Here is a 45,856-nt window from a genome sequence, read left to right as displayed (position 1 = left end):
CCAGCAGCGCCTCGAGCACCTGGCCGTGGTCGGTGAGGTCGGTCCTGAGGAACCGGGCCCCCTCCGGCAGGGCGGTCGGGCCGCCCGGCGGCGGCGCCTGGTCGAGGTTGACGACGGTGTGGCCGTGGGCGACCAGGTCGGCCACCACCACCCGCCCGAGCTTGCCGGAGCCTCCGGTCACTGCGATGTGCACACATCACACCTTGCCCGGTGCGCCTGGGGCCTGCACCACCGAGGTGCTGTGCAGCGGCTGTCGCCGCGGACGCGGCCCGGTGCGAGCAGGATGTCGAAGGACGGCCGCCGGCTCCGTCCCAGGGGCGAGCGGCGGCCGCAGGGGCTGACCGCCAGGCAGCACAGAGACCACCAGGAGGCACCCCGTGGCCAAGTACCTGCTCCTGAAGCACTACCGCGGCGCCCCGGCGGGCGTGAACGACGTCCCCATGGACCGCTGGACCCCGCAGGAGGTCGACGACCACATCCGCTACATGGGCGAGTTCGCGGAGCGGCTGAGCGCCACCGGCGAGTACGTCGACGGCCAGGCCCTCGCGCCGACGGGCACGATGGTCCGCTCCGACGGCCCCGGGCGCCCGCCCGTCACCGACGGCGTGTTCCTCGAGACCAAGGACCTCATCGCCGGGTGGATGGTCATCGACGTCGACTCCTACGACCGCGCGGTCGAGCTGGCCGGAGAGCTGTCCGCTGCGCCCGGCAAGGACGGGGAGCCCATCCACGAGTGGCTGGAGCTGCGCCCCTTCCTCGCCGAGCCGCCGGTGGCCGAGGGCTGAGCCCCACCGGACCTCGCCGGACGACGACGGGCGCCGCCGTGCTCGACGACCTCCCGCTGCGCGAGCTGGTCCCCGCGGTCATCGGCGCGCTGGTGCGCCGCGGGGCCGGCTTCGCCGCGGCGGAGGACGCCGTCCAGGAGGCCCTGCTGCGGGCGCACTCCGCGTGGCCGCAGCTGCCCGGCGGCCGCCCCCGCGACCCGAAGGGGTGGCTGCTCACGGTCGCGTGGCACTGCGCCGTCGACGCCCACCGGGCCGAGCGGTCGCGCCTCCAGCGCGAGCTGCGCGTCGCCGCAGAGCCCCCACCCGGCCCGGCGGCGGACGACGACGACGCGCTGCAGCTGCTCTTCCTGTGCGCGCACCCGTCGCTGTCGCCCGCCTCCGCCGTGGCGCTCACCCTGCGGGCGGTGGGCGGGCTCACCACGCGCCAGGTCGCGGCCGGCCTGCTGGTGCCCGAGGCGACCGTCGGGCAGCGCATCAGCCGCGCCAAGCGCACCCTGGCCGGGGTGCGGCTGGGGGAGCCGGGCGACCCGGCCACCGTGCGCCGGGTGCTGTACCTCGTCTTCAACGAGGGCTACTCCGGGGACGTCGACCTGGCCGCCGAGGCGCTGCGCCTGACCCGCCAGCTCGCCCGCACCGACGACCACCCCGAGACGCACGGGCTCCTCGCCCTGCTCCTGCTGCACCACGCCCGCCGCGCCGCCCGCACCGGGCCCGGCGGGACGCTGGTCCCGCTCGCCGAGCAGGACAGGTCCCGGTGGGACACCGCGATGGTCGCCGAGGGCGTCGAGGTGCTGCAGCGCGCGCTCGCCCGCGACGCCCTCGGGGAGTTCCAGGCCCAGGCCGCCGTCGCGGCCCTCCACGACGACGCGCCCAGCGTCGAGGAGACCGACTGGGTGCAGGTCGTGTCCTGGTACGACGAGCTGCTCGCCCTCACCGGCAGCCCCGTCGTCCGACTCAACCGCGCCGTGGCGGTGGGGGAGGCGGACGGCGCCGCCGCGGGCCTGGCCGCGCTCGCGGAGGTCGACCCGGGGACGCCGCGGTGGACGGCGGCGTCCGCGCACCTGCACGAGCGCGCCGGGGACCTCGCCGTCGCCGCGGACCTCTACGCCGAGGCGGCGAGGCTGGCCCCGAGCCTCGCCGAGCGCCACCACCTCGCCAAGCAGGCCGGCCGCCTGCGCGGCGCGGTCGGCTAGAGGCGCTCGGAGCCCTCCGCCAGGTCGGGGCTGCGCTCCGGCTGCGGCACGCACAGCTCCAGGGCGCGCTGGCGCACGGTGATGGACAGCACGGGGCTCGGGTCGATGACGTCGCCGTCCAGCTCGCGCGGGTGCTCGCGGTCGGCGCGGACCACCACGCGGGAGGCGCGGTGCACCTCCAGGTGCGGCACGTGCTCGTGGCGGCGCACCACGCCCCACGCCAGGCGCAGCCAGTGCAGGAGGCTGCGGGGGGCGAGGACGGCGACGTCGAGCTGCCCGTCGTCGGGGCTGGCCTGCTCCAGCAGCAGCACGCCGGCCTGGAGGCGCCCCACGTTGGCGACCACCACGCTGCGCGCCCGCCGCCGCAGCGGGGGGCGGTCGTCCAGGACGACCTCGAGGCGCATGCTCCGGTCGCTGAGGTGCTTCAGGGCCGACAGCACGTAGGCGACGGGTCCGAGCGCGCTCTTGAGGCGCTTGTCGGCGTCGTCGAGCATCGCGGCGTCGAAGCCCATGCCCGCCATGACGGCGAAGGCGGTGCTGAACGGGGAGCCGCCGTCGTCGGTGTCCTCGGTGGGGGCGGCCACGCCGACGTCGATCTTCCGGCGCCCGCGCTCCAGCACCACCTGCACGCCCGCCGCGGGGTCCTGCGGGATGCCGAGGTTGGTGGCCAGGAGGTTCCCCGTGCCGGCGGGGAGGATCGCCAGGGCGGTCGACGTGCCCGCGAGGCCCTCCACGCAGGAGCGGACCGTCCCGTCTCCTCCGCACGCGAAGACCACGTCGAAGCCGTCCGCCGCCGCCTGCCGGGCCTGCTCGGTGCCCGGGCTGTCCGGTGTGGTCTCGATCCACTCCGGCGCGGGCCAGCCGGCGTCGGCCAGGGCGGAGTCGACCGCGGCGCGTCGCTGCTCGAGGTCGTCCACGCGCGCCGGGTTCACGACGACGGCGCAGCGCAGGGGTCCCTCCGGAGCCGAGGTCGTGGCGTCGCGCGCGGCGGCGTCAGCAGTCATCGCGGGGATCCTCACGGGAGGTGGAGCCGGGGGCAGCCGCGCCGGTTCTGGACGTCCGCGCCGCCCATCCTGGTGCCGCAGCCCCCGCGCCGCTCGGCAGAGCACCCCGCCCGGGCGCGGACGCGGCGCTCACACGGCTCCGCCACGTCGCGGGGACCGGTCAGGTGGGCAGGTGGGCGTCCAGCCAGGCGACCACGTCGGCGGTGACCTCGGCCCGGTTGGTCTCGTTGACCAGCTCGTGCCGGGCGCCGGGGTACAGGCGCACCTCGACGTCGGTCAGGCCCGCAGCGCGGTAGCGCTCCGCCAGCGCCGTGACGTTGCGGCCGTCCGGCCCTCCGACCGGGTCGCGGTCGCCGGAGACGAGCAGCAGCGGCAGGTCCGGGCGGATGCGGCCCAGGGCTGCCGGGTCCGCGGTGCGCTCAGCGGTCGCCAGGACGCCGCCGAGCACGGCGTCCTCGGTGGCGAAGCCGCACAGCGGGTCGGCCACGTAGGCGTCGACCTCGGCGGCGTCGCGGCTGAGCCACTCGAAGCCCGTGCGCGGCTCGAAGCCGGCGTTGAAGCCGGCCAGCCCCTCGCCGGCCTCGGGATCGGCGGCAAGGCCCTGGACCACCTCGACGAGCCCGTCGAGCGTCGTCGTCCCGGACAGCACCACCCCCGCGTACGGGACCGGGCCGCCCAGCAGCACGTTCTGCAGGCACATCGAGCCGAGCGAGTGGGCGAAGGCGAAGACCGGCAGCCCGCGGTGCTGGCGCGCCAGCTGGTCGCCGCAGGCGGCGGTGTCGGCGAAGAACCCCTCCGCTCCGGCAGCGCCGAAGCTGCCCAGGGGCACCTCGGGGGAGACCGAGCCCCCGTGGCCGCGGGTGTCCGCGCCGGACACCACGTAGCCGGCGGCGTTGAGCGCCCGCGCGAACCTGTCGTAGCGGCTGGTGTGCTCGGCGAGGCCGTGCACCAGCTGCACCACGCCGCGGGGCGCGCCGTCGACGTCGTCCCAGGTGCAGGTGGCCAGGGCGAGGCCGTCGGCGGGGGAGGTGGTGCGGCCGGTGCGCGCGGTCATCGAGCGACTCCTTCGTCGGGTGGGGGGCACCGCGGCGGGCTGCCGCGGAGCGCCCGAGCAGTCCTACCCTGCGGGCCGTGACGAGCGCCACGACGGGTCGGCTGCGGCTGACCACCACGCGGCCGCGCGAGCCCCGCGAGCCGGGCCGGACCGCCAGCAGCCTGGAGCTGTTCTTCGACCTGGTCGCGCCGGCGCTGGCCGACCGCCCACGACCTCCGTGATCATGGGCGGTCGGCCACGTCCTGCCGGTCCGACGGCTGGTCGTCGAGGAGCTGGTGCAGGTGGTGGTCCTGCCAGCGCCCGGCGATCCGGAGGTACCGCGGAGCCGTCCCGATGCGGACGAAGCCGTTGCGCGCCAGCACCCTCTGCGACGCGGTGTTGTGCAGCAGGGTGTCGGCCTGCAGCCGGTGCAGGCCCAGCTCGCCGAAGGCCAGGCGCACGGTCGCGGCCACCGCCGCCGTCGCCACACCGCGTCCCGTGTGCGCAGCCCCCACCCAGTAGCCGAGGTGCGCTGACTGGAACGCCCCGCGCACCACGTCGCTCACCGTGACCCGGCCGACCACCTCGCCGTCCTCGACGACGACCAGCGGGACGTGCGTGCCGGCGGCGTGGCGCTCCAGCAGCGCGTGCAGGCCCTCCCGCTGCGACGCCTCCGTGAAGAAGGACTCCTCCCGCAGCGGCTCCCACGGGGCCAGGTGCTCCCGGCTGCGCAGGAGGAGCTCGGTGATGGCCGGGACGTCGTCCTCGGCGGCGAGCCGGACCGCGACGCCCGGCGCTGCCCCGTCGACCCCGCTGGCGGTGATCACCCCCGGCACGCTACCCCCGCCCCCTTCCCGCACTCGCGTGCTCCAGTGCGCCGCCAGGGGCCGTCGACGGCGCACTGGGGTGCGCGAGTGCGGTCCAGGGGCGGGTGTGACGCAGAGCACAGAGGTTGTTCAGGGGTGGTGCATCCACCGGCGGGGTGCCGTGCGCAGTACGGGCAGGAGCGTCGCGACGGGCGGCGCCCGGACCTCGGAGGACCCTCGTGCGCAAGACCACCTGCACCGCTGCCGTCGCCGCGACCGCCGCCTCGCTCGTCCTCGTCCCGGCCGCCGCGGCCTCCGCGGCCGGCGGCGGAGGCGGCACCGCGACCGTCAGCGTGCTGCACGCCGTGCCCGGCCTCACCGTCGACGTCTACGCCAACGGGCAGGAGCTCATCCCCGACTTCACCCCGGGCACGCTCACCGACCCGCAGCAGCTGCCCGCCGGCAGCTACGACCTGGCCGTCTTCCAGGCCGGCCAGCCCTCCACCGGTACGCCCGCCATCAGCGCGAACGACGTCGAGGTTCCCGCGGGCGCCAACGTCACCGTGGTCGCCCACCTCGACGCGCAGGGCCAGCCGAAGCTCACCCCGTTCGTCAACGACACCTCCGCGGTGCCCGCTGGCGACGCCCGCGTCACGGTCCGCCACGTCGCGGCGGCGCCCGCCGTGGACGTCCGTGCGGGCGGCCAGCCGCTGGTGCAGGACCTGTCCAACCCGGACGAGGCCAGCGCCGAGGTGCCCGCGGGCACGGTCAGCGCCGACGTCGTGGCCACCGGCACCACCAACGTCGTCGCCGGTCCGACCGACCTGTCCCTGCCCGCCGGCACCAGCACGGTCGTGTACGCCTGGGGCAGCCCCACGGCCGGAGGCGTGCAGCTGGCCCTGCAGCGCATCGAGGACCTCGGGGGCGCCCCCGGTGGCGTCGCGGCAGGCACCGGCGGCTTCCTCGACGCCGGCGGCGTGCCGACCTGGGTGCTCGCCACCTCCGCCGGGGCCCTCGGCGCGGCCGTGGTGGCCGGTGTCGGCGCCGCCGCGGTGCGCTCGCGCCGCACGGCGACCGCCACCGCCACCACCGGCACCGGCGACCGCGCGGCGTGAGCACCGGGCCCGACCGCGCTGGCCCCGACCGCGGCGGCCGGGCCGGGCGCGCTCTGACGGCGGTGGCGGTGAGCGGCCTGGTCCTCGCCGCCACCGCACCCGCGGCCTGGCTGCTCACCGGGGCGAGCAGCCAGGCCGCACCCCTGGCCGGCGCACTGCCCGCCCCCGCGGTCAGCACGACGACGACGAGCGCGGGGGCGCCCGCCGCGGCGCCGTCGTCGTCCTCGTCGTCCTCGCCGTCGGCGCCGCCGGCGGCGCCGGCGGAGGACACCGGGCCGGCCCTGCCGCGCCTCGTGCCGTCCGACCCGGCTCCGGCCGTGGTGGCGGCCGCGGCGGCGCCGGTGCGCGTCCAGCTGCCGGCGCTGGGGGTCGACGCACCCGTCGACGCCGTGGGGGCGGCGCCGGACGGCTCCGTCGTCGTCCCCGAGGACGGCGCGCGCACGGGCTGGTGGGCTCCCGGCGCCGCGCCGGGGGACGCCGACGGGTCCGTGGTGCTCGTCGGGCACGTCGACACCCCGGCCGGCCCCGGGGCGCTCTTCCGGCTGCGGGAGGCGCAGGCCGGCCAGGACGTGCTGGTCACCGACGCCGCGGGCGTCCAGCACGTCTACCGGACCAGCGGCACGGCCCAGTTCTCCAAGTCCGAGCTCCCCGCGGCCGCGCTCTTCACGACCGCGGGCGCTCCGCGGCTGGTGCTCATCAGCTGCGGTGGAGAGTTCGACAGGGCCTCGCGCCACTACGCGGACAACGTCGTGGTGGTCGCGGACCGGGTGTCCTGACGCCTCCGCCTCGGCGCGCCGCCCGCCCCCGATCCGCCTAGCGTGCCAGCGTGGAGCCGGTCGAGACCCCGGGCGGCGCGCCCGGCGGGCGCGCCGCCCGGGACCGCGCTGTCGAGCTCGACTTCGCCGCCGGCCACGAGGACGCGCTGGCCCGCGCCTACGAGAGGTGGGGGACGCTCGTGCACGGCCTGGCGGTCCGCGCGGTGGGGCCGGTGGACGCCGACGACGTCACCCAGCAGGTGTTCATCAGCGCCTGGAGGGACCGCGACCGGTACGACCCCGAGCGCGGCCCGCTCGCGGGCTGGCTGGTCGGCATCGCCCGGCACCGCATCACGGACGCCCTGCGCCGCCGGGCCGCGCTGCGGGAGCAGCCGTGGGACCCCACCGACCCCGCCGGGCCGCCCCCTGCCGGGCCGGGCTCCGCGCCGGTGGTGGAGGGTGCCGACCGCACCGTCGAGCACGTCGACGTCCGCGAGGAGGTGGAGAGGTTGGACCAGCCGCAGCGCCGCATCGTGGAGCTCGCCTACTGGGACGACCTCACCCACGCCCAGATCTCCGAGCGGACCGGGCTGCCCCTCGGAACGGTGAAGAGCCACCTGCGCCGCAGCCTCACGAGGCTGCGCGGACGCCTGGGAGGTGCCGGTGGCACCGCCTGAGCAGCACCCCGTCGACCACCCCGCCGCCGAGGAGCTGGCGATGGTGGCCGTGGCGCCCGACGACGAGCGGCTGGGTCGCGTGCGCGAGCACGTGTCGACCTGCGCCGCGTGCGCCGAGGAGGTCTCGGCGATGGGCGCCGCGGTGGCGCCCGGGCCCGACGGCCCTGCGCGCCGCCTGCCCCCGCCGTCGGTGTGGGCCGGGATCGCCGCCGCCACCGGGGTGCGCTCCGCGCCCGACGAGGCGGCCCTCCTGCGCTCCCTCGACGACGACGCCGGCGGTCACGCCCGTCCCGGAGCAGCGGCCGTCGGGGCGACGCGGGCGCCCGGGCGGGACACGCCGCCCGCGCCCGCGCAGCCGGTCCGGGTGGGTGCGCCGCCGCCGTCGTCGTCCGCGGTGCCGTCCCGGGTGCCGTCCCGGGTGCCGGCCCAGCGGTCGCGGCAGCGGTGGTCGACGCCCGTGCTGCTCGGCGCCGCGGGCCTGGCGCTCGTGGTCGGCGCGACCTCGGGCGCCCTGGTGGTCTCGCGGACCAGGGACCCCGGCGCCGCCGCCGACCCCGTGGCGGGCGCCGCCGTCGTCTCCACCGCCCAGCTGCGGCCGCTGGCCGCGGGGCAGGGCGACTGGCGCGGCACGGCCGAGGTGGTCGTCACGTCCAGCGCGGGCGAGGGGCGGCGGGTGCTCGTCACCACCGAGGGGCTGCCGCCGGTGCAGGGCTCCGCCTACGAGGTGTGGCTGCTCGACGCGGCCACCGGCGGGGTGGTCTCGCTCGGGTCCCTCGCCGACGGGCACAGCCCGCGGGGCGGCTACGTGCTGCCGGACGGGGTGGACCTGGCCCGGTTCAGCGAGGTGGACGTGTCCACCGAGCCCCTCGACGGCGACGCCGCGCACTCCGGCACCAGCGAGCTGCGCGGCGCCCTCACGGCCAGCGCTTCCGCGTCCACCGCGTCCGCCTGACGCCGCGGCGCCCCGACGACCACGGGCGTGCCGAGGAGCGCGCGGGGCGGGAGGGTCAGCGCTCCGGGGCCGTGCTGGGCAGGGCCTCGGCGAGCAGCTCCACGAGGTGCTTCGGACGACGACCGGCCAGCGCGTCCGTCTGCGTGCGGCAGCTAAAGCCGTCCGCGACCACGGGGACCGCGTCGCCGGCCTTCCGCAGCGCGGGCAGCAGCTGCTGCTCGGCCACCGCCACCGACACGTCGCGGTGGCCCGCCTCCGCGCCGAAGTTGCCGGCCAGGCCGCAGCAGCCGCCGAGCTGCGTGGCGTCCACGCCCGCGCGGGCCAGCAGCGCCGCGTCGGCGCCGAAGCCCATGACGGCGTGCTGGTGGCAGTGCGGCTGCACCACGGCCTCGGTCTTCAGCTGCGGCGGGGTCCAGTCGGGGCGGTGCTCGGCGATGAGCTCGGCCACCGTCCGCACCCGGGAGTGCAGGGCGGCGGCGCGCGGGTCGTCGGGGAGCAGGCGGGAGGCGTCCTCGCGCAGCAGGGCCGTGCAGCTCGGCTCGAGCCCGACCACGGGCATGCCGGCCAGATCGCCGTCGAGGGCGTCGAGCGTGGCCGCGAGCTGCCGCTTGGCGCCGTCGAGCTGGCCGGTGGAGACCCAGGTCAGGCCGCAGCAGACCTTGGCCGTGGGCAGGTGCACGCGGAAGCCGAGGTGTTCGAGCAGCCTCACGGCCGCGACGCCGACCTGCGGGTCGAAGCCGTCGGTGAACGTGTCGACCCAGAGCACGACGTCGGTGACCGTCGACGCCGGGCTGGCCGGGGTGGCCGATCGCCCATGATCACGGTCGGGGAGGGCCTGGAACCAGGAGCGGAAGGTCTGGCGGGCGAACGTGGGCACGGCCATGCCCGGGTCGATCCCGACCGCCTTCATGCCGGCCTTGCGCAGCGGCGCGACCTTCGCCGCGACGTTGACCAGTGCCGGCAGCACGGGCTGGCCCAGCGCCACGAGGCGGGTCCAGCGGGGGAGCCACCCGAGCGCGTAGTGGTTCAGCGGGCGGCGGCGGCCGCGGTAGTGGTGGTCGAGGAACTCCGACTTGTACGTGGCCATGTCCACGCCGGCCGGGCAGTCGACGGAGCAGCCCTTGCAGCTCAGGCACAGGTCGAGCGACTCGCGGACCTCCTCCGAGCGCCAGCCGTCGGTGACGAGCGTGCCGTTGGCCATCTCCTGCAGGAGCCGGGCGCGGCCGCGGGTGGAGTCCTTCTCGTCGCGGGTCGCGATGTAGCTCGGACACATGACGCCGCCGGAACCGCTCGCCGGCTCAGCGCGGCACTTCCCCACGCCGACGCAGCGGTGCACGGCCGCGGTGAGGTCGCCGCCGTCCGCCGGGTAGGCGATCGACAGCGGGCGGGCCGGCAGGATCTCGACGGCCGTGCGGGCTGCCGGCACGCGCAGGTCCGCCTCCAGCGGAGCGGGCCTCACGAGCACGCCGGGGTTGAGCAGCTCGGCCGGGTCGAAGGCGGCCTTGACCTCCTCGAAGGCGCGCAGGGCGTCGTCGTCGTACATGAGGGGGAGCAGGGCCGACCGGGCGCGGCCGTCTCCGTGCTCGCCGGACAGCGACCCGCCGTGCGCGGCCACGAGCCGCGCGGCAGCGCGCAGGAACTCGCCGGACCGGTCCACCCCGCCTGGCTCGGACAGCGGCAGGTCGAGGCGCATGTGGATGCAGCCGTCGCCGAAGTGGCCGTAGGCGTGCCCGTCGACGCCGTGGCTGCCCATGAGCGCCTGCAGGTCGCGCAGGTAGGTGCCCAGGCGGGCCGGGGGCACGGCCGCGTCCTCCCAGCCGGGCCACGCGGGCGTGCCGGAGGGGGAGCGGCCGGCGTACCCGGCGCCGTCCTCGCGGATGCGCCACAGCGCCCGCGCCTGCGCGCGGGTGGGGATGATGACGTGCTCGCGGGTGCCGGAGGCCGCCACCAGGGCGGTCGCGCCAGCGAGGGCCTCGGCGTCGGTCTCCCCGCCGACCTCCACGAAGAGCCAGCCGTTGCCGTCGGGCAGCCCGTCGACGTCGCCGCCGCGGGCGCGGACCACCTCCACCAGGCGCCGGTCGAGGCCCTCCACGGCGAGGGGGCCGTGTTCGAGCAGCGCGGGCGTGTGGTCCGCGGCGGTGGCCATGTCGGGGTAGCCGAGGACGACGAACGCCGTCGCCGGGGACTCCCGCACCAGCCGGACGCGCGCGCTCGTCAGGACGGCGAGGGTGCCCTCGGAGCCGGAGAGCAGGCGGGCGAGGTTGGAGCCGGTCGCGTCGCCTCGGCCGCCGTCGCCGGCAGGACCGCCGTGCTCGGGCAGCAGCGTCTCCAGGGCGTACCCGGAGACCTGCCGGCCGAAGGTGGCGAACTTCGTGCGCAGGGTGGCGAGGTGCCGGTCGGCCACCCCGCGCAGCGCCTCGACCAGCTCGGGCGGCGGCGCCGTCGTCGTCCAGCGTCGACCCAGGCCGTCGACGACGTCCAGCTCCAGCACGTTGGCGCTGGTGCGGCCGTACGCGAGGGCGTGGGAGCCGCAGGCGTCGTTGCCGATCATCCCGCCGATGGTGCAGCGGGCGTGGGTGCTGGGGTCGGGGCCGAAGCGCAGGCCGTGCTGGCGGGCGTGGCCCTGCAGCGCGTCGAGCACGATGCCGGGCTCCACCAGCGCGGTCTGGCTCCCCGGGTCGAGCTCGAGCACGCGGTTGAGGTGCACCGAGGTGTCCACGACGACGCCGGGCCCGCACGCGTTGCCCGCCACCGACGTGCCGGCGCCGCGCAGGGTGAGCGGCACGGACTGGGCGCGGGAGACGTCGACGACGGCGGCCAGCTCGTCAGCGGTCCGCGGGAAGACGACGACCTGCGGCACCACGCGGTAGTTGGAGGCGTCGGAGGTGTACTCCGCACGGCGGCGCGTGGAGGCGTCGACGACGCCGTCGCCGTCCTTCGCGCCGAGGGCGGAGCGCAGGGCGCGCAGCAGGTCGGGGGTGGCCACCTGGGGCGCGCCGGCGCTGGGGGAGCCACCGGCGGGCCTGTCGAGCTGGGTCGTCACGCGGTCATTCTCCCCGCCGCCGGTCGTGGTCCCGGCGCGCTGTGACGATCCCCACCGTCGGTGCCGCGCCACTACCGGTGCTCGGCGCGCAGTTGTGTTCGTTGTGTCACCACCTCGGGGTGCGCTCACCGACCAGGCGGGGATGATCGCCACCGGCAACTGATCGGCGACCTGGGAGACACCCGTGGGAGATCCCTCCACCAGCCAGACGACCGCGGCTGGGCTCCAGCTGCTGCAGGACCCGCTGCTCAACCGCGGCACCGCCTTCACCGAGGCCGAGCGCGACTCCCGCGGCCTGCGCGGCCTGCTGCCCCCGCAGGTGGAGACCCTGGAGCAGCAGGCCGACCGGGCCTGGCGCTCGGTGCAGGCGGTGGAGGGCACGTCGAGCACCTCCCGGCAGCTCGCCCAGCACATCACCCTGCGCCAGCTGCAGGACACCAACGAGGTGCTCTTCTACGAGGTGCTCTCCCGCCACGTCGAGGAGGCGCTGCCGCTGGTCTACACGCCCACCGTCGGTGCCGCGTGCCAGCGCTTCAGCCAGATCTACCGCCGTCCACGAGGTCTGTTCGTCGCCTACCCCGACCGGCACCGCCTGCGCGAGGTGCTGCGCAACCGCCCCCGCGCCGAGGTCGACGTCATCGTCGTCACCGACGGCCAGCGCATCCTCGGCCTGGGGGACCAGGGCGTGGGCGGCATGGGCATCCCGATCGGCAAGCTGTCGCTCTACACCGCCATCGGCGGCATCGACCCGGCGCGCACGCTGCCGATCGTCCTCGACGTCGGCTGCGACGACGACGAGCTGCGCGACGACCCGTTCTACCTGGGCTGGCGCCACCCCCGCGTGACGGGCCAGGACTACGAGGACTTCGTCGACGCCTTCGTCACCGCGGTGCGCGAGGAGCTGCCCGGCGTGCTGCTGCAGTGGGAGGACTTCGCCAGCAAGAACGCGCTGCCCATCCTCGACCGCTACCGCGACCAGCTGCTGACCTTCAACGACGACATCCAGGGCACCGCCGCGGTGGTCGCCGGGGCGATGACGGGAGCCGCGTCGGTGTGCGGCACCCCGCTGCGCGAGCAGCGCATCGTCATGGTCGGCGCCGGGTCGGCCGGCATCGGCGTCTGCGACCGCCTCGTGCAGGCGATGGTGGCCGACGGGGCGGAGGAGGACGACGCCGTCGCCGCCGTGCACGTCCTCGACGTCGGCGGGCTGCTGGTGGAGGGGCAGGCCGGGCTCACGGACGCCCAGGCCCGCTACGCCAAGAGCCGCGAGCAGCTGTCCGGCTGGGGCGTCGACGTCGAGCACCGCAGCGAGCTGGACCTCCTGACCGTGGTGCGCAGCGTGAAGCCGACGGCGCTCATCGGCCTGTCGTCCGCGCACGGAATCTTCACCCGCGCGGTGGTCACCGAGATGGCCAGCCACGTGGAGCGGCCGATCATCCTCCCGCTGTCCAACCCGACCTCCCACGCGGAGGCGACGCCGCAGGACCTGTCGGACTGGACCGACGACCGCGCCCTGGTGGCCACCGGGTCGCCGTTCCCGCCGGTGGAGAGGGACGGCGCCGAGCGGCGCGTGGCGCAGTGCAACAACGTCTACGTCTTCCCGGCCGTGGGGCTCGGCGTGGTCGCGAGCCGCGCCACCCGCGTCACCGACGGGATGCTCCTGCGGGCGGCGCTGGCGCTGGGCGACCAGTCACCCGTCAAGCACGACCCCGACGGGGCGCTGCTGCCGGAGGTGGCGGACATGCCGACGGCGGCGCTCGCCATCGCCGAGGCGGTGGCCCGGCAGGCGGTGGCCGACGGCGTCGCGCCGGAGGCCACCGACGAGGAGCTGGCCGCAGCCGTCCGCGCCGCGCGCTGGACCCCCGGCTACCGCTGACCCCACCCCTGCCTCTCCGTGATCACGGTCGGAAGGTGCCCGGGAAGTCCATGATCACGGGGAGGGGGTCAGAAGGCGTAGCGCACGGTGAGCCACGGGGTGCGCTCGGCGATGAGGTCCAGCAGGCGCTGCACCCACACCGCCTTCCACCGGGCCCGGTAGCGGACGTTCTCCATGCCGTTGTGGGAGCGCTTGGACTCCTGGACGTCGGGGCGCCACAGCGCCTCCTCGCCCTTGGGGTGCCACCCGAGGTTCACCTCGTGCAGGCCCGCGTTGTGCGTGAGGAAGATGACCTCCGCCGCGCACTGCGCCTTCGAGCGCGGCGACAGCGCGTCGTCGAGCTGGCCCAGCAGCTCCGCCCACTCCTCCAGCCAGCCCTCGTGGACGACCACCGGGGAGAGGTTGAGGTGCACCTCGTACCCGGCGTCCACGAAGTCGTCCACGGCGGCGATCCGCTCGCGCACCGGGTCGGTGCGGACGTCCACGAGCTTCGCCATCCGCTCCGGCATCACCGAGAACCGGACCCGGGTGCGCCCGCGCGGGTCGTAGGTGAGCAGGGCGCGGTTGACGTGCTTGGTGGCGAAGCTCGCCTTGGCCGTGGGCAGGTCCGCGAAGGCGCGCACCAGGTCGCGCACGTTGTCGGAGACCACCGCGTCGACGGAGGCGTCGGAGTTCTCGCCGATGTCGTAGATCCACGCGGCCGGGTCGCACTGGTCCGGTCCGGGCTTCACCCCCTGCCGGGCGACGTGCCGCTGCAGGTAGCCGACCACGTCGTCGCTGTTGGCGTAGACGGTGATCGGGTTGGCGTACCCCTTGTGCCGCGGCACGTAGCAGTAGGCGCAGGCCATCGCGCATCCGTTGGACAGCGACGGCGCGATCCAGTTGGCCGACCTGTCGTTCTTGCGGGCCGTCAGCGTCTTGCGCACCCCGAGCGCCAGCACCTCGGTCTTGGTGCGCACCCAGCGCTCGACGCTCGCGTCGTCGCCGTGGACCTGCGGGATGCGCAGCGCGGAGGAGACCTCGATCACCTCGGCGTCGGGCCAGCGCTCGACCACCTGCCGCCCCCGGGGCAGGGCCAGCGCCGCGGGTTCGGCGTAGACGGTGCGGACGTCGAGCAGGCGGCGCGGGCGGACCGGCGGTGGGACCGGTGCGGGGACCGTCACAGCAGAGCGAGGGCGGCGATGACCACCAGGGTCAGGACGAGCGAGATGACCAGCGACCCCAGGCACCCCGCCCGGTTGCTGAAGAAGAGGAACACCCCTCCAGCATCGGCGCCGCCACCGACAGCCGCCCGGTGACCATTCCGCGCCACGCCCCGCGTCCCCACGCGGGAGGGCCGCCGTTGCGTCAACGACCTTGACGCTCCACCGTCTCCCCTCGACGGCATCCATCGTTGGACGCCGCGGTCTCGAGGGGGTCCTGCTGGTCACGCTGCGCGACGTCGCGACGCACCTCGGCGTCTCGACCTCCACCGTCTCCCTGGTCCTGAACGAGCGCGACGGCGGCCGGGTCAGGCCCGCCGTGGCCGAGCAGGTGAGGGCCGTGGCGGCGGAGATGGGCTACCTCCCCAACCTCGCGGCCCGCAACCTCCGCCGGGGCCGCACCGCCACCATCGGCCTGCTGGCGGACGGGGTCGCGACCGTCCCCTTCGGCGGGTCGATGCTCGCTGGGGCCCAGACGGCGGCGTGGGCCGCCACCTGGGGCCTGGCCGTGACGTCCGTCCCGCGCGTGGTGGTCAGCGACCGCAACGCCATCGCCTGGGCCACCGGCGACGGCGGGGACCTCGTGGTCAAGTGGTCTGGCGACTCCTCGTGGTTCGGCCGGCTCGACGCCCTCGCGCAGCTGCTCCTCCTGCTCGCGGACCGAGGCGTCCCCGTGGCGGCGCCCGTCACCGCGCTGGACGGACGTCCCCGCGTCGTCGTCGACGGCCCGCTCGGGCCGCTGTCGGTCACCGTGCTCCCGCACGTCCAGGGCGACTGGCTCGACACGACTGACCGCGACGCCGTGCGCGCCGCGGGCGCCGCCCTCGCCCACCTGCACGCGGCCCTCGCGGACGCGCCCGCCGGGCTGGTCGCCGCCCTGCCGCCGACCCGCCGCGGGGCGTCCGTCCCGCTGCGCGCGCACCTCGGCACCTGGCTCGCGGAGGGCGACCGGGGGCTGGTGCCGGGGGCGTCGCGCCGGCTGGCCGCGCTGCTCGCCGACCTGCCGGAGCTGGACGACGACGTCCCGCAGCTGGTCCACGGCGACTTCCGCGCCGCCAACGTGCTGGTGCGGGACGGCGAGGTGGTCGCCGTCCTCGACGTCGACGACGTCTCCGTGCGGCACCGCGTCGACGACCTCGCCGCCGCGTGCACCTACCTCGGCACGCTGTTCACCGGGTGGGCCCCGACCCCACCGGACGCGCAGCGCGCGCTCGTGGAGGGCTACGAGTCGGTGCGGCGCCTCGGACGCGCCGAGCGGGCGTGGTTCGACGCGCTGCTGCTCTGGCACGGGATCACGGCCGTCCCCGGCCCCGACGACACCGCGGGGTGGGCCGCCGCCGTCGGCTGACGCCCGGCGCGAGCGGTGTCCGGGGGAGGGGTGTCGCCGTGCTGAGGACGTCGTGGCGCGCCGGCCACGTGCTGCTGGCGGTGGGCCTGGGCTGGTGGCTCGTGGACGAGGTGCTCACCACCGCGCTGCCGGGGGCGTGGGGCGGTCCGAACATCGGCGGCGGGCTCCTGCTCCTGCTGGCCACCGCGGTCGGGGGGCTCGGCCTGGTGGCGGTGCTGCTGTCCGGTGCGGGCCTGGACCGGCGCCGGCCGCGGTGGTGGCTCCCGGTCGCGGCGAACGCCGCCCTCGCGCTGGTGGTGGTGGCCGCGCGGATCGTCCTGCCCGGCGACAGCGGCCCCGGCGGGTGGGACTCGGGGCTGAACGGCGTCACCGGCGTGGCCGTGGACGACACGGGGAGCCCCGTGCTGGCGCTCGCCGTCTGCTACGGCTCGGTGGACACCGTCTCCGTCTACGGTCCGAACCGCGGTGACCGGCCCGACGAGCCGCTGCTGGAGCTGCGCACCGACGAGCCGGTCACCACGAGCGCTCTCGTGGACCTCGCCGACCCGGGGCCGCGCTGGACCTGCGGTGACGCCTCAGCGCTGCGCCTGGACCAGCAGGAGCTGGTGATCGCCACCGCGCAGGGCGACCGGTACGGGCTCGCGCAGGTGGCGTTCAGCGCCGAGCAGCTGGCCGCCCTGCGGCCAGGCGAGGTGCGGCGTGACGCGAACGGGCCCTCGAGCGGCTCGCAGGCCCCGCTGACGGTGCCGGCTGCCGAGTTCCGTGATGCCGTCTGCGGGGGCCCTGCGGACTGAGGTGCTCGTCGTCTCGGCGGTCCGCTGCGGGCCTGTGAACGAGCGCGACCGATCGTGAGGACGCGGCGGACGGGTGATCCTCGAGTTGCGCGGGTCGTCCCCCTGTGCAGCGGCGTTGCACACCCGTTCGACTGTCGGTGGTGCCCTCTAGCGTGATCCACATGACCTGGACCGCCACCGAGACGCCCCACGAGGGCGACTCCAGCGCGGTGGCAGGAGGGGGCCCGGAGTGGGTCGTCGAGCCCCTGGCCCCCGGTGCGCTCGGCGCTGACCGGATCCCCTGCACTGATGAGGACGGCGACGGCGGGCCGCTCGACGAGGGGTTCCCGCTGGAGGTGACCGGTCCCCTCGCCGAGGCGCTGAGCGCCGCGCGCACCGCCGTGGACGACGCCGCCGCAGCGGCCTGCTACCTGACCACCCTGAGCCCGCACCAGCGGGTGGCGGCGCTGGGCCAGGCCGCCCGCACCCGGCACGTGCTGGAGGCGGCCGTGCTGCGCCTGACCGCCAGCTTCACCCCCGAAGACCTCACCGTCGTCGGGGCGACCAACCCCACCGACCTGCTGCTGACCCACACCGGCGCCGACGCCCGCCGCGCCAGCACCGAAGCCCACCTGGCCAAGGCCCTGACCGCCCCCATCGGCCCTCTTCACGCGCCGGAGCCCGACCCCACCGACACCGACACCGGCACCGGCACCGGCAGCGAGGGGAGCAGCTCGGCTCACTGGGTCCGCGGGGAGGGCCTGGGGCGCGTCGGAGAGCAGCACGCCGCGGGAAGGATCTCCACCGACATCGCCTCCCTGGCCCGGCGCACCCTGGCCTCCCTGCCCCGGAGCGTCCAACGCGCCCACGCCGCCGAAGCCGACCACCTGCTGGCCGCCACCCTGCCCGGGCTGACCCACCCTCAGGCCGCCATCGCCTGCGAGGTGCTGGCGCAGAAGCTGGACCCGGCCCGCGCCGACCGCGGCTTCGACCCCGACGCCATCGACAAGCGCTACGTGAACCTCACCGTCCACGAGGACGGCAGCGTGGACATCCGCGGGCACCTGGACGCGGTCACCGGCGCCGAGCTCAAGGCCGCCATCGACCACTACGCCGAGCCCGAGCCCACCACCACCGCACCGCTGGCCGACCAGGACCGACGCAGCGTGTTGGACCCCGACCTGGACGCCGAGGTGGACGCCGAGGTGGATGTCGAGGTGGACGCTCACGTAGACGCCGACGGGGACGACCAGCCCCTGCCCGGCCTGGACGGCGACAGCACCGGCTCACCGGGTGAGGAGTGCCGGCGGGGTCGGCGGGGTCGGCGGGCGGGGGTGGTGGTGCGTGATGAGCGCACCGCACCCCAGCGCCGCGCTGATGCGCTGGGGCTGCTGGCCCGTCTGGGACGCACCGGGGACCAGACCCGGGGCGGGGAGCCCCCGCGGATCATCGTGACGGCCACCGCCGAGCAGCTCACCGGGGTGCCCGGGTCCGGGCGCGCCACCTGTGAGACGACGCGGCGGGGCCTCTCCACTGCGGCGCTGCAGCACCTGGCGTGCTCGGCGCTGCTGCACGCGGTGACGCTGTCGTGCCAGGGACCGGCGGCGGCGGCGTTGGCGCTGGGGCGCAGCGTGCGGTTGTTCTCCCCGGCCCAGCGGCGGGCGATGCTCGCGCGTGACGGTGGGTGCGTGATCCCGGGGTGCACCGCCCCGCCGGGGTGGTGGGAGGCCCACCACGTGCACGAGTGGGCCGCCGGCGGCCCGACCGACGTCGACCAGGGCGTGCTGCTGTGCGGGCGCCACCACGTCCTGGTCACCGTCGGGGTGTGGGCGGTGCGGATGGTCGACGGTGCTCCGCAGGTGCGGCCACCGGTGAGCATCGACCCGTTGCAGCGGTGGTTGCTGAACCCTCGGCGCGCGGTGGAGCACTCCACCGCCCAGCGCGCTGAGCAGATGCTGCTGCGGGTGGACCCGCACCGCTGCGCTGCGCCACCTGGACCACCGCCAGCACCACCTCGCGGTGACGTTCCGAGACCGTCGGGTGCAGTCCCGGGGCACGGTCCAGGCAGACCAGAGGACCCGCCGCCGGACATCCCCTCACCGCGCAGCACCTGCGCCTGCTGACTCCTGGGCGCCCCCCCGGAGCTCCGTCCTCGTGCGCGGACGGGGCCTCCGGCGCGCCCTCGGCTGCGTCGCCAGTCCCGCGCAGCCGCACCCCCGTCCCCACGTCCAGCTCTTCGCGGCTGCCGGCGGGTCTTCCGGCGGGGTGCCTCGACGAAGCGGAGCCCGTCCCGCCCTGACCGGACCGGGCTCGGACTGTCGGGCGCCGGAGCCACCGCGTGCAGCAGGCTCGTGCCCGTGGAGGAGGCGACGTGATCGACGTCCTGAACCGGCTGGTCGAGCAGGTGGAGGAGCGCCTGGCCGACGGGAGCGGTGAGCTGGACGTCGCCCGGCTGGCCAGGTCGCTCGGCACCACCGAGCACCACCTGCGGCGGATGTTCTCCTCCCTGGCCGGGATGCCGCTGTCGGAGTACGTGCGCCGCCGCCGCCTGACGGTCGCCGCCGCCGACGTCCTCGCCACCGACGACGACCTGCTGACCATCGCCGTCCGGCACGGCTACGGCTCCGCCGAGGCGTTCGGGCGGGCCTTCGCCGCCGTGCACGGCACCCCTCCGGGGCAGGTCCGACGTGACGGCGGGCCCGTCGTGTCACAGCCCCGGCTCTCGTTCCACCTGACCGTGAGAGGAAGCACGCCCATGGACGTCCGCATCGTCGACCACCCCGCCTTCCGGCTGGTGGGCCACGCCGCTCGGGTGCCGCTGCTGCACAGCGGCACCAACCCGCACATCGCCGCCCACGTCGCCGCCATCGCGCCGGAGGAGCACGCCAGGCTCACGGCGCTCAGCGAGGTGGAGCCGCGAGGGCTGCTGTCCGTCAGCGACGACCTCGACCCCGACCGCACCGAGGGGTCCGAGCTCACCTTCCTGCACGGCGTCGCGACCCGTGCGACGACGCCCGTCCCCGCCGACCTCGACGCCATCGAGGTCGCGGCCGGCGCGTGGGCGGTGTTCCGCAGCTCCGGCCCGCACCCGGCGGCCCTGCAGCAGCTGTGGGCGGACACCGCCACCGAGTGGTTCCCCTCGAACAGCTGGCGGCTGCGGCCCGGGCCCGAGGTGCTCAGCGTGCTCGAGCACGACGACGGCTGGACCACCGCCGCCTGCGAGCTGTGGCTGCCGGTCGAGAGGGCGTGAGCGCCCGCCGCGCGCGGCTCAGCGAGGGGGCGTGCGGTCCAGCGTCGTGCGGACGCTGTACCGGTCGGCCCGGTAGCGGGAGGTGGTCCGCTCGACCACCACGTCACCGGCGCTCGTCGTCCTCGTGAAGACCAGCAGCGCCGCCCCGGCAGAGGTGCGCATCAGCTCGGCCTGCGCGCGTGTGGCGGCCTCCGCGGTGAGCACCTGGTCCCCCGAGGACGGCGACAGGCCGTACTCGCGCCCGAGGAGCGTGTAGAGCGAGCCCGTGAGGTCGTGCTCGAGGAACCGGGGCAGCAGGTGCGCGGGGAACCAGCTCTCCTCCAGCGCCATGGGCACCCCGTCGGCCAGGCGCAGGCGCTCCACCCGCCACGCGCTGCCGGGGCCGGAGGGGAGGTCCAGCGCGGCGGCCACCTCGGCCGGCGGCTCCGCGGCCTCCGCGCGCAGCACGCGGGTGGACGGCGCGAGCCCGCGCCGTCGCATGTCGTCGGTGAACGACGCCAGGTGCAGCTGGGTCTGGACCTGGCGGGCCGCCACGTAGGTGCCCTTGCCGTGCACGCGGTACAGGACGCCCTCGTGCACGAGGTGCCCGATCGCCTCGCGCACGGTCTGGCGGCTGACGCCGTGGCGCTCCACCAGCTCGCGCTCGGAGGGGACCGGCTGGTCCGGCCCCAGGTCCTCGGCGGCGGTGCGGCGCAGGACGGCGATCAGCTGCTCGCGCTTGGGCACGGGGCCGTCGGTGAGGAGGCTCCCGGACATCCGCACCCTCCCGTCGACTGGTCTGCACTGGTACGGTCCAGTTGACCCGACCTTGTCGCCGACGCGCGTCCGCGTCAAGCGCACCCCGGAGGCCACCGTGACGCAGCAAGCCCAGACCAGCCAGCGCGGGCGCCTGGTCCTGGCGGAGATCGCCGAGCAGCCGGACGTCGCGGACCGCCTGGTCACCGCGGCGAGCGCGCCCGGCGGCGAGCTGGCGCGGGTCGCCGCCGCCGTGCGCGAGGCGGCCCCGCGGATGGTGCTCCTCACCGCCCGCGGCACCAGCGACCACGCGGCCCTCTACGCCAAGTACCTCGTGGAGGTGCAGCTCGGGCTGCCGGCCGGGCTCACCTCCACCAGCACCCTCACCGTGTACGGCGCCCGGCCCGACCTGCGCGGCGTGCTGTGGGTCTCCGTCAGCCAGTCCGGTGGCTCGCCCGACCTCGTCGAGTCGACGGCCGCCGCGCGCCGCGCCGGAGCGCTCACCCTCGCCGTCACCAACCACGCCGCCTCCCCGCTGGCCCAGGCCGCAGAGCTGCACCTCGACGTGCTCGCCGGCCCGGAGCTGGCCGTCGCCGCCACCAAGAGCTACACCGCGCAGCTGCTCGCGCTGTGGCTGCTCGTGCAGGCCTGGAGGGGCGCGTCCCTGCAGCCGGCCGCGGCGCTGCCGGAGCTGCTCGCGAAGGCGGTCGGCGAGGACGACGTCGACGCCGTGGCCGCGCGCTACCGCTTCGTGGACCGGCTCGTCCTCACCGGCCGCGGGTTCAGCTACCCGACCGCCCGCGAGGCGGCGCTGAAGCTCATGGAGACCTCCTACCTCTCGGCGATGGCGTTCTCCGCCGCGGACCTCATGCACGGGCCCCTGGCCATGGTCGACGCCGACCGCCCGGTCGTCGTCGTCGTCCCCGAGGGACCGGGCGGGCAGGCCCTGGTCCCGGTGCTCGACGCCCTGCACGAGCGCGGCGCCGACGTGTGCGCCGTCGCGCCGAGCGGGCTGGCGCCGCACGCGACCGTGCGCCTCGCCCTGCCGTCCGGGATGCCCGAGGACCTCGCGCCGGTGGTGCAGATCGTGCCGCTGCAGCGCCTGGCCGCCCACATGGCGCTGGCGCGCGGGCTCGACCCCGACTCCCCGCGCGGCCTGCGCAAGGTCACCGAGACCCGCTGAGGCCGGCCGTGGGGACCGCGACGACGACGACGCTGCTGCGCGGCGAGGTCCACACGGGGCGGCGCACCGTCACCGACGGCTGGGTGCACCTGTCCGGCGGCCGGGTGACGGCCGTCGGCGCGGCCTTCCAGCCCGCGCCGCCGGCCGAGCGCGAGGAGCACGGGCACCGGGTGGTGCCGGGCTTCGTCGACGTGCACTGCCACGGCGGGGGAGGGGCGGCCTTCGGCGCCGCTGGAGGCGACGCGGACGCCGAGGCGGCGGCCGCGCGGACCGTGGCGCGCACGCACCGCGCGCACGGCACCACCACGCTGGTCGCCTCGCTGGTGACGCGGCCGGTGGCAGAGCTGGTGGCCGTCGCGCGGGCGCTGGAGCCGCTGGTGCGCTCCGGGGAGCTGGCCGGCGTGCACCTCGAGGGCCCGTGGCTCGACCCGGCGCACCGCGGCGCGCACGCGCCGGCGCTGCTGCGGCCTCCGGTGGACGACGACGTCGACGCGCTCCTCGCCACCGGCGCGGTGGTCATGGTCACCGCGGCGCCCGAGCTGCCCGGCGGTCTCGCCCTGGTGAGGCGGCTCGCCGGCGCGGGCGTGCTGGCGGCGGTCGGGCACACGGGCGCCGACGCGGCGACCGCCCGCGCCGCCGTGGACGCGGGAGCCCGCGTGGCCACGCACCTGTTCAACGCCATGCCGCCCGTGCACCACCGCGACCCCGGTCCGGTGGTCGCGCTCCTCGACGACCCGCGCGTGGTGGTGGAGCTCATCGCCGACGGCGTCCACCTGCACCCCCTGGTGCTCGCGCACGCGGCGAGGTCCGCCGGTCGCGGGCGCTGGGTGCTCGTCACCGACGCCATGGCCGCCGCCGGCTGCGGCGACGGGCGCTACGACCTGGGCGGGCTCGCGGTCGAGGTGGTCGGCGGGGTCGCGCGGCTGGCGACCGCGGACGGCGCGGAGGGGGCGATCGCCGGCAGCACCCTCACGCTCGACGCCGCGCTGCGGTGCGCGGTGGGTGCGGGACTGCCGTTCGCCGACGCGCTCGCCGCCGTGACGGCCACCCCGGCGGCGCTGCTGGGACGGGCCGACCGAGGCCACCTGGAGCCCGGTGCGACCGGCGGGGCGGTGCTGCTCAGCGACGCCCTCGAGGTGCTCTCCGTCCACCCCTGACCCGTGGGCGGGGTTGCGCGCACGGGACCGGCAGCGTTCCATGTCTGACATCAGACGTCGAAGGAGCCGATCTGGATGGTCACCGCCGAGCAGCTCACCGCCGGGCACCCGCAGCACCCCGTCGAGGCCTCGGCCGTGGCCGGCCGGGTCGCGGCCTCCGGACGCGTGCTCGTCGTCCTCGACGACGACCCCACCGGCACCCAGTCCGTCCACGACGTGCCCGTGCTCACCGGCTGGACCGAGGACGACCTCGCCTGGGGCCTGCAGCAGGGCGCGCCCTGCGTGTACGTGCTCACCAACACGCGCGCCCTGTCTCCGGCCGAGGCCGCCCGCACCGACCGCGAGGTGGTGGTCGCCGCCGTGTCCGCCGCCCGCCGCCTCGGCGCGGACGTCGGCTTCGTCTCCCGCGGCGACAGCACGCTGCGCGGGCACCACCCGCTCGAGACCGACACCATCACCGACGTCCTGCGCGAGCTGGGCGAGCCCGTCCCCGACGCCGTGCTCGTCGTCCCCGCGTTCCCCGACGCCGGCCGCATCACCGTCGACTCGGTCCACTACTGGTGCACCGGCGGCACCTGCACCCCCGTGGGCGAGACGGAGTTCGCCCGCGACGCCACCTTCGGCTACAGCTCCTCCGACCTGCGCGCCTGGGTGGCGGAGAAGAGCGCGGCGTCCGGGAGCCCCGCCCCCGTCGCGACCGAGGACGTGCTCGCGCTCACCCTCGCCGACCTGCGCCGCGGCCCGGCGGCCGCCGCCGACGTGCTGCGCGGCGCCCGCGGCGGGCAGGCGGTGGTGGTCGACGCCGCCTGCGAGGACGACCTGCGCGTGCTCGCCCTGGCCGAGGAGCAGCTGGCCGCCGAGGGGCGCCGCTTCCTGCACCGGGCCGGCCCTCCGTTCGTGCGGGCCCGTACGGGCATGGAGCCACGGCGCCCGTTGACGAGCGCGGAGGTCCCGCTGGGGGACGCGCGCGGCGGGCTCGTCGTCGTCGGCTCCCACGTCGGGCTGACCACCCGCCAGCTGGAGCGGCTGCGCGACGGCCACGCCCTGGCCGGCACCGTGGAGGTGGACGTCGCGGCAGCGCTCGACCCCGCCCGCCGCGAGCCCCACCTGGCCGACGTCGTGGACCGCCTCGTCGCCGCGCTGGCCGAGGGCGACGCGGTGGTCAGCACCTCACGGCTGCTCACCACCGGCGCGGACGCCGCCGCCAGCCTCGACATCGCGGTGGCCGTCTCGCGCGCCGTGGTCCAGGTGGTGCGGGGCGTGGTCGCGCGGACCTCGCCGCGGTTCGTGGTGGCCAAGGGCGGCATCACCTCCAGCGACGTCGCCCGCCACGGGCTCGGCGTCCGCCGCGCCGTGGTGCGCGGGCCGCTGCTGCCGGGGCTGGTCTCGCTGTGGGAGCCCGTCGAGGGACCGGCGGCCGGCATCCCCTACGTGGTCTTCGCGGGCAACGTCGGCGACGACGGCTCCCTGCTCGACGTGGTCCGCACCCTGTCCGCCGGCTGACGACACCGCCTGACCCACCCGACCCCCCGGCCACCTCCGGGAGCGACCGCCACCTGATCCGGAGGACTCGACGATGAGCACCAGCACCCCCGCCACCGCCGTCATCGGCCTGGGCGCCATGGGCCTGCCCATGGCCACCCGCCTGGCCACCGCGCTGCCCGTGCGCGGCTTCGACGTCTCCCCGGCCCGCCTCGAGCTGGCCGCGCGGGCCGGGGTGGAGACCGCGCGCAGCGCCGCCGACGCCGTCCGCGGCGCGGCCGTGGTGCTCGTGGCCGTCCGCGACGCCGCGCAGCTCGACGCGCTCCTCTTCGGCACCGGCCCGGCGGAGGACGGGGACGACGACGGCGGCATCGCCGGCCACCTCGGCGCCGGCTCCGCCGTCGTCCTCACCAGCACCGTCGGCACCGACGGCATCCCGGAGCTGGCCGCGCGCCTCGCCGAGCGCGACGTCGACCTCGTCGACGCCCCCCTGTCCGGCGGACCGGCCCGCGCGGGCGCGGGCGACCTGCTCGTCGTCGTCGGCGCCACCCCGCGGGCGCGGGCGACGGCGGCGCCCGTGCTCGACCTGCTCGCCTCCACGCTCACGGTGGTCGGCGACGCCCCCGGCGACGGGCAGGCGCTCAAGACCGTCAACCAGCTGCTGTGCGGGGTGCACATCGCCGCTGCCGCCGAGGCCCTCGCGCTGGCCGACGCCCTCGGCCTGGACCGCGAGCGCACCCTCGAGGCACTGGGGGCGGGTGCCGCCGGGTCGTTCATGCTCGGCGACCGCGGTCCGCGGATGCTGCAGGCGCACGACGAGGGCGGTGCCGAGGTGCGCAGCCGGCTGGACATCTTCGTCAAGGACCTCGGCATCGTGGGCGCCGCCGCGCGCCGGGCGCACCTGGCGGCGCCGGTGGCGGCGGCCGCCGAGCAGCTGTTCCTGCTGGGGGAGGCGGCGGGGCTGGGGGAGGCGGACGACTCCGCCGTCGTCCGCGTGCTGTCCCCGCGGCGCCGCTCCTGACCGGGGCGGCGCGCGTCGTCGTCGTTAGTGTGGCGAGCCAGGCCATCACCCCACGGAGGTCCGGTTGGCGCGCGAGTCCCTGGTCGACGTGGTGGTCGCCGCCCTGCTGGAGCGCATCGCCGACGGCCGCACCCCTCCCGGCGGGCTGCTTCCCCCGGAGTCCGAGCTGGCCGAGGAGCACGAGGTCAGCCGCCTGACGCTGCGCGAGGCCCTCAAGGTGCTGCAGGCGCAGGGCGTGGTGGAGGTCGAGCGCGGCCGCGGCACCCGGGTGCGCCCGGCGGCGCAGTGGACCTCCATCCGCGCCGTCGCCCACGTGCACGACCGCAGCGGCGGCGCCGACGCCCCGCTGCACCTGCTGCAGCTGCGGCGCATGGTGGAGACCGGGGCCGCCGAGCTGGCGGCCACCCACCGCACCGACGACGACCTCGCCGAGCTCGAGCGCCACCTCGAGCAGATGCGGGCCGCCCACGAGCGGGGAGACGTGGAGGCCTTCGTGGCCGCCGACATCGCCTTCCACGACGTGGTGCTCCACGCCTCCGGCAACCCGTTCGTGGCGGTGCTGCTCGGGCCCCTGTCGGCGGTGCTGCGCGCCCGGCGGCACGAGACCTCCCAGCACGAGCCGGTGCAGGTCCACGCCGTCGCGGAGCACGCCGGGGTGCTCGAGGCGCTGCGTCGCGGCGACCCGGCGGCCTCGCGCGCGGCGATGGAGTCGCACATGGACCAGACGCTGAGGGACCTGCAGCACTACGTGCTCGCCTGACCACCGCGCCCGCGCCCCCTCGGCCCCGCAGGAGACGCCGACCCAGGACGGGCGCCTGGACGGGACTGACCGCGGTCACCTGCGGAGGCGCTGGCCCAGGACCGACCCGCTGCGACTGACCGCGGTCGCCTGCGGAGGTGCGTCGGGCGCCACGGGACGGCGACGCCCACGGCCAGGTGTCCGGTGCCCGGCCATGAACTTCACCGCGGGGAAACCGGCTGAAACCCGGACGAAACGGGCACCTCGGCAGGGTCGGGACCGTGAAGCACGACGCGCTCAGCGCCCAGCCGGCCCCTCGGACGACGGCTCCGGAGACGGCCGACCTGCTGCGCCGGGGCCTGGGGCGGCGCAGCCTGCTCACGGCGGCGGCCGCCCTCGGGGCCGGCGGGGGGCTGCTCGGGTCCGCGGCGCCCGCGTTCGCGAAGGGCGGTCCGGGCGGCGGCCGTCCGGGAGGTGGGGGTCCTGCTGGAGGGGTGCGGGTGGAGGTGCCGAAGACCCCGCTGCAGCCCGGCGCCGGGCGCATCGACGGGGAGCACTACCTGCCCTCGGAGCCCGACGCCGTGCGCTGGGGCTACCTGCCCGCCGCCGGCGCAGAGCCCGTGCTGCAGGTGCGCAGCGGCGCGACCGTCACCGTCGACACGGTCAGCCACGAGGGGATCCTCGAGGACCAGGGCCGCGACCCGGTGGCGTGGTTCGGCGAGCACGGCGTCCCGGCGTCGGGGGTGCTCGAGGACGCCGTGGCCATCGCCGCCGGCTACTCCCGCCACGAGCGGCGGTTCGACGTGGACGGTCCGCACGTGGTCACCGGACCGGTGTTCGTCGAGGGGGCGCAGCCCGGCGACGTGCTGAAGGTCGAGACGCTCAGCGCCCTGCTGCGCGTGCCCTACGGCGTGGTCTCCAGCCGGCACGGCAAGGGCGCGCTGGCGCGCACCCGCGACGGCGGCGCGCCCGCGGGCATCTCGCTGGAGGAGGTCATGCCTCCTGTCGGCACCGACGGCCGCGCCACCGGTGACCCGACGCGGTACGGCAACGTGTCGGTCTTCACGCCCGCCGAGGCGGGACCGGGTGGGTCGGCGGTCGGCACGATGCCGCGCACGGGCGGGCGGATCGCGTTCCCGCTGGACCCGTTCATGGGGATGATGGGCGTCGCGCGGTTCCCGGCTCCCGCCGGTGGCGGGCTGGTGGACCCGGCGCTGGACTCGGTGCCGCCGACGCTGGGCGGCGGCAACATCGACGTCGGCCTCCTCGGCCCGGGGTCGACCTTCTACCTGCCGGTGGCCGCCGAGGGCGCGCTGTTCCACACCGGCGACCCGCACTTCGCGATGGGCGACGGCGAGGCCGCGCTCACCGCCGTCGAGGGCTCGCTGCGCACCACCTTCCGGCTCACGGTGTGCACGAAGGGCTCCGGGGACGCACCGGCGCTGGCGCACCGCTACCCCTTCGGCGAGACCGACGCCGCGTGGGTGCCGATCGGGCTGTCCGACCCCGACGGCATCGCGGACGGGACGCAGGGGACCGACCTCGACGTCGCGGCGCGGCGCGCGGTGGTCAACGCGCTGGACTTCCTCGAGGAGGAGCTGGGTGTGGAGCGCGCCGTCGCCTACGCCTACCTCTCGGCGGCGGCCGACTTCGTGGTGTCGCAGCTGGTGGACCGGACCGTCGGCGTGCACGGCGTCATCCCCAAGGCGCACTTCGCCTGACCGCGGTCACCCGCGGAGGGTGGCGGACGTCCATGATCACGGGCGGGGGAGCGGGAGGGTCACCAGCGCGTCGGTGAGCCAGGGGGCCACGAGCACCACCGGCGGCAGCACGAGCACCCCGGCGGCCAGCGCGTACACCCCGGCCGAGCGCCACCGCGCCGCCGGCCTCGCGGAGAGCCGAGCCAGCCGGTGGGCGCGCTGGGCGGTGACGGCGTCGTCGTCGGGGGAGCGGTGGGCCTCGGTGTCGGCGGCGGCCAGCGCTCCCACACCGGGGTCGACCGCGCCGCCCAGCAGCTCCAGCGCCGAGCGCAGCGGGGCGTCGCCGCAGCGGCGGCGGGCGGCGTCGTCGGCGGCGGCCTCCAGCAGCAGCTCCACGGCCCCCAGCGCGCGGTCGTTGCGCAGCGGTCGCGGCACGGCGCGGTGGAACGCCGCGAACGACTCCAGCACCACGTCGTGGCGGGCGTCGAGGTGGGCCTGCTCGTGCGCCAGCACGGCCCGCAGCTGCGCGGTGTCGAGCAGGCGCAGCGCGCCGTCGCTGACCACCACGCGCGGGCTGCGCCCGGGCAGCCCGTAGGCGAGCGGGAGCGGGGCGCCGAGCACGCGCAGCTGGCGCTGGTCGGCCGTGAGGTCGCTGGCCAGGGCGGCGCTGCGCTCGGCGTCGTCCAGGAGGTCCAGCAGCTCGCGGTGCCGGGCGCGCCGCGCGGCCGAGCGCCGCATCACCCCCACCAGGCTCACCACGAGCCGCGTGACGATGAGCAGCGCCACCGCCAGCGCCCCGAGCAGCCCCCACGCCGCCGCCGTCGGACCCGCGCTCAGCGCACCGCTGATCTCCTCGGGGGCGATGAGGACGACGGCGACGGCGCTCAGCACCGACGCCGCCACCACCGCCTGCCAGAGCACCACCGAGGCGTTGGGCGTGGCCGCCGTCCAGCGGGCGCGCGCCAGGGGCGCGGGCACCACCAGTGACAGCACCAGGCCGAGCAGGCCCAGTGCGAACGCGGTCATGACCCGAGCCTGCCAGTGCCGCCGGCCGCGGGGGGCGGGGCGGCCTGTCAGCCGGCGGCGTCGAGGGCGGCGCGCAGCGCCGCCACGCCCTGCGGGCCGACGCGGCCCACGAAGTGCACGAGCGCGGCGTCGCGCGCGGAGGGGTCCGGGGCGGAGCCGAGGGCCTCGAGCATGAGGGCCGCGGTCAGCTCCTCGCGGGTCTGCGCCGGGGAGTAGCGGAAGGCCCGGCCGTCGCGCTCCTGGCGCACCACGCCCTTCTTGGCCAGTCGGTCCAGCACCGTCATGACGGTGGTGTAGGCCAGGTCGTCACCGGTGGACCGGAGCTCCTCGTGCACCTGGCGGACCGTCAGCGGCTCGCTCGACGCCCACAGCCGGGCCATGACGTCGCGCTCGAGCGCGCCGCCCACCGGGCCACCGACCTTGCCGGCTCCCGCCGTCCCCGCTGCTGCCACGGGAGAGATGGTAGCCCGGACCTGTGACGAGTACGACACGGCACGTACTACGCCGGTGAGTACTACGAGCCGTAGTATTGAGGCCGTGGACGTCGTGGACATCACCCGCCTCCAGTTCGCCGTCGTGACGATCTACCACTACCTGTTCGTGCCCCTGTCGATCAGCCTCGCCAGCCTCACCGCCGGCCTGCAGACCGCCTCGGTGCTGACCAGGGACCCCGCGCGCGCCCAGCGGCTGCGGCGCTCCACCCTGTTCACCGGCAAGCTGCTGCTCGTCACCTTCGCCGTGGGCGTGGTGACCGGCCTGGTGCAGGAGTTCCAGTTCGGCATGGGCTGGAGCGCCTTCGCGCGCTTCTACGGCGACGTCTTCGGCCCCACCCTCGCCATCGAGGGCATGCTCGCCTTCTTCCTCGAGGCGACGTTCCTGGGCCTGTGGTTCTTCGGGTGGGACCGCCTGCCGCGGCTGGTGCACCTCGCCACCATCTGGGTGGTCGCCGTCGGCACCCTGATCAGCGCCTACGTCATCCTCGGCGCCAACTCCTTCATGCAGCACCCGGTCGCCTACGCGCTGGACCCGACCACCGGCCGGGCGCACCTGTCGAGCTTCGCCGAGCTCATGACCAACCCCGTGCTGCTCGCGACCTTCCCGCACACCATCGCGGGCGCGGCGATGCTCGGCGGGGCGCTGCTGCTGTCCGTCGGCTCCTGGCGCCGCTGGATCGGGCCCGCGCCCGCCGGTGCCGCCGGGTCGCCCGAGGCCCGCGCCGTCGACCCCGACCAGCGCGCCTTCGCCGGCCTCGCCCGGCTCGGCGCGTGGACCACCGTGGCCGGCGGCCTGGCCACCGCCCTCACCGGTGACGTGCTCGGCAAGGTCATGACGTCGGTGCAGCCCATGAAGATGGCCGCCGCCGAGGCGCTCTACGCCACCACCACCGGCGCGCCGTTCAGCCTGCTCACCATCGGCAACCTCGACGGCTCGCGCCCGGTCTTCAGCCTCGAGGTGCCGTACCTGCTGTCCTTCCTGGCCACCGGCGAGTTCGGCTCCACGGTGCAGGGCATCGACGACCTGCAGGCCCAGTACACGGCGACCTACGGTCCGGGCGACTACGTGCCCGTGATCCCGCTGGCCTACTGGTCCTTCCGCGCGATGATCACGATCGGCCTGCTCTCCGCGCTCGTCGCCGGCGTCTACCTGTGGCTCACCCGCAAGGGCCTCGACCCCCGCGAGCCCAAGGCCAGCGCCCTGCCGTTCATGAGCCAGCGGCTCTTCCCGCGCCCGCTCGTGCAGCTCTCGCTGCGCATGCTGCCGACGCTGCCGCTGCTGCCCGCCGCTGCCGGCACCGCCGGGTGGGTCTTCACCGAGACCGCCCGCCAGCCCTGGCTGGCGTTCGGGCTGACGCTCACCGAGGACGGCGTCTCGCCGGGCCTCACCGCCGGTGAGGCGTGGCTGGGCCTCGCGGCGTTCACCGCGGTCTACGGCGTCCTCGCCGTCGTCTGGCTCCGGCTGGTCAAGCACCTCGTCGCCCAGGACCTCGCGGACCCCGCCTCCCGCCCCACCACCGCCCGTCCCGCTCAGGACGACGACGGCGAGGGCGCCGCCGAGCCCGCCCCCGCGGCGGCACCGCGCGTGGCCGTCCCCACCTACTGACCCGACCACCCCGCTGACTGGGAGAGCCTGACCCGTGGACCTCGTGACCGTCTGGTTCGCCGTCGTCGTCCTGTGCTGGGTGCTGTTCTTCACCCTCGAGGGCTTCGACTTCGGCGTCGGCGTGCTCGCGCCCCTCGTGGGGCGCGACGAGCACGAGCGCGGCGCCGCCCTGAAGACCATCGGCCCGTTCTGGGACGGCAACGAGGTCTGGCTGGTCGCCGCGGTCGGCGTCACCTACGCCGCCTTCCCCGCCTGGTACGCCTCCCTGCTCAGCGGCACCTACCTGCCGATGGTCGGGGTGCTGCTGCTCCTCGCCGGGCGCGGCGTGGCGCTGGAGTTCCGCTCCAAGCACTCCGACCCGCGCTGGCGCCGCCGCTGCGAGGTGGTCCTCGCGCTGTGCTCGGCCGGGGTGGTGGCGCTGTGGGGCGCGCTGCTGTCGGTGTTCGTGCGCGGACTGGCGCTCGGCGCGGACGGCGAGGTGGTCGCCGGACCGGGGCTGGCCGCCGGCCTCGCCCGCTCCGTCGCCCCGCTGCTCACCCCCGAGGCGGCGTTCGGCGCGGTCGCCGCCCTGGTGCTGTCGCTCCTGCTGGGCGCCGCCTTCCTCGCGCTGCGCACCACCGGCCCGGTGCGCACCCGGGCCCACCGCGTGGCCGCCGGCGCGGCGGCCGGCGTCGTGGCGCTGGGCGCCGTCGTCGCCGTCGCCGGGCTGACCGGGGCGCAGGGCGTCCAGCGCGGCACCGTGGTGGTGGGCGCGCTGGTGGCCGCGGCCGCTGCGGCGGTGGCCGTGGCCACCCGCCTGCGCCGTGAGGGCGCGGCGTTCACCGTGGCGTCGCTGCTCGTGGCCGGCGTCGTCGTCGCCGTCCTGCTGGCGAACGGTGACGTGGTGCTGCCCAGCACCCTCGACCCCGCGTGGGCGCTGACCAGGGAGTCGGCGGCGGCCACGCCGGCCGCGCTGGGGCTCATCACCGCCTTCGGTGCGGTGGCCGTGCCGGGTGTGGTGGTCTACCAGGTGTGGTCGTACTGGGTGTTCCGTCGCCGCGTGGCCAGCGAGCGGGTCGCCACCGCCTGAGGTCCTCGTGATCATGGGCGATCGCCACCCCAGCGCCCCACGCAGCAGCCGCGGTCCCGTCGACCCGCGGCTGCTGCGCCACGCCCGCGCCGCCCGCCGCCCCGTGGCCGGCCTCGTGCTGGTGGGAGCGGCGCAGGTGGTGGTCACGCTGCTCGTGGCGGCGTCGGTCACCGGCGTCGTCGTGTCCCTCGTGCAGGCCGCGCGCGGCGGGGCCGTGACGTCGCCGGCCGGGTACGGCCTGCCCTCCTGGGTGCCCGGGACGGGCGTGCTGCTCGCGGTGGTCGCCGCGGCCTTCGCCGCCCGGGCGCTGCTCGCGCGCGCCGAGTCCGTCCTGTCCGCGCGCGCCGGGTCGCTCGCCGTGGAGGAGCTGCGCACCCGCGTGCTCGAGGCCGCGCTGCAGCGAGGGCCGGCGTGGGTCGCCTCCCACGGGGCTGGGCGGCTGCGCGCGCTCGTGGCGGCGACGAGCGGCCCCGGCGGCAGCGCCGGTGGAGCGGCGGCCGGGCTCGACGCGCTGCGCCCCTGGTTCTCCGGGTACCTGCCCTCGCTGGTGGTGGGCGTGCTCATGCCGCCGGTGGTCGTGCTGGCGGTGCTGGCCGTCGACTGGCGCTCCGCGCTGCTCGTGCTGGTGACGCTGCCGCTGGTGCCCGTCTTCGCGGTCCTCATCGGCTGGGCCACCCAGCGCCGGGCCGCCGAGCGCGTGCAGGAGGGGGCGCGGCTGGCCGGGCACTTCCTCGACGTCGTGCGCGGGTTGGCGCTGCTGCGGGTCCACGGCCGGGCGCAGCGGCAGGTCGGCGAGGTGGCAGCCACCACCGAGCGCCACCGCGAGGCGACCCTGCGGGTGCTGCGCGTGGCGTTCCTGTCCTCCACCGCGCTCGACCTGGTCGGCACCCTGTCCGTGGGGCTGGTGGCGGTGGAGACCGGGCTGCGCGTGGCCGACGGGTCGATGCCGCTGGCCCCCGCGCTGCTGGTGATCCTCCTGGCGCCGGAGGCCTACCGGCCGCTGCGGGAGGTGGGTGCCCGCTTCCACGCCGCCGCCGACGCCGCCGCCGTGGTGGCCGAGGTCGACGCCGTCCTCACGTCCCCGTCCCCCTCCGTCCGTGATCATGGGCAGCCGGCCACGCGCGTCACCGGAGAGCCACCGTCGGTGAGCGGCTCCGGGCTGCGCGTGCGGCACGCCGGCCGCTCCGTCGACGCGCTGGCGCTGGGCGGCGTCGCGGTCCGCGGTGGCGAGCTGGTCGCGCTGCGGGGCCCGTCCGGCGCCGGCAAGACCACGCTGCTGCGCGCGCTCGCCGGCGTGCAGCCGCTGACGGCAGGCAGCGTCGAGGTGGCGGGTCGGGCGCTGCTGCTCACCCAGGACCCCCTGCTGCCCCACGCCCGCACCGTGCGCGAGGCGCTCCTGCGCGACGAGGAGCTGCCCGGCGAGCTCGCCGAGGACGACGACGCGCCTGTCCCCTCGAGCGCGCCCGCTGACGACGAGCTGCTGGCGGCGCTCGACCTGGTCGGCCTGCGCGCCGAGGTGGAGGCGCTGCCCGCCGGCCTGGGCACGCCGGTCGGGGAGCGCGCGGCGGGCCTGTCCACCGGGCAGCGCCAGCGCCTGGCGCTGGCCAGGGTGCTGCGCACCGCGGGCCGGGGCCCTGCGGTGCTGCTGCTCGACGAGCCGACGGCCCACCTCGACGCCGCCTCCGAGGCGCGCGTGGTGGCGGCGCTGCGCGCCGCCGCTGACGCCGGCAGCGCCGTGCTCGTGGCCGCGCACCGCCCCGCGCTGATCGCCGCCGTCGACAGGACCGTCGAGGTCGCGCCCCCCGCTGCTGACGGCTCGGCCACCACCTCTCCGTCCGTGGTCATGGACGACGGGAACAGTGCCTCGGGCACTGCTCGGGAGGTCCATGACCACGGTGAGGTGGTCGCGGGCCCGGGGTGGTGGGGGCGGCTCTTCCGCGCGGCCGGCCGCCGTCCCGGCACCGCCGTCGTGCTCGGCACCGCCTCCTGGCTGGCCGGCGCCGCGCTGACCGCCGCCGCCACCTGGCTGCTGGTGCGCGCCTCCGCCCTGCCGCCGGTGCTGACGCTGTCCGCGGCCGTCGTCACCGTCCGCGGCAGCGCCGTGGCCAGGCCGCTGCTGCGCTACCTCGAGCGCCTCGCCTCGCACGAGGTCGCCCTGCGCCGCCTCGCCGGCTGGCGCTCCCAGGTCCTCGCCGACCTGGTCCCGCGCGTCCCCGGCCCGGGCCTGCTGCGCCGCGGCGACCTGCTCACCCGCCTCGTGGGGGACGTCGACGCGCGCCTCGACGGGCTGCTGCGCGGGCGGCTCCCCGCGGCCGCAGCGCTGGCGGCGGTCGTCGTCGTCCTCGGGATGGTCGCCGTGCTCGCCCCGCTGGCCGCGGTCGGCGCGGCCGTGGGGTTCGCCGTCGCGGCGGTGGCCGCACCGGCCCTCGCCGCTCGCGCCGCCCGCGCCACCGACGCCGACCTCGCCGCTGAGCGCTCAGCGCTCGCGGACGCCGCCGTGGAGACCGTCGACGCCGTCGACGAGCTCGCCGCCCGGGCCGCCACCGCCGGTGCGCGGACCGCCCTCGCCGTGCCCCGCTCCCGCGGCCGGGAGCTGGCCGCCGCCGAGGTCCGCGCCGCCGGCTCCTCGGGCACCGCCACGGCCGTGGCGCACGCCGGCACCGGGCTGGCCGTGGTCGGCGCCGCGGCCGGTGCGCTGGCCGCCGCCACCTCCGGCGGGATCGGCGCGGAGGGCGCCGCCGTCGTCGTCCTCGTGGCCCTCGCGCTGGGAGAGCCGGTGCTCGGGCTCGTGGACGCCGCCGTGGCGCGCGAGCGGTCCCGCGCGGCGGTGCGCCGGCTGGCGGCGGTGGCCGCGCAGCGCCCGTCCGTCGCCGAGCCGGCCGGGCTGCCCTCGGCGGTGGCGGCGCGCGCCGTGCTGTCCGTGCGCGGGCTCGTCGCCGGGTGGGACCCGGAGCGCCCGCCCGCGCTGGACGGGCTCGACCTGGACCTCGCGCCCGGCGAGCGGGTCGCGGTGCTCGGCCCGTCCGGCTCGGGCAAGTCGACGCTCGGCGCCGTGGTCGCCCGCCTGCTCGACCCGCGCGGCGGCACGGTGGCCCTCGCAGGTGCAGACGTCCGCACCCTCGACGCGGCCGCCGTCCGCCGCCGCGTCGGTCTGGTCAGCGAGGCCACCGAGCACCTCTTCGCCACCACGCTGCGCGCCAACCTGGCCCTGGCCGCGCCGGAGGCCACGGACGAGGAGCTCGTCGCGGTGCTCCATCGCGTCCGCCTCGGCGACTGGCTCGCCCGCCTCCCCGACGGCCTGGACACCTGGCTCGGCGACGGCGGCTCCACCGTCAGCGGCGGCGAGCGGCGCCGGTTGGCGGCGGCCCGGGCGCTGCTGCCCCGCCCCGACGTCCTCGTGCTGGACGAGCCGACCGAGGGCCTGGACGAGCCGACCGCCCGGGCCCTCGTCGCCGACCTGCTGGGGGACGAGGACGACGACGGCGAGCGGCCCAGCGTGCTGCTGCTCACGCACCGGTCCGAGGGGGTGGACCGGTGCGGCGCCGTGCTCGACCTCGGCGCGGCCACCACCGGCGCGCGGTGAGCTGCGGTCAGCCCTGCTGCCCGGGTGCCTGGCCCTTGCCCCCGCCCGCCTGCTGTGCCTTGTCCTGACCCTGGCCCTTGACCTGGCCCTTGTCCTGACCCGGGCCCTGGCCCTTGTCGTGATGCTGGCCCTGCTGCTCACCACCCGGGCCGGTGCCCGGGCCCGGGGTCTGGGCCGGGGTCTGGACAGGCTGCTGGGCCGGCTGCGGCGACGCGGGCCGGGCGGGCTGGGCGGGCTGCTGGTCCTCGCCCGGGTCTCGACTCGCCACCTGCTCGTCACCGGGCTGCTGCTCGGTGGTCCCGGCTGCCTCCGGTGACGAGCTGGCAGCTCCCGCAGCCGGCGCCGACCCGCCGGCAGGAGCTGTGGCCGACACCTGGCGGGCGGACGCGGACGCGGTCGCCGTGGCCGAGGGCGCCGCGGTCTCGGGCGCCTGTCCGCTGCCGTCCGGCGCCGCACGACCGCTCGCGACCACGAGCGCGACGGAGCTCCCCGGCGCCACGGAGGCGCCCCGCGCCGGCGTGCTCGAGACCACGGTGCCGGCCGCGGCTCCCGTGACGTCCTGCGGGGACACCGGTCCCAGCGCCAGCCCGGCGGCGGCCAGGGCGGCGGCCGCGCGCTCCTGGGTCATGCCGGCGACCTCGGGGACGGTGGTGGCCGAGGGGCCGGCGGAGAGGGCCAGCACCGCGGGCGTGCGGGCTGTCACCTGGTCCGCGGCCTGCGGGTCGGTGAGCAGCGCCTGACCCGTCGTCCCCTGCGTCCCCCGGCTCGGCAGCCAGCCGCCGAGCGCCAGCACGACCGCGATCGTCGCCACCACGAGCGCCACCGCCCTGCGGCCGCGGCGGTGCGGCCGGTGGCGGACGGGCAGCCGCCCGGTCAGGCCAGCTGCGGCAGCGGTGGACGTCCGCGGGTGTGCGGCGGGCGGGGCCACCACGGCGGCGGCCGGCGCGAGCGCCGCGCCCCGCGCCCGGGCGGCGAGCAGCTCCTCGCGGAAGTCCCCGGCGTCGGCGCACCTGTCCTCGCGCTGCTTGGACAGCGCCTTGAGCACCACCCGGTCCAGCTCGTCGCTGACGGCGGGGTCGTACTGGCTCGGCGGCGCCGGCAGCTCCCCGACGTGCTGGTAGGCCACCGCCACGGGCGACTCTCCGACGAACGGCGGGCGGCCCACCAGCAGCTCGTGCAGCAGGCACCCGGTGGAGTACAGGTCGCTGCGGGCGTCGACCAGCTCCCCGCGCACCTGCTCGGGGGAGAGGTACTGCGCGGTGCCGATGACGGCGCTGGTCTGGGTCATGGTGGCCGAGGAGTCGGCGACGGCGCGGGCGATGCCGAAGTCCATGACCTTGACGCCGCCCGACGGCGTGACCATGACGTTGGCGGGCTTGATGTCGCGGTGGACGATGCCGGCGTCGTGGGCGGCCTCAAGCGCGGTGAGGACCCCGGCGGTGATCTCCACGGCGCGCTGGGTGCCCAGCCCGGCCCCACCGGCCTCGGCGGCCTCGTCGAGCAGCTCGCGCGCGGTGCGGCCCGGCACGTGCTCCATGACGATGTAGGGCGTGTGCACCTCGGTGCCGTCCGGCTCGGTGCGGACGTCCTCGCCGGTGTCGTGGACGGTGACGATCGCCGGGTGGTTCAGCAGGGCCGCCGACTGCGCCTCGCGGCGGAAGCGCGCCTGGAAGACGGGGTCACGCGCCACGTCCGGGCGCAGCAGCTTGATGGCGACCCGGCGGCCCAGGCGCTGGTCGCGACCGGCGTGGACCACGGCCATGCCGCCGCGCCCCAGGAGCTCGCCCATCTCGTAGCGGTCGTCGAGCACGCGTGCGGGCTCGCTCACGGCCACCTCTTCCCGTCGTCCCGGCACCTCGTCGGCGCCACGGCCCCCGCAGGCGCCTCCGACCACAGGGGGCGAGGTGCCCGGTCCCGGTGCCGGTCCTGGTGCTGCTCCCGAGACTGTCGCAACCCGGGCGCCGGTGCCCACTCGAAGCCCGCTCGGACGGCTCGGCCCCTGGGACGCTCAGCGAGGCCCCAGCCCCGTGCGCCCGTCGAGGAGCTCCCTGACGACGTCCAGGTGGCCCGCGTGCCGCGCCGTCTCCTCGACGACGTGCAGCAGCACGCCGCGCACGGTGCTCACCTCCCCGCGCAGCTGTCCGGGCTGGACGGCGACCGCGTCGTCCAGGTGCGCGCCGGCCAGCAGCGCGTCCGAGCGGCGCCACTCCGCCCGGTAGGCGGCCACCGCCCCCGCCAGGTCCTCGACCGGCTCCGACCAGGCCGGGGTGTCGGTGCGGTCACCGGAGACCGCCAGCAGGAACCAGTGGCGCTCCACACCGGCGAGGTGGACCAGCATGTCCAACACCGACCAGCCGCTGGGCAGGACCGCGCGCCGCGCCTGGTCCTCGGTGAGCCCTGAGACGACGGAGACCGCGGCGGCGCGGTTCGCCGTCAGGAAGTGCAGCAACGCGCTGCGCTCCTCGCGGTCCGGCTCGGTCGGGCTGCTCCGACGGTGGGGCTGCTCCTCGTCCACGGGTCGCTCCTCCTGCGCGGCGGCATCTCCAGGTGCAGACCCCGGCTGCGCCCACGAGTCATCGCAGGCGGACAGGAGGACAGGCGGACGCGGCGCTGGCGCCGCCGTCCAGTGGGGCGATCTCAGCGGGGACCCGACCTCGGCAGCGCGACGACCACACCCTTCGACGTCGTCGTCCCGCACTCCCGGGCGACACCGGTGAGTGGAGGGTTCAGGCGCTGGCGAGCACCGTGCGCTGCTGCGACGTCATCGGCAGCGAGGACCCGCCGAAGCGCTCCCCAGCGGGCGCGACGGCCACGCCGAGCGTGGAGTCGGACTGCCCGTAGTAGGCGAACCACGAGCCCTGGAACTGCACGAGCCCCTCCACGAACGTCACGTTGGAGACCAACCCGTGCTGCTCCTCGGCGGTGCGCGGCTCCAGCCACGGGTGGTCGAGCTCGGCCACCACGCGGGTCGGGTCCGCCGGGTCGAACAGCGCCTGCCCGCACACGTAGCGCACGCCGCCCTCGGGCAGCTTCACCGCGGCGTTGTAGACCAGGCAGATGAGCCCGTTGTCGAGCAGCACCGGCGGCGGCCCGACCTCCACGAGGAACTCCGACCACGTGCCCGGCTCCGGCTCGAGCACGGGCTCCTCCGACACGAGCCGCCAGTGGAGGAGGTCGTCGGACTCGGCGAGGTAGATCGAGCCCTCGCCCACGTACATGAGCCAGCGACCGTCCACCTGCACCGGCAGGATGCCGCCGGCCTTGGTCCACGGGCCGGTCGGGCCGCCCTCGTGCCCGGCGAAGCTGTTGAGCTCGGGCAGCACCACGCCGTGGCGCTCCCAGGTGCGCAGGTCGGTAGAGGTGGCCAGGCACAGCAGGGCGCGCTCGCCGTCGTAGGCGCTGTAGGTGAGGTAGTACGTGCCGTCCACCTCGGTGACGCGCGGGTCCTCCACGCCGTGCACCTCGTGGGGCTCGGCGGGGGAGAACACCGGGTCGGGGTCGCACGTGAAGTGCACGCCGTCGCGGCTGCGGGCGAGCCCCACGTGGCTGACCACGTCGTCGGCGTGGGCGCGGTAGAGCAGCACCACCTCGGAGCCCTCGGCGCCCTCGAACCCGTCGACGACGAGCGCCGCCGGGTTGTAGACGCTGCCCGACTCCCACGTGGTCCCGCGCGGGGACAGGATCGGGTTGGAGGCGTGCGGGGTGAACGGGCCCAGGGGGAAGGTCGCGGTCATCGGTGTCGGTTCCTCTCGGTCTGCGGTCAGGCCTGGTCAGCGGGTGGGGGAGGCGCTGACGGTGGTCGAGCGCTTCCCGTCGGGGGTGGTCAGGGTCAGGGACGGCGTCTGCGGCACCACGAGGACGGCGTCCAGCGACGCCGGCCCACCGGCCGCGGCTCCGCTGGAGGTCACCACCAGCGCGTCGGCGCCCTTCGGCAGAGGCACGCCCAGCGGCAGCGCCCGCAGCGAGCCGGGCCCGGCGGAGATCCCCTGCTCGACGCCACGGACGTCGACGTCGCCGAGCGCCGTCGTCGTCCCGGTCTTCGTGTCCAGGGCGGCCACGGTGAGCCTCGGCGCCGGTGCACCCGGCGCGGTGGCCAGGTCGACGACGACGGACGCCCACCGCGGCCCAGGACCGCCCGCTGCCGGCAGGGCCAGCTGGGTGGCGGCACCGGGCGGCAGCGAGCGGTAGGCGCCGCCGGACCACTGCGCCTCCCCGGTCCACGCCTCGCCCTCCGGCAGCGTGACGACGCTGCCCGCTCCGGTGCCGGACTCGCCCTCCACCACCTGCAGCCCGTCGCTCGTGGCGATGCGCGTCTGCTGCGTGGCGATGGCCTTCGCCTGCGGGTGCTCGTCGAGCGCGAGCGCCGCGAGCAAGCCGTGGATGGTCGACTCGGCCCCGGAGTTCTCGTTCACGGAGCGGTCCGCGTTGATGCCGTCGTTGGTGACACCGGTCGTCGGGTCGTAGACGGGCACGCCCGCCGGGTTGGCCCCGAAGAACCACGCCCCTGCAGCGCCGGCCAGCTGCGTGCCGAGCTTCCGGTCGCCCGTCTCGTCGGCGACGGCGAGCACCGAGGCCAGCCGCGCGTCAGCCCCGTACGCGATCTGCGACCGGTCCACCGGCGCCGGGGCCCAGGAGTCGTCCGGCCCGCCGGAGGCGAGCAGCAGCGGAGTGAACACCGTCGTGTCGTCCACGGCGGGGGAGAGCAGCGCCGGGTCTCCGAGCACGTCGGAGGCCTCGGCGAGCGCCGCCGGCATCTGCGCGCCCCACGCGTGCCACTGCGACCGGGACTGCGTCCACGGCAGCACCGCGCCGAACGGGTAGGTCGGCGCCGCCATGCCGCGGCCGCGGGTCGTGACGTCGGTGGTGGGCGGCGTCCCCATGGCGGCGATGCCCTCGGCGTACGCCCGAAGCGCCGCCCTGGCCCTCTCGACGACGGCGGGATCGGAGGCCCGACCCCCAGCGCCCACGAACGACGCCAGCCCGAGCACGGCCTCGCTCGTCGCGTCCGCGCCTCCGGTGATGAGCCAGCCGGGCACCCGGTCGCCGTCGGAGACCTGCCACTTCCCGTGCTTCCCCAGGCTCTGGCGCTGCAGCGCGTCGAGCGACAGCGACATCCGCTGCGCCAGGAACGCCGCGAACTCGCGGTCGCCGGGCGCGTCGGAGGCGGCGAACGCCGCGTACCCCTCGCCCAGCGCCCACACCGTGCGCGCCAGCCAGTACGACTCCGCGGAGTCGCTCGGGTCCGGCAGCTCCACCGGCTCCGCGCTGCGGTTCAGCTCGCCGTCCGGCTGCATCCACAGGACGACGTTCCCGGCGTTCGGGCCCTCGGTCGTCTGCAGGTAGGTGGTCCCGCGCAGCAGCTGGTACGCCTGCTCGCGGCTCGCCGCGTCTCCGGTGGCCTGCCAGTGGCGGGTGAAGGCGACGGCGGCGCGGGTGACGTCGTCGGCGTTGAAGGCGCCCTGCGTCCAGTCACCCGTGGCGGCGTCGTAGGTGCCGCCGCCGATGAGGTCCCAGCCGTCCTTGCTCGTCACACCCGGGCGGGCGCCCCCCGACGCCTGCGAGGGCTCGGCGTACGTCCAGAGCACCCCGACCTGCGGCTCCTCCGCCAGCCGGTACGTGGTGTGACCGGCCTGCGCCGGCGGGGCCACGCGCGTGGTGAGCGTGGTCAGGTGGCCGGTGTTCGCCAGCCGCTGTCCCGCTGCGGGGGTCGGCTTCGCGGCCTGGCCCCCGGCGGCGGGGCCGAGCTCCGCCGGCGCGGCGCTCGCGGGCACCGCCAGGCACGCGCCCCCGAGCAGCAGCGCGGCGGCCACCGCGACGGCCCGCGTCGTCGTCCTCGTGGTGGTGGTGGTCGTGGTGGTCATCCTTTGACTCCCGCGGAGAGGTTGGTGGCGGTGAAGTGCCGCTGGAACACGAGGAACAGCCCCACCGCGGGGGCGGCCAGCACCACCGAGCCGGCGAGCACGGCGCCGTAGGGGTTGGACGTGGTGGCGGCGACGTTCGCCTGGTAGTTGGCCAGCGCCACGGCGAGCGGCTGCATCGACGCTTCCTTGGTGACGAGGAACGGCCAGAGGAACTCGTTCCAGGGACCGATGAACGTCAGCAGCACCACGGTCAGCAGCGCCGGGCGGACCAGCGGCAGGGCCACCGACCAGAGCACCCGCAGCTCCGAGGCGCCGTCGATGCGCGCGGCGGAGAACAGGTCGGGCGGGAGCTGCAGGAAGAACTGCCGGAAGACGAACACCGCCGTGGTGTTGATGAGGAACGGCAGCACCATGCCGAGGTAGTTGTCGGCCAGCCCGTAGGTGCGCACCGTGAGCACGTACAGCGGGATGGTGAGCAGCTGGAACGGGATGACCTGCACCAGCAGCACCATCGCGAACAGCGTGCCGCGGCCGCGGAAGTGCAGGACGGCGAGGGCGTACCCGGCCAGCACGCCGAAGACGAGCGTGCCGACGACCGCGCCACCGGTGATGACGCCGGAGTTGAGCAGCGTGCGCCACAGGTCGATGGAGCCGTCGATGTTGGCGTAGTTCTGCGTGGTCAGGCCACCGCTGGGCACCAGGCCGCTGATGGAGGTGTCGGGCTCGGCCTGCAGCGAGCCGATCACCATGAGGTAGAAGGGCAGCAGGAACGCCAGCGCCCCGAGCGTCAGGACGGTGGGCACCACCCAGCGCGACGCCCCGCCGCTGCGCCGCGGTCGCGCGTCGGCCTCGGCCGGGGTGGCCGGTCGCCCATGATCACGGACGGGGGTGGTGGCGCTCACGACTCGCTCCTCAGCAGTCGGCGGTTGACGAGGACCAGCAGCCCGACCACGACCACGAGCACGATGCCCAGGGCGGAGGCGGTGTCGGGGTTCCCCTGCTCGATGCCCAGCTGGTACATGAGCAGCACCGGCGACGTCGACGCGCCGTCCGGGCCACCGCCGCCGGTGAGCAGGTAGGGCTCGGTGAAGAGGTTGGCGCCGGTGATGACGGCGAGGATGACCACCAGGGCGGTCGTCGTCCGCACGCCCGGCACGGTCACGGTGAAGAACTGCCGGATGCGGCCGGCGCCGTCCATCGAGGCGGCCTCGTAGAGGTCCTTGCTGACGTTCTGCAGCGCCGCGAGGTAGAGCAGCACGAAGAACCCCAGCTGCTTCCACGCCACGAAACCGGCGATGCTCGGCATGGCGAGAGAGCTGTTGACCAGCCACGACGGGTCCGGCGCGAGCGGGCCGAGCAGGGAGTTGACCACCCCGTCACCGCCCAGCAGGAACAGCCAGACCCCCACCAGCGCCACGCTCGCCGTCACGTACGGCACGTAGAACGCCACCCGGAAGAACGTCCGGCCGCGGGCAGCGCGGTTCAGCGCCACCGCGAGCACCAGCGCCAGGGCGACGGTGAGCGGCACGTTGATGACGAGGAAGACGCCGATGTTGAGGAACGCCTGGTGGACCTGCGGGTCGGTGAGCACCTGGCGGTAGTTCTCGAAGCCGACGAACGGGTGGGAGACCTCCACACCGGGCGCGGCGAAGAACCAGTCGTGGACGCTCATCCACGCGGCGAGCACCACCGGGTAGGCGAACACCGCCACGAGGAACACCGCGTACGGCAGGGCCAGCAGCACCCCGATGGGGTGGCGGCCGAAGGCCCGCTGGAGCGGCGTGGAGCCGCGGCGCGGGGGACGGCCGTCGGAGGCGCTCGTCGTCGTCGGTCTCTTCGCGCTGGTCGACGACGACGCGGGGCCCGGGCGGGCCGGGGTGAGGGCGCTCATCACGGCACCTCCAGGAGGTGCTGGACCTCGCCGTTCGCGTCGCGCATCGCGGACGCCACCGGCTCCTCGCCGAAGATCACCGAGCCCGTCCACGCGTTGCGGACGTCCTGCCAGATCTCCACGGAGTTCTTCACGTTGGGCACCTCCACGGTGCGGGCGGCCTGGGCGGCGAAGGGCGCGTAGGGCTTGCCGTCCTCGCTGGCGAACCAGTCGGCGTAGGTCTGCGCGACGTCGGCGCGCATCGGCATCTGCCCGGTCTCCGTCAGCAGGGCGCGGTCGGCGTCAGCGCTGGTGGAGAACTGCAGGAAGTCCCACGCGGTGGCCTGGTTCTGGCAGGCGACGGGCAGGGAGACGTTCTTGGCGTCGGAGAAGGTGTGGACCTGGTCGGCCGGCTCGCCGTTCGGGGTGGGGACGGGGACGACGCCCCAGTCGACGTCCTTGCCGTAGACCGCCACCGCCCACGGGCCGACCATGGCCATGGCCGCCTTGCCGTCGGCGAAGGCGTCACCGGTGTACGCCTCCTGCGGGGACAGCTTCTTCGCGTACATCTGGCGCCAGAAGTCCGCTGCCTCCAGGGCCGGCGCCGAGTCGACCTGGGCCGTCCCGTCCACCACCAGCTGCTGGCCGCCGCTCGCGGCGGCGTACAGCGGGTAGAGGTCGAACCAGGACTGGAAGAACTGGCTGGCCGGCGAGGGCCAGATCGCCGAGGGCGCGGCGCCGGAGCTGACGATCTCCTCCGAGGCGGCGAGCACGTCGGCGTAGGTGGACAGCGGGGGGTCGTCGGGGTCCAGCCCGGCCTCGGCGAAGATCTCCTTGTTGTAGATCACCATGACCGGGTTCGACTTCCACGGCAGCTGGTAGAAGTGCCCGTCCGGCGAGCGGTACTGCTCAGCGGCTTCGCCGGTGCGCTGGGTGATGTAGTCCTCCCCGCCCGGCATGGTGTCGAGCGGGACCAGCCCGCCCTGCTTGACGAACTGCGGCACCGCGGCGGGCGAGGTGTTGTAGATGAGGCAGGGCGTGGTGCCCGCCGCGATGGCTGCGCCGATGACCTCCTCGGAGGACTTCCCAGCGGGTATCTGCTGGGCGGTCACCTGCTGGTCGGGGTTGGCGGCGTTCCAGGCCTCGACCTCCGCCTCGCCCCAGGCGACCTCCTGCTCGTTGTTGGACAGCCAGACGGTGATGGGGCCTCGTCCCTGCGGGTTCCCGGGGCTCTGCCCACCGCCGCAGGCGGCGGTCGTCGCGGTCAGCAGCACTGCCGCGGCCACCGCTCCCCATCGAGCGCTGGTCCTCATGCGTCCTCCTCGTCGTGGTCGCAGTGGGTGGGGTGGGTCGTGCTGGTCAGGTGGGCGGAGCGCCCGTGGAGCCTCGGACGGCGAGCCGGGCGGCGGGGAGGTCCGCGACAGCGGCTGGTCGTCCGCGGTCGTCGTCGCCCTCGAGCAGGTCGAGGAGGGCGTCGGCGGCGGCGCGGCCCCAGGCTGCGGCGTCGCTGCGCACCGTGGTCAGCGGGGGCGAGAGGTGGGCGGCGAGCGGCGCGTCGTCGAAGCCGGTCACCGACACCTCGGCCGGGACGCGGACGCCGGCCGCCGCGAGCACGCCGAGCGCGGCGGTGGCCATGAGGTCGTTGGCGACGACGAGGGCGGTCGGTGCAGCGGCCGCGCCGCGCGCCGTGCGGTCGGCCAGCCAGCGGTGGGCGGCGGCGGCTCCGCTCGCGGCGGAGAAGTCGCCGTCGAGCACGGTCGGAGCGTCGAGGGCGGCGCCGTGGGCGGCGACCGCGTCGCGGAACGCCTCGAGCCGGTCCACGCCGTGCACGAGCTGCTGCGAGCCGGTCACGTGCGCGAGGCGCCGGTGACCGAGCTCGACGAGGTGGTCGACCGCGGCGCGCACGCCCGTGCGGTCGTCGAGGGCGACCTGGGGGAGCGGGGACGCACTCGTCGTGGAGCGCTGGTGGCCGACCGCGAGGGCCGGCAGGCCGAGGTCGGCGAGCAGCGCGGGGCGCTCGTCGTCGACGCGGAGGTCCGTGAGCAGGGCCCCGTCGACGCGGCCGGCGGCCAGGCGGCGGTAGGCCTCGCGCTCCTCGGCCGGCGTGGTCACGACGTGCAGCACGAGTGCCTGCCCGCGCGGGGACAGCGCCGCCTCGACGCCGGCGATGAACGGGGCGAAGAACGGGTCTGCGCCCAGGTGCTCGGGCTCGCGGGCCAGCACCAGCCCGAGGGCGTCGGCGCGGTCGGTGGACAGGCTGCGGGCGCGGGCGCTGGGCACCCAGTCGAGGCGCTGGGCCACCTCGAGAACCTTCTCCCGGGTGCCCGGGGCGACGCGGCCGCGGCCGGTGAGCGCCATCGAGACGGTGCCCTTGGACACGCCCGCCTCGCGCGCCACGTCGGCGATCGTCGCCCGCGCACCCCTGTGTGCCATGGAGGTAGTCAAACCGGTTCAACTCGGACGTGTCAAACCGGTTCAGCGCCGAAGCGACCTCCCTCCCTCCCTCCCTCCCTCCCTC

General features: G+C 76.4%; 38 protein-coding genes. 21 read left to right on the top strand and 17 right to left on the bottom strand.

Translation table 11 applies throughout. The annotated features are described in order from the left end of the window. Nucleotides 1-193 (bottom strand): NAD-dependent epimerase/dehydratase family protein (locus FHN55_RS23345; protein WP_218974876.1); only part of this gene is annotated, 193 nt, incomplete at its 3' end. Between the two features lie 184 nt (nt 194-377). Between FHN55_RS23345 and FHN55_RS20575 the strand changes: the two genes are divergently transcribed. Both FHN55_RS20575 and FHN55_RS20570 read left to right on the top strand, forming a co-directional pair. Beyond that, on the top strand, nt 378-785 hold the full coding sequence (locus tag FHN55_RS20575; RefSeq protein WP_139714278.1) for a YciI family protein: 408 nt from the start codon (nt 378-380) through the stop codon (nt 783-785). Between the two features lie 38 nt (nt 786-823). Continuing rightward, a complete protein-coding gene (locus tag FHN55_RS20570; protein WP_139714277.1) occupies nt 824-1,978 on the top strand; it encodes an RNA polymerase sigma factor in 1,155 nt (384 codons plus the stop codon). Here the strand turns inward: FHN55_RS20570 and FHN55_RS20565 are convergent. Together FHN55_RS20565 and FHN55_RS20560 are read right to left on the bottom strand one after the other, a co-directional pair. After that, a complete protein-coding gene (locus FHN55_RS20565) occupies nt 1,975-2,982 on the bottom strand; it encodes a diacylglycerol kinase family protein (protein WP_139714276.1) in 1,008 nt (335 codons plus the stop codon). The genes FHN55_RS20570 and FHN55_RS20565 overlap by 4 nt on opposite strands. A 160-nt stretch (nt 2,983-3,142) precedes the next feature. Continuing rightward, nucleotides 3,143-4,036 (bottom strand): alpha/beta fold hydrolase, encoded by an 894-nt coding sequence (locus FHN55_RS20560; protein ID WP_139714275.1) that lies wholly within the window; start codon nt 4,034-4,036, stop codon nt 3,143-3,145. Between the two features lie 77 nt (nt 4,037-4,113). Here FHN55_RS20560 and FHN55_RS22940 point away from each other — a divergent pair, with 77 nt between their 5' ends. After that, nucleotides 4,114-4,257, top strand: coding sequence for a hypothetical protein (locus FHN55_RS22940; protein ID WP_180357977.1), 144 nt, complete (start codon nt 4,114-4,116; stop codon nt 4,255-4,257). Here the strand turns inward: FHN55_RS22940 and FHN55_RS20555 are convergent, their stop codons facing one another. After that, a complete protein-coding gene (locus FHN55_RS20555) occupies nt 4,258-4,842 on the bottom strand; it encodes a GNAT family N-acetyltransferase (protein ID WP_218974875.1) in 585 nt (194 codons plus the stop codon). It lies immediately after the preceding gene. A 218-nt stretch (nt 4,843-5,060) separates the two neighbouring features. On the opposite strand from FHN55_RS20555, the gene FHN55_RS20550 reads away from it, so the two are divergent. From FHN55_RS20550 to FHN55_RS20535, 4 genes are read left to right on the top strand one after another with little or no spacing between them, the layout of a single operon-like run. Continuing rightward, nucleotides 5,061-5,936 carry a DUF4397 domain-containing protein gene (locus tag FHN55_RS20550; protein WP_139714274.1) on the top strand — a complete coding sequence of 292 codons (876 nt, stop codon included), beginning with the start codon at nt 5,061-5,063 and terminating at the stop codon, nt 5,934-5,936. Next, complete coding sequence (locus FHN55_RS20545) at nt 5,933-6,712, top strand: class F sortase (RefSeq protein ID WP_180357979.1); 780 nt, start codon at nt 5,933-5,935, stop codon at nt 6,710-6,712. Before FHN55_RS20550 ends, FHN55_RS20545 begins: the two co-directional genes overlap by 4 nt. A gap of 50 nt (nt 6,713-6,762) precedes the next feature. Further along, nucleotides 6,763-7,368 (top strand): RNA polymerase sigma factor, encoded by a 606-nt coding sequence (locus FHN55_RS20540; RefSeq protein ID WP_139714273.1) that lies wholly within the window; start codon nt 6,763-6,765, stop codon nt 7,366-7,368. Further along, nucleotides 7,355-8,320: an anti-sigma factor gene (locus tag FHN55_RS20535; RefSeq protein ID WP_139714272.1), complete on the top strand. Its 966-nt coding sequence runs from the start codon at nt 7,355-7,357 to the stop codon at nt 8,318-8,320. Before FHN55_RS20540 ends, FHN55_RS20535 begins: the two co-directional genes overlap by 14 nt. A gap of 55 nt (nt 8,321-8,375) precedes the next feature. Here FHN55_RS20535 and FHN55_RS20530 read toward each other — a convergent pair whose 3' ends face one another. Beyond that, nucleotides 8,376-11,363, bottom strand: a complete 2,988-nt coding sequence (locus tag FHN55_RS20530; RefSeq protein WP_257571168.1) for an FAD-binding and (Fe-S)-binding domain-containing protein — start codon at nt 11,361-11,363, stop codon at nt 8,376-8,378. Between the two features lie 184 nt (nt 11,364-11,547). Here FHN55_RS20530 and FHN55_RS20525 point away from each other — a divergent pair, with 184 nt between their 5' ends. After that, a complete protein-coding gene (locus tag FHN55_RS20525; RefSeq protein ID WP_139714271.1) occupies nt 11,548-13,239 on the top strand; it encodes an NAD-dependent malic enzyme in 1,692 nt (563 codons plus the stop codon). 68 nt (nt 13,240-13,307) lie between these two features. Here FHN55_RS20525 and FHN55_RS20520 read toward each other — a convergent pair whose 3' ends face one another. Then, nucleotides 13,308-14,402: a spore photoproduct lyase family protein gene (locus tag FHN55_RS20520; RefSeq protein WP_257571166.1), complete on the bottom strand. Its 1,095-nt coding sequence runs from the start codon at nt 14,400-14,402 to the stop codon at nt 13,308-13,310. Between the two features lie 193 nt (nt 14,403-14,595). Here FHN55_RS20520 and FHN55_RS20515 point away from each other — a divergent pair, with 193 nt between their 5' ends. The 4 genes from FHN55_RS20515 (at nt 14,596) to FHN55_RS20500 (ending at nt 19,812) form a co-directional block, all read left to right on the top strand. After that, entirely contained in the window at nt 14,596-15,789 is a 1,194-nt protein-coding gene (locus FHN55_RS20515; protein ID WP_218974872.1) for a phosphotransferase, read from the top strand. 38 nt (nt 15,790-15,827) lie between these two features. After that, nucleotides 15,828-16,583, top strand: coding sequence for a hypothetical protein (locus FHN55_RS20510; RefSeq protein ID WP_139714270.1), 756 nt, complete (start codon nt 15,828-15,830; stop codon nt 16,581-16,583). 161 nt (nt 16,584-16,744) lie between these two features. Next, nucleotides 16,745-18,685 (top strand): HNH endonuclease signature motif containing protein, encoded by a 1,941-nt coding sequence (locus FHN55_RS20505; RefSeq protein WP_139714269.1) that lies wholly within the window; start codon nt 16,745-16,747, stop codon nt 18,683-18,685. Nucleotides 18,686-18,933: 248 nt separating this feature from the next. Further along, a complete protein-coding gene (locus tag FHN55_RS20500) occupies nt 18,934-19,812 on the top strand; it encodes an AraC family transcriptional regulator (protein ID WP_139714268.1) in 879 nt (292 codons plus the stop codon). Nucleotides 19,813-19,830: 18 nt separating this feature from the next. On the opposite strand, the gene FHN55_RS20495 is transcribed toward FHN55_RS20500, so the two are convergent. Beyond that, nucleotides 19,831-20,568: a GntR family transcriptional regulator gene (locus FHN55_RS20495; RefSeq protein WP_139714267.1), complete on the bottom strand. Its 738-nt coding sequence runs from the start codon at nt 20,566-20,568 to the stop codon at nt 19,831-19,833. A 97-nt stretch (nt 20,569-20,665) separates the two neighbouring features. Between FHN55_RS20495 and FHN55_RS20490 the strand changes: the two genes are divergently transcribed. The 6 genes from FHN55_RS20490 (at nt 20,666) to FHN55_RS20465 (ending at nt 27,850) form a co-directional block, all read left to right on the top strand. Then, complete coding sequence (locus tag FHN55_RS20490) at nt 20,666-21,730, top strand: SIS domain-containing protein (protein WP_139714266.1); 1,065 nt, start codon at nt 20,666-20,668, stop codon at nt 21,728-21,730. Nucleotides 21,731-21,738: 8 nt separating this feature from the next. Continuing rightward, nucleotides 21,739-22,887, top strand: a complete 1,149-nt coding sequence (locus FHN55_RS20485; protein ID WP_139714265.1) for an N-acetylglucosamine-6-phosphate deacetylase — start codon at nt 21,739-21,741, stop codon at nt 22,885-22,887. Between the two features lie 75 nt (nt 22,888-22,962). Next, the gene (locus FHN55_RS20480) at nt 22,963-24,390 is read left to right on the top strand and encodes a four-carbon acid sugar kinase family protein (RefSeq protein ID WP_139714264.1); all 1,428 of its coding nucleotides are present in this window, start codon (nt 22,963-22,965) and stop codon (nt 24,388-24,390) included. A 73-nt stretch (nt 24,391-24,463) separates the two neighbouring features. After that, complete coding sequence (locus FHN55_RS20475) at nt 24,464-25,390, top strand: NAD(P)-dependent oxidoreductase (RefSeq protein WP_139714263.1); 927 nt, start codon at nt 24,464-24,466, stop codon at nt 25,388-25,390. Between the two features lie 64 nt (nt 25,391-25,454). Then, nucleotides 25,455-26,150 (top strand): FadR/GntR family transcriptional regulator, encoded by a 696-nt coding sequence (locus FHN55_RS20470; RefSeq protein ID WP_139714262.1) that lies wholly within the window; start codon nt 25,455-25,457, stop codon nt 26,148-26,150. Between the two features lie 260 nt (nt 26,151-26,410). Further along, nucleotides 26,411-27,850, top strand: coding sequence for an acetamidase/formamidase family protein (locus FHN55_RS20465; protein WP_139714261.1), 1,440 nt, complete (start codon nt 26,411-26,413; stop codon nt 27,848-27,850). A 36-nt stretch (nt 27,851-27,886) separates the two neighbouring features. Here the strand turns inward: FHN55_RS20465 and FHN55_RS20460 are convergent, their stop codons facing one another. Both FHN55_RS20460 and FHN55_RS23955 read right to left on the bottom strand, forming a co-directional pair. Beyond that, nucleotides 27,887-28,855 carry a M48 family metalloprotease gene (locus FHN55_RS20460; protein WP_139714260.1) on the bottom strand — a complete coding sequence of 323 codons (969 nt, stop codon included), beginning with the start codon at nt 28,853-28,855 and terminating at the stop codon, nt 27,887-27,889. Between the two features lie 47 nt (nt 28,856-28,902). Continuing rightward, complete coding sequence (locus FHN55_RS23955; protein WP_306821831.1) at nt 28,903-29,307, bottom strand: BlaI/MecI/CopY family transcriptional regulator; 405 nt, start codon at nt 29,305-29,307, stop codon at nt 28,903-28,905. Nucleotides 29,308-29,392: 85 nt separating this feature from the next. On the opposite strand from FHN55_RS23955, the gene FHN55_RS20450 reads away from it, so the two are divergent. The 3 genes from FHN55_RS20450 to cydC are packed head-to-tail and all read left to right on the top strand — an operon-like array spanning nt 29,393 to nt 35,607. After that, nucleotides 29,393-30,955 (top strand): cytochrome ubiquinol oxidase subunit I, encoded by a 1,563-nt coding sequence (locus FHN55_RS20450; protein WP_139714258.1) that lies wholly within the window; start codon nt 29,393-29,395, stop codon nt 30,953-30,955. Between the two features lie 34 nt (nt 30,956-30,989). Next, nucleotides 30,990-32,024: a cytochrome d ubiquinol oxidase subunit II gene (cydB, locus tag FHN55_RS20445; RefSeq protein ID WP_139714257.1), complete on the top strand. Its 1,035-nt coding sequence runs from the start codon at nt 30,990-30,992 to the stop codon at nt 32,022-32,024. Between the two features lie 13 nt (nt 32,025-32,037). After that, the gene (gene cydC, locus FHN55_RS20440) at nt 32,038-35,607 is read left to right on the top strand and encodes a thiol reductant ABC exporter subunit CydC (protein WP_139714281.1); all 3,570 of its coding nucleotides are present in this window, start codon (nt 32,038-32,040) and stop codon (nt 35,605-35,607) included. A 7-nt stretch (nt 35,608-35,614) separates the two neighbouring features. Here cydC and FHN55_RS20435 read toward each other — a convergent pair whose 3' ends face one another. The 8 genes from FHN55_RS20435 to FHN55_RS20400 all read right to left on the bottom strand — a co-directional run bounded on the left by FHN55_RS20435 (nt 35,615) and on the right by FHN55_RS20400 (nt 45,771). Further along, nucleotides 35,615-37,435, bottom strand: coding sequence for a protein kinase domain-containing protein (locus FHN55_RS20435; protein WP_218974870.1), 1,821 nt, complete (start codon nt 37,433-37,435; stop codon nt 35,615-35,617). A gap of 180 nt (nt 37,436-37,615) precedes the next feature. After that, entirely contained in the window at nt 37,616-38,122 is a 507-nt protein-coding gene (locus FHN55_RS20430; RefSeq protein ID WP_180357978.1) for a DinB family protein, read from the bottom strand. Nucleotides 38,123-38,333: 211 nt separating this feature from the next. Next, nucleotides 38,334-39,341, bottom strand: coding sequence for a glycoside hydrolase family 130 protein (locus tag FHN55_RS20425; RefSeq protein ID WP_139714255.1), 1,008 nt, complete (start codon nt 39,339-39,341; stop codon nt 38,334-38,336). A gap of 36 nt (nt 39,342-39,377) precedes the next feature. Further along, entirely contained in the window at nt 39,378-41,468 is a 2,091-nt protein-coding gene (locus tag FHN55_RS20420) for a hypothetical protein (RefSeq protein ID WP_139714254.1), read from the bottom strand. After that, a complete protein-coding gene (locus FHN55_RS20415) occupies nt 41,465-42,370 on the bottom strand; it encodes a carbohydrate ABC transporter permease (protein WP_373995754.1) in 906 nt (301 codons plus the stop codon). Before FHN55_RS20415 ends, FHN55_RS20420 begins: the two co-directional genes overlap by 4 nt. Beyond that, nucleotides 42,367-43,359: a carbohydrate ABC transporter permease gene (locus tag FHN55_RS20410; protein WP_139714253.1), complete on the bottom strand. Its 993-nt coding sequence runs from the start codon at nt 43,357-43,359 to the stop codon at nt 42,367-42,369. Before FHN55_RS20410 ends, FHN55_RS20415 begins: the two co-directional genes overlap by 4 nt. Beyond that, the gene (locus FHN55_RS20405) at nt 43,359-44,651 is read right to left on the bottom strand and encodes an extracellular solute-binding protein (protein ID WP_139714252.1); all 1,293 of its coding nucleotides are present in this window, start codon (nt 44,649-44,651) and stop codon (nt 43,359-43,361) included. The genes FHN55_RS20410 and FHN55_RS20405 overlap by 1 nt, the downstream gene beginning before the upstream one ends. 46 nt (nt 44,652-44,697) lie before the next feature. Then, nucleotides 44,698-45,771: a LacI family DNA-binding transcriptional regulator gene (locus FHN55_RS20400; protein WP_139714251.1), complete on the bottom strand. Its 1,074-nt coding sequence runs from the start codon at nt 45,769-45,771 to the stop codon at nt 44,698-44,700. Nucleotides 45,772-45,856: the final 85 nt, after the last annotated feature.

It is taken from the genome of Streptomyces sp. NP160, from assembly GCF_006335115.1.
GTDB lineage: Bacteria > Actinomycetota > Actinomycetes > Actinomycetales > Quadrisphaeraceae > Quadrisphaera.
The sequence above is the reverse complement of the archived record's forward strand: the minus strand, read 5'-3'. Positions and strand labels throughout refer to the sequence as shown.

Bases quoted from the DNA above. Each gene is read 5' to 3' on its own strand.
- FHN55_RS20505 (WP_139714269.1), top strand. From the start codon at position 16,745: ATGACCTGGACCGCCACCGAGACGCCCCACGAGGGCGACTCCAGCGCG.
- FHN55_RS20420 (WP_139714254.1), bottom strand. From the start codon at position 41,468: ATGACCACCACGACCACCACCACCACGAGGACGACGACGCGGGCCGTC.
- FHN55_RS20560 (WP_139714275.1), bottom strand. From the start codon at position 4,036: ATGACCGCGCGCACCGGCCGCACCACCTCCCCCGCCGACGGCCTCGCC.
- FHN55_RS20480 (WP_139714264.1), top strand. From the start codon at position 22,963: ATGGTCACCGCCGAGCAGCTCACCGCCGGGCACCCGCAGCACCCCGTC.
- FHN55_RS20495 (WP_139714267.1), bottom strand. From the start codon at position 20,568: ATGTCCGGGAGCCTCCTCACCGACGGCCCCGTGCCCAAGCGCGAGCAG.
- cydC (WP_139714281.1), top strand. From the start codon at position 32,038: ATGGGCGATCGCCACCCCAGCGCCCCACGCAGCAGCCGCGGTCCCGTC.
- FHN55_RS20565 (WP_139714276.1), bottom strand. From the start codon at position 2,982: ATGACTGCTGACGCCGCCGCGCGCGACGCCACGACCTCGGCTCCGGAG.
- FHN55_RS20460 (WP_139714260.1), bottom strand. From the start codon at position 28,855: ATGACCGCGTTCGCACTGGGCCTGCTCGGCCTGGTGCTGTCACTGGTG.
- FHN55_RS20400 (WP_139714251.1), bottom strand. From the start codon at position 45,771: ATGGCACACAGGGGTGCGCGGGCGACGATCGCCGACGTGGCGCGCGAG.
- FHN55_RS20475 (WP_139714263.1), top strand. From the start codon at position 24,464: ATGAGCACCAGCACCCCCGCCACCGCCGTCATCGGCCTGGGCGCCATG.
- FHN55_RS20405 (WP_139714252.1), bottom strand. From the start codon at position 44,651: ATGAGGACCAGCGCTCGATGGGGAGCGGTGGCCGCGGCAGTGCTGCTG.
- FHN55_RS20425 (WP_139714255.1), bottom strand. From the start codon at position 39,341: ATGACCGCGACCTTCCCCCTGGGCCCGTTCACCCCGCACGCCTCCAAC.
- FHN55_RS20410 (WP_139714253.1), bottom strand. From the start codon at position 43,359: ATGAGCGCCCTCACCCCGGCCCGCCCGGGCCCCGCGTCGTCGTCGACC.